Annotated in this window: 50 protein-coding genes (1 of these 50 running past the window's edge); 19 read left to right on the top strand and 31 right to left on the bottom strand. The window is 74.1% G+C overall.

Annotated elements, in window-relative coordinates:
• Window positions 1–176: 176 nt before the first annotated feature.
• Window positions 177–731: a DUF1990 family protein gene (locus ACFVXH_RS04345; protein WP_387820107.1), complete on the top strand. Its 555-nt coding sequence runs from the start codon at window positions 177–179 to the stop codon at window positions 729–731.
• A 51-nt stretch (window positions 732–782) separates the two neighbouring features.
• Here the strand turns inward: ACFVXH_RS04345 and ACFVXH_RS04350 are convergent, their stop codons facing one another.
• Window positions 783–1,244 carry a YjbQ family protein gene (locus ACFVXH_RS04350; protein WP_387820109.1) on the bottom strand — a complete coding sequence of 154 codons (462 nt, stop codon included), beginning with the start codon at window positions 1,242–1,244 and terminating at the stop codon, window positions 783–785.
• Window positions 1,245–1,481: 237 nt separating this feature from the next.
• Window positions 1,482–1,748: a hypothetical protein gene (locus ACFVXH_RS04355; RefSeq protein WP_049650625.1), complete on the bottom strand. Its 267-nt coding sequence runs from the start codon at window positions 1,746–1,748 to the stop codon at window positions 1,482–1,484.
• 901 nt (window positions 1,749–2,649) lie between these two features.
• Here ACFVXH_RS04355 and ACFVXH_RS04360 point away from each other — a divergent pair.
• A complete protein-coding gene (locus ACFVXH_RS04360; RefSeq protein WP_387820111.1) occupies window positions 2,650–4,857 on the top strand; it encodes a CDP-glycerol glycerophosphotransferase family protein in 2,208 nt (735 codons plus the stop codon).
• 82 nt (window positions 4,858–4,939) lie between these two features.
• On the opposite strand, the gene ACFVXH_RS04365 is transcribed toward ACFVXH_RS04360, so the two are convergent.
• Entirely contained in the window at window positions 4,940–5,152 is a 213-nt protein-coding gene (locus tag ACFVXH_RS04365) for an EF-hand domain-containing protein (protein ID WP_049650627.1), read from the bottom strand.
• A 176-nt stretch (window positions 5,153–5,328) separates the two neighbouring features.
• Between ACFVXH_RS04365 and ACFVXH_RS04370 the strand changes: the two genes are divergently transcribed.
• Complete coding sequence (locus tag ACFVXH_RS04370; protein WP_049650628.1) at window positions 5,329–5,997, top strand: 1-acyl-sn-glycerol-3-phosphate acyltransferase; 669 nt, start codon at window positions 5,329–5,331, stop codon at window positions 5,995–5,997.
• A 112-nt stretch (window positions 5,998–6,109) separates the two neighbouring features.
• On the opposite strand, the gene ACFVXH_RS04375 is transcribed toward ACFVXH_RS04370, so the two are convergent.
• Window positions 6,110–7,948 (bottom strand): ABC transporter ATP-binding protein, encoded by a 1,839-nt coding sequence (locus tag ACFVXH_RS04375; protein ID WP_049650629.1) that lies wholly within the window; start codon window positions 7,946–7,948, stop codon window positions 6,110–6,112.
• Between the two features lie 211 nt (window positions 7,949–8,159).
• Window positions 8,160–8,933: an SDR family oxidoreductase gene (locus ACFVXH_RS04380; protein WP_074004271.1), complete on the bottom strand. Its 774-nt coding sequence runs from the start codon at window positions 8,931–8,933 to the stop codon at window positions 8,160–8,162.
• Between the two features lie 155 nt (window positions 8,934–9,088).
• Between ACFVXH_RS04380 and ACFVXH_RS04385 the strand changes: the two genes are divergently transcribed.
• The 4 genes from ACFVXH_RS04385 to ACFVXH_RS04400 all read left to right on the top strand — a co-directional run bounded on the left by ACFVXH_RS04385 (window position 9,089) and on the right by ACFVXH_RS04400 (window position 12,059).
• Window positions 9,089–9,292: a hypothetical protein gene (locus ACFVXH_RS04385; RefSeq protein ID WP_387820114.1), complete on the top strand. Its 204-nt coding sequence runs from the start codon at window positions 9,089–9,091 to the stop codon at window positions 9,290–9,292.
• A 78-nt stretch (window positions 9,293–9,370) separates the two neighbouring features.
• Window positions 9,371–10,084, top strand: coding sequence for a hypothetical protein (locus tag ACFVXH_RS04390; RefSeq protein ID WP_387820116.1), 714 nt, complete (start codon window positions 9,371–9,373; stop codon window positions 10,082–10,084).
• A complete protein-coding gene (locus ACFVXH_RS04395; RefSeq protein ID WP_387820118.1) occupies window positions 10,081–11,034 on the top strand; it encodes a DUF6895 family protein in 954 nt (317 codons plus the stop codon). The genes ACFVXH_RS04390 and ACFVXH_RS04395 overlap by 4 nt, the downstream gene beginning before the upstream one ends.
• Entirely contained in the window at window positions 11,031–12,059 is a 1,029-nt protein-coding gene (locus tag ACFVXH_RS04400; protein ID WP_387820120.1) for a serine hydrolase domain-containing protein, read from the top strand. Before ACFVXH_RS04395 ends, ACFVXH_RS04400 begins: the two co-directional genes overlap by 4 nt.
• Window positions 12,060–12,107: 48 nt before the next feature.
• On the opposite strand, the gene ACFVXH_RS04405 is transcribed toward ACFVXH_RS04400, so the two are convergent.
• Entirely contained in the window at window positions 12,108–12,770 is a 663-nt protein-coding gene (locus ACFVXH_RS04405; protein ID WP_074004267.1) for a LysE family translocator, read from the bottom strand.
• Window positions 12,771–12,863: 93 nt separating this feature from the next.
• Here ACFVXH_RS04405 and ACFVXH_RS04410 point away from each other — a divergent pair, with 93 nt between their 5' ends.
• Window positions 12,864–14,216 carry a PLP-dependent aminotransferase family protein gene (locus ACFVXH_RS04410; protein WP_387820123.1) on the top strand — a complete coding sequence of 451 codons (1,353 nt, stop codon included), beginning with the start codon at window positions 12,864–12,866 and terminating at the stop codon, window positions 14,214–14,216.
• 51 nt (window positions 14,217–14,267) lie between these two features.
• Here ACFVXH_RS04410 and ACFVXH_RS04415 read toward each other — a convergent pair whose 3' ends face one another.
• The 3 genes from ACFVXH_RS04415 to ACFVXH_RS04425 are packed head-to-tail and all read right to left on the bottom strand — an operon-like array spanning window position 14,268 to window position 17,712.
• Window positions 14,268–15,161 carry an SDR family oxidoreductase gene (locus tag ACFVXH_RS04415; protein WP_074004265.1) on the bottom strand — a complete coding sequence of 298 codons (894 nt, stop codon included), beginning with the start codon at window positions 15,159–15,161 and terminating at the stop codon, window positions 14,268–14,270.
• Entirely contained in the window at window positions 15,158–16,144 is a 987-nt protein-coding gene (locus ACFVXH_RS04420) for an alpha/beta fold hydrolase (protein ID WP_387820126.1), read from the bottom strand. Before ACFVXH_RS04420 ends, ACFVXH_RS04415 begins: the two co-directional genes overlap by 4 nt.
• Complete coding sequence (locus ACFVXH_RS04425; RefSeq protein WP_375873407.1) at window positions 16,141–17,712, bottom strand: flavin-containing monooxygenase; 1,572 nt, start codon at window positions 17,710–17,712, stop codon at window positions 16,141–16,143. The genes ACFVXH_RS04420 and ACFVXH_RS04425 overlap by 4 nt, the downstream gene beginning before the upstream one ends.
• A 222-nt stretch (window positions 17,713–17,934) precedes the next feature.
• Here ACFVXH_RS04425 and ACFVXH_RS04430 point away from each other — a divergent pair, with 222 nt between their 5' ends.
• Entirely contained in the window at window positions 17,935–18,723 is a 789-nt protein-coding gene (locus ACFVXH_RS04430; RefSeq protein WP_387820128.1) for a MerR family transcriptional regulator, read from the top strand.
• Window positions 18,724–18,782: 59 nt separating this feature from the next.
• The gene (locus tag ACFVXH_RS04435) at window positions 18,783–19,805 is read left to right on the top strand and encodes an ABC transporter substrate-binding protein (protein WP_387820130.1); all 1,023 of its coding nucleotides are present in this window, start codon (window positions 18,783–18,785) and stop codon (window positions 19,803–19,805) included.
• Between the two features lie 105 nt (window positions 19,806–19,910).
• On the opposite strand, the gene ACFVXH_RS04440 is transcribed toward ACFVXH_RS04435, so the two are convergent.
• The 5 genes from ACFVXH_RS04440 to ACFVXH_RS04460 form a co-directional block, all read right to left on the bottom strand.
• A complete protein-coding gene (locus ACFVXH_RS04440) occupies window positions 19,911–20,849 on the bottom strand; it encodes a CPBP family intramembrane glutamic endopeptidase (RefSeq protein WP_387820132.1) in 939 nt (312 codons plus the stop codon).
• Window positions 20,850–21,244: 395 nt separating this feature from the next.
• The gene (locus ACFVXH_RS04445; RefSeq protein WP_387820134.1) at window positions 21,245–22,882 is read right to left on the bottom strand and encodes a M4 family metallopeptidase; all 1,638 of its coding nucleotides are present in this window, start codon (window positions 22,880–22,882) and stop codon (window positions 21,245–21,247) included.
• A gap of 686 nt (window positions 22,883–23,568) precedes the next feature.
• Window positions 23,569–25,596 (bottom strand): serine/threonine-protein kinase, encoded by a 2,028-nt coding sequence (locus tag ACFVXH_RS04450; protein ID WP_387820136.1) that lies wholly within the window; start codon window positions 25,594–25,596, stop codon window positions 23,569–23,571.
• A gap of 113 nt (window positions 25,597–25,709) precedes the next feature.
• On the bottom strand, window positions 25,710–26,651 hold the full coding sequence (locus ACFVXH_RS04455; RefSeq protein WP_387820138.1) for an alpha/beta fold hydrolase: 942 nt from the start codon (window positions 26,649–26,651) through the stop codon (window positions 25,710–25,712).
• A 149-nt stretch (window positions 26,652–26,800) separates the two neighbouring features.
• On the bottom strand, window positions 26,801–27,559 hold the full coding sequence (locus ACFVXH_RS04460; protein ID WP_074004258.1) for a dienelactone hydrolase family protein: 759 nt from the start codon (window positions 27,557–27,559) through the stop codon (window positions 26,801–26,803).
• Between the two features lie 178 nt (window positions 27,560–27,737).
• Between ACFVXH_RS04460 and ACFVXH_RS04465 the strand changes: the two genes are divergently transcribed.
• Complete coding sequence (locus tag ACFVXH_RS04465) at window positions 27,738–28,151, top strand: DUF6191 domain-containing protein (protein WP_380777691.1); 414 nt, start codon at window positions 27,738–27,740, stop codon at window positions 28,149–28,151.
• On the opposite strand, the gene ACFVXH_RS04470 is transcribed toward ACFVXH_RS04465, so the two are convergent.
• Entirely contained in the window at window positions 28,112–28,513 is a 402-nt protein-coding gene (locus ACFVXH_RS04470) for a VOC family protein (RefSeq protein ID WP_074004433.1), read from the bottom strand. The genes ACFVXH_RS04465 and ACFVXH_RS04470 overlap by 40 nt on opposite strands.
• A gap of 66 nt (window positions 28,514–28,579) precedes the next feature.
• Window positions 28,580–29,440, bottom strand: coding sequence for a (2Fe-2S)-binding protein (locus ACFVXH_RS04475; protein ID WP_387820141.1), 861 nt, complete (start codon window positions 29,438–29,440; stop codon window positions 28,580–28,582).
• A 353-nt stretch (window positions 29,441–29,793) separates the two neighbouring features.
• Here ACFVXH_RS04475 and ACFVXH_RS04480 point away from each other — a divergent pair, with 353 nt between their 5' ends.
• Entirely contained in the window at window positions 29,794–30,591 is a 798-nt protein-coding gene (locus ACFVXH_RS04480) for an inositol monophosphatase family protein (RefSeq protein WP_049651877.1), read from the top strand.
• Between the two features lie 46 nt (window positions 30,592–30,637).
• On the opposite strand, the gene ACFVXH_RS04485 is transcribed toward ACFVXH_RS04480, so the two are convergent.
• From ACFVXH_RS04485 to ACFVXH_RS04500, 4 genes are all read right to left on the bottom strand, one after another.
• Window positions 30,638–32,152, bottom strand: coding sequence for a pyridoxal phosphate-dependent decarboxylase family protein (locus ACFVXH_RS04485; protein ID WP_387820143.1), 1,515 nt, complete (start codon window positions 32,150–32,152; stop codon window positions 30,638–30,640).
• Window positions 32,149–33,594, bottom strand: a complete 1,446-nt coding sequence (locus ACFVXH_RS04490; RefSeq protein WP_387820144.1) for a diaminobutyrate--2-oxoglutarate transaminase — start codon at window positions 33,592–33,594, stop codon at window positions 32,149–32,151. Before ACFVXH_RS04490 ends, ACFVXH_RS04485 begins: the two co-directional genes overlap by 4 nt.
• Window positions 33,595–33,817: 223 nt before the next feature.
• Window positions 33,818–34,549 (bottom strand): response regulator, encoded by a 732-nt coding sequence (locus tag ACFVXH_RS04495; protein ID WP_074004254.1) that lies wholly within the window; start codon window positions 34,547–34,549, stop codon window positions 33,818–33,820.
• Window positions 34,546–36,342 carry an ATP-binding protein gene (locus ACFVXH_RS04500; protein WP_387820146.1) on the bottom strand — a complete coding sequence of 599 codons (1,797 nt, stop codon included), beginning with the start codon at window positions 36,340–36,342 and terminating at the stop codon, window positions 34,546–34,548. The genes ACFVXH_RS04495 and ACFVXH_RS04500 overlap by 4 nt, the downstream gene beginning before the upstream one ends.
• Before the next feature lie 265 nt (window positions 36,343–36,607).
• Between ACFVXH_RS04500 and ACFVXH_RS04505 the strand changes: the two genes are divergently transcribed.
• Window positions 36,608–38,074: a cation:dicarboxylate symporter family transporter gene (locus ACFVXH_RS04505; protein ID WP_387820148.1), complete on the top strand. Its 1,467-nt coding sequence runs from the start codon at window positions 36,608–36,610 to the stop codon at window positions 38,072–38,074.
• A gap of 135 nt (window positions 38,075–38,209) precedes the next feature.
• Here the strand turns inward: ACFVXH_RS04505 and ACFVXH_RS04510 are convergent, their stop codons facing one another.
• Together ACFVXH_RS04510 and ACFVXH_RS04515 are read right to left on the bottom strand one after the other, a co-directional pair.
• Window positions 38,210–39,229, bottom strand: coding sequence for a hypothetical protein (locus tag ACFVXH_RS04510; RefSeq protein ID WP_387820150.1), 1,020 nt, complete (start codon window positions 39,227–39,229; stop codon window positions 38,210–38,212).
• Between the two features lie 104 nt (window positions 39,230–39,333).
• Complete coding sequence (locus ACFVXH_RS04515) at window positions 39,334–39,906, bottom strand: RNA polymerase sigma factor (protein ID WP_387820152.1); 573 nt, start codon at window positions 39,904–39,906, stop codon at window positions 39,334–39,336.
• A gap of 332 nt (window positions 39,907–40,238) precedes the next feature.
• Here ACFVXH_RS04515 and ACFVXH_RS04520 point away from each other — a divergent pair, with 332 nt between their 5' ends.
• Window positions 40,239–40,610, top strand: a complete 372-nt coding sequence (locus ACFVXH_RS04520) for a hypothetical protein (protein ID WP_387820154.1) — start codon at window positions 40,239–40,241, stop codon at window positions 40,608–40,610.
• Window positions 40,611–40,755: 145 nt separating this feature from the next.
• Here the strand turns inward: ACFVXH_RS04520 and ACFVXH_RS04525 are convergent, their stop codons facing one another.
• From ACFVXH_RS04525 to ACFVXH_RS04555, 7 genes are all read right to left on the bottom strand, one after another.
• Window positions 40,756–41,328 (bottom strand): ATP/GTP-binding protein, encoded by a 573-nt coding sequence (locus ACFVXH_RS04525; RefSeq protein WP_049651867.1) that lies wholly within the window; start codon window positions 41,326–41,328, stop codon window positions 40,756–40,758.
• Window positions 41,329–41,443: 115 nt separating this feature from the next.
• Complete coding sequence (locus ACFVXH_RS04530; protein ID WP_049651866.1) at window positions 41,444–41,791, bottom strand: DUF742 domain-containing protein; 348 nt, start codon at window positions 41,789–41,791, stop codon at window positions 41,444–41,446.
• Between the two features lie 125 nt (window positions 41,792–41,916).
• Complete coding sequence (locus ACFVXH_RS04535; RefSeq protein ID WP_387820156.1) at window positions 41,917–42,327, bottom strand: roadblock/LC7 domain-containing protein; 411 nt, start codon at window positions 42,325–42,327, stop codon at window positions 41,917–41,919.
• Window positions 42,324–45,284: a nitrate- and nitrite sensing domain-containing protein gene (locus ACFVXH_RS04540; RefSeq protein ID WP_387820158.1), complete on the bottom strand. Its 2,961-nt coding sequence runs from the start codon at window positions 45,282–45,284 to the stop codon at window positions 42,324–42,326. Before ACFVXH_RS04540 ends, ACFVXH_RS04535 begins: the two co-directional genes overlap by 4 nt.
• Before the next feature lie 101 nt (window positions 45,285–45,385).
• Window positions 45,386–46,264, bottom strand: a complete 879-nt coding sequence (locus ACFVXH_RS04545; RefSeq protein ID WP_387820160.1) for an MHYT domain-containing protein — start codon at window positions 46,262–46,264, stop codon at window positions 45,386–45,388.
• A gap of 325 nt (window positions 46,265–46,589) precedes the next feature.
• The gene (locus ACFVXH_RS04550; protein WP_375873388.1) at window positions 46,590–47,996 is read right to left on the bottom strand and encodes a cytochrome P450; all 1,407 of its coding nucleotides are present in this window, start codon (window positions 47,994–47,996) and stop codon (window positions 46,590–46,592) included.
• Window positions 47,997–48,119: 123 nt separating this feature from the next.
• A complete protein-coding gene (locus ACFVXH_RS04555) occupies window positions 48,120–49,187 on the bottom strand; it encodes an RNA ligase (ATP) (RefSeq protein WP_387820162.1) in 1,068 nt (355 codons plus the stop codon).
• 380 nt (window positions 49,188–49,567) lie between these two features.
• Here ACFVXH_RS04555 and modA point away from each other — a divergent pair, with 380 nt between their 5' ends.
• The 3 genes from modA to ACFVXH_RS04570 all read left to right on the top strand — a co-directional run bounded on the left by modA (window position 49,568) and on the right by ACFVXH_RS04570 (window position 52,585).
• On the top strand, window positions 49,568–50,416 hold the full coding sequence (gene modA, locus ACFVXH_RS04560; protein WP_387820164.1) for a molybdate ABC transporter substrate-binding protein: 849 nt from the start codon (window positions 49,568–49,570) through the stop codon (window positions 50,414–50,416).
• Window positions 50,413–51,366 (top strand): ABC transporter permease, encoded by a 954-nt coding sequence (locus ACFVXH_RS04565; RefSeq protein ID WP_387820166.1) that lies wholly within the window; start codon window positions 50,413–50,415, stop codon window positions 51,364–51,366. Before modA ends, ACFVXH_RS04565 begins: the two co-directional genes overlap by 4 nt.
• A gap of 142 nt (window positions 51,367–51,508) precedes the next feature.
• Window positions 51,509–52,585: an ABC transporter ATP-binding protein gene (locus ACFVXH_RS04570; protein ID WP_375873385.1), complete on the top strand. Its 1,077-nt coding sequence runs from the start codon at window positions 51,509–51,511 to the stop codon at window positions 52,583–52,585.
• Window positions 52,586–52,616: 31 nt separating this feature from the next.
• On the opposite strand, the gene ACFVXH_RS04575 is transcribed toward ACFVXH_RS04570, so the two are convergent.
• Window positions 52,617–53,276 carry a response regulator gene (locus ACFVXH_RS04575; protein ID WP_375873384.1) on the bottom strand — a complete coding sequence of 220 codons (660 nt, stop codon included), beginning with the start codon at window positions 53,274–53,276 and terminating at the stop codon, window positions 52,617–52,619.
• 44 nt (window positions 53,277–53,320) lie between these two features.
• Complete coding sequence (locus ACFVXH_RS04580; protein WP_387820168.1) at window positions 53,321–54,637, bottom strand: sensor histidine kinase; 1,317 nt, start codon at window positions 54,635–54,637, stop codon at window positions 53,321–53,323.
• A gap of 198 nt (window positions 54,638–54,835) precedes the next feature.
• Between ACFVXH_RS04580 and ACFVXH_RS04585 the strand changes: the two genes are divergently transcribed.
• Together ACFVXH_RS04585 and ACFVXH_RS04590 are read left to right on the top strand one after the other, a co-directional pair.
• A complete protein-coding gene (locus ACFVXH_RS04585) occupies window positions 54,836–55,759 on the top strand; it encodes an ATP-binding cassette domain-containing protein (RefSeq protein ID WP_380737473.1) in 924 nt (307 codons plus the stop codon).
• A protein-coding gene (locus ACFVXH_RS04590) for a hypothetical protein (RefSeq protein WP_380737475.1) crosses the window boundary here: on the top strand, window positions 55,756–56,053 show its 5' end (the start). It continues 467 nt past the right edge of the window; the window shows 298 of its 765 coding nt (coding positions 1–298); the start codon lies at window positions 55,756–55,758; the stop codon falls past the right edge of the window. The genes ACFVXH_RS04585 and ACFVXH_RS04590 overlap by 4 nt, the downstream gene beginning before the upstream one ends.

Here is a 56,053-nt window from a genome sequence, read left to right on the forward strand (position 1 = left end):
CTCGCCAGCAGCGAACAGATGTCAGAAAACGTTCGCTGAAAGCTGTCGGCTGAACTCTGTTCGCTGACGTTCGTTCGCTGAAACCTGTCCGCTGAAACCTGTTCACTGAAGCCCGCCACAGGTCCGCCCCCGCCCCGCCGACGGCCCCCTCCCACCTGGCGGTTACCGTGGCCGGCATGCCCACCGACCTGCACCGACGCCTGCTCGCCGCCCGCGCCACCACCCCGTCGTACCCCGAGGTGGGTGCCACCCGGGACGGGGGCGGGCGGCTCCCGGACGGCTACGCCCACCTGCGGCGGCGGGTCCACCTGGGGCACGGGCCGGAGGTGCTGGAGCGGGCCGGGCGCTACGTGTTCGGCTGGGGCAGCCAGTTGGGCACCGGCTTCGCGGTGCACCCGGCCGGCCCGGCCCGGGAGGGCGGGACGGTACTGCTGCGGCTGAACCTGCCGGGGAGCCGGTGGCCCCGGCTGGTGATCCCCTGCCGGGTGGTGTGGACGGTGGAGGAGCCGGACCGGATCGGCTTCGGGTACGGCACCCTCCCCGGGCACCCGGAGTGCGGCGAGGAGGCGTTCCTGGTGTCGATGGACGCCGGCGGCGAGGTGTGGTTCGAGGTCACCGCGTTCTCCCGGCTGTCCGCCTGGTACGCCAGGCTCGGCCGGCCGGTGGCCCTGCTCTGCCAGCACCTGGCGATCGAGCGCTACCTCGCCGCGGTGGCCGCGCACGTCCGCTGAGCCACCGGGTCCGCCGAGGCCACCCGCCGTACCGCCCGCCGTTCCCGCGCGTCAGCCGAGGAAGGACAGCCGGACGGTCCGGCGCGGGTTGTCCCCGTTGGTGTCGACCAGGACCACCGACTGCCAGACGCCGAGGGCCAGTTGACCGCCGAGCACCGGCAGGGTCGCGTGCGGGGCGACCAGTCCGGGCACCACGTGGTCCCGGCCGTGGCCCGGGCTGCCGTGCCGGTGGCGCCAGCGGTCGTCGGCCGGGAGCAGGTCGCGCAGGGTGGCGAGGAAGTCGTCGTCGCTGCCCGAACCGGTCTCCAGTACCGCGATCCCCGCGGTGGCGTGCGGGACGAAGATGTTGAGCAGGCCGTCGCGCCCGGTGGCCCGTTCGTCGAGGAACTCGACGCAGCGGTCGGTGATGTCGAGCGCGACCTCGCGGGAGCCGGTGGTGATCTCGAAGGTGCTGCTCTGGAAGGTGGTGGTCGGGAGCGAGCCGGTCTGGGTGGAGTGGTTGTTGTCCGCCATGGCGCCATCCTGTCCCAGGTCAGCGGGCCGGGCGTACTCCCTCGCCGTCTGGCCGTGCCGGGCGGGCAAACTCGCATAGGCTGAAAGGTTCAGACCACATCACCCCGGACGGCCGCGACGCTCCCCCGGGCACCGCCCGGACGCCGTCCGGACACACTGAAGACCCGGCGGACCGGACGGTCCACCGGGTCGGTTCCGACCGGGCGGCGGGGAGGGACCCGTGCCGCACCGGTCGGACTAGCCGCGCCCGCCGAAAAGGCTCCGCCGCAGCCGACGCAGCGGCGTCAGCAGCGAGATCCTGGTGTGGCGACGACGGGTCGTCGGGGCCTCGGCGCCGCGCGGCGTGAGCTCCCTTATCAACCCGAGCGCCTCGGCGGTGTCCACCGCCGGGAGTGCGGGCGCGCCGAGCACGGCCAGGTGTCGGTCGATCCGGCGGCCGGTCGTGCCGACACCGCACTGGATCGCCGGCACGCGGGGCCGAGTCCGCACTTGCATGTGTTCCATCAGTTTTTCCCACCCCTACGAGGCGCCAGGGCCGTGAGGCGAAGACTATCCGTGAAGGACGGCCTTCGCGCAACCGTCCTTGGTGTTGTGCCACCGTATCGTGCGGCGTCAACTGACGAAGCACCAGGGGCCGCCCGGCCGGTCACGACTAGGCATCAATGATGGTGCACGACCGGCCATCCGTCACCAGGGCGGGCGGGCGCGAGTGCGGCAACCCTGCGCATGACGCGCGCCCGGCGCACAGCGGCGCCCCGGCGGCACCCCGCCCACGCACCGCCGGCGCCGACCGCCCGCACCGACCGCTTCCCGCCCGCCCCCGCCCGCGTCCCCCTATTAAGGGGACAGCCGCCACATCGACAAAGCGATCACCGACCGGCCCATCGGGCACGGCCCGCCCGGGCATGACCGCCCGAGCGCGGACCCCGATGACGCCGTGACCGACCGACTTCAGGAAGTGAACACATTCGAGGGATTGACTCCCGCCGAACCTCCAAGCAATATCGGATGCACACGCCAGTGCCCGCACCGCACTCAAGCGTGTGTTCGAGTGATGAAGAACTCCGGCTCCCGCGAGCCACTGCCCGGCCGCCTCGACGCTGCGGTGGCCAGGCTCGCGCGGTGCCCGGACCGGCGGTCGGTCGTCGAGGGTCGGCCGGATCGCCACCTGACTGCCGGTGCCGCCCCGCGAGGGGCCCGGCACCGGCGGTTCCGGGTCCGCCACGGACGGCTTGTCCGCCACGGACGGCTTTCACGGACACCCTTCCCGGACACCCCCCGAGCCCCCGCCGCAGCCGCGGCGCCGCCACCGCCGCCCAGGCCCCCCAAGGGCCGCAAGGCCCCGGAAGGCCCGCACCGGACGTCCGCGCAGGTCGCGCCCGGTGGATCGGTACACTCGGCCAGCGTGTCCCTCCTCCTCAGCATCGTGCTCCCGGTCCACGGCGTGGAGCGGTACCTCCCGCGCTGCCTCGACTCGATCCTCGGCGACGTCCCCGCCGCCGAGACCCGTTTCGAGGTGATCGCGGTCGACGACCTCTCCCCCGACGGCTCCGGCGCGATCCTGGACGCCTACGCGGCCCGCGACAACCGGCTGCGGGTGCTGCACCTCACCGAGAACCAGGGCCTCGGCGGCGCCCGCACCGCCGCCCTGCCGCAGGCCCGCGGCGAGTACGTCTGGTTCGTGGACAGCGACGACTGGGTGCCCGAGGGGACGGTCGGCACGCTGCTGGACGAGCTGGCGCGGGAGCGTCTCCGGGAGACCCCCGCCGACGTGCTGCTCACCGGCTTCACCCACGTCTACCCGGACGGCGGGACGGAGCCCAACCCCTGGCGCCACGTGCTGGCCGACTCCCCGCTGGTCGAGGGCTGCACCCTGGCCGAGCACCCGGCGCTGTTCCAGACCGTGATGTCGGTGTGGAACAAGCTGTTCCGCCGCGCGTTCCTGGACGGCCTCGGCGTCTCCTTCGGCCGCGGCTACTACGAGGACATCTCGGTCACCTACCCGGCGCTGCTGGCCGCCGAGCGGCTGCGCTACCTGGACCGCCCCTGCTACTTCTACCGGCGCGGCCGGGACGGCGCGATCACCGCCACCGCCTCCCCCAAGCACGCCGACGTGTTCGCCCAGTACGACGCGATCTTCGCCTTCCTGGACCGCCCGGACCGCCCCGGCCGGCCCGTCCCGGACTCGCTGCGCACCCTGGTCTTCGACCGGACCGTCCGCCAGGCCCTGAACGTCTACGACACCCCCGGGCTGGTCCCCACCGACCTGCGCAAGGACTTCTTCCAGCGGATCGCCCGGCACTTCGACCGCCATCGCCCGGCCGGCTACCGCTTCCCCGGCGGGGTGCGCGGCGTGCAGTACCGGCTGGCCGCCCGCGGCGCCCGGATCGCGTACGCCGAGCTGCGCCGCACCGGCCGGCTGCCGCGCGAACTCAAGCGCGGGGCACGGGCGGTGGCGCCCGCGGTGAAGAAGGGGATGCGCAGCGGCGCCCGGTTCACCGCGTACAACGCGTTCCGCCGGCTGCCACTGGACCAGCACCTCGCGGTCTACGCCGCGTACTGGCACCGGGGTTACGCGTGCAGCCCGGCGGCGATCTACGAGAAGGCGAAGGAACTCGCCCCGCGGGTGCGGGGCGTGTGGGTGGTGGAGAACCGCGCCCAGGCCGCCACGCTGCCGCCCGGGGTGCCGTACGTGATCGTCAACACCCCCGCCTACCTCAGGGCGATGGCGACCGCCAAGTACTTCGTCAACAACGTCAACTTCCCCCGCACCATGACGAAGCGGGCGGGCACGGTGCACGTCCAGACCCAGCACGGCACCCCGCTCAAGGCGATGGGCATGGACCTGCGCGACCATCCGGCGGCGGCCGAGGGGATGGACTTCGACCTGCTCCAGGAGGCCGTCGACCGCTGGGACTTCCTGGTCTCCCCCAACCCGCACACCAGCGGGCACTTCGCCCGTGCCTTCCCCGGCCGGTACGAGATGCTGGACACCGGCTACCCGCGCAACGACCGGCTGGCGAACGCCACTTCGGACGAGGTCCGGGCGATGCGCGAGCTGCTCGGGCTGCGGCCGGACACCCGGGCGGTGCTGTACGCGCCGACCCACCGGGGCAGCAAGGGCGGCTACGTGCCGCTGCTGGACGTGGCGGAGCTGGCCCGGCGGCTGGGCCCGGACTTCACGCTGCTGGTGCGCACCCACTACTTCCACGCGGACGGCCCGGGCGACCTGACGGCGGCCGGTGCGGAGTCGGCGCGGATCGTGGACGTCTCGGCGCACCCGACCGTCGAGGACCTCTACCTCGCGGCGGACATGCTGGTGACGGACTACTCGTCGATGATGTTCGACTACGCGGTGCTGGACCGGCCGGTGGTGGTCTTCGCCCCGGACTGGGAGGAGTACCAGCGGGAACGCGGCGTCTACTTCGACCTGTTCGCGGAGCCGCCGGGCGCGGTCACGGTGGACGCGGACGGGCTGGCGCGGGCGCTGCTGGCGGGCGACCCCGAGCCGGCGGCGCGGGCCGACTTCCGGGCGAAGTTCTGCGTCTGGGACGACGGCGGGGCAGCGGAGCGGGTGGTGCGCCGGGTGTTCCCGGTGGAGAAGGAGAAGTAGGAGGAGCGGCGCGGGAGCGTCCGCGGGACCTCCGGACGGGGCCGGCGCCGCCGGTACGGCGACCGGCCCCGTCGGCACGGGCTCAGCGCCGGCGGGCGGCCAGGAACTCCTCGAAGGTCAGGACGCCGTCGTGGTTGGTGTCCATGCTGTGGATCAGCGCCTCGGCCATCGAGATGGTGACGTCGTGGTCGCCCATCTCGTTGGCGGCCAGAGCGTACTCGGCCGGGGTGATCTTGCCGTCGCCGTCCTTGTCGAAGCGGTCGAAAAAGGCCTTGATCGCCTCGGTGGTCTCCATGGTGCCCTCCTGGGTACTGCGGGGTGTCGCTCGGTTCGGACGGCCGTACCCTACCCGGCCGTGGTGTTCGCCACGGTCGCCGGGAGTGGACGCGCGCCGGGGTCGGTGTCGTAGTCTGCGGATCTGATTGCAGGCCCGGGCTCCTCCCGGGCGATCGTTCGTCCAGGGAGGGAATCGTGCTCGACCTCGCCACCAAGTTGGTGCTGAAACCGGTCTCGCGGGGGATCTGGCGGCCGGTCATCGAGGGAATCGGGAACGTGCCGCGCAAGGGCGGGGTGATCCTGGCCAGCAACCACCTGTCCTTCATCGACAGCGTGGTGATCCCGCTGACCGCCCCGCGCCGGGTCCACTTCCTCGCCAAGGCCGAGTACTTCACCGGCACCGGGCTCAAGGGCCGGCTCTCCAAGGGCTTCTTCGAGGCCATCGGCGCCGTGCCGGTCGAGCGCGGCACCTACCGTTCCGCTCAGGCCTCGCTGGAGTCGGCGCTGGAGATCCTGGAGGACGGCAAGGCCTTCGGCATCTACCCCGAGGGCACCCGCTCCCTGGACGGCCGGCTCTACCGGGGCAAGACGGGCGTCGCCTGGCTCGCGCTGACCGCGGGCGTGCCGGTGGTGCCGGTGGCACTGGAGGGTCCGGAGCAGATCCTGCCGGTGGGCAAGCGGCTGCCGCGGCTGAAGAAGGTGACGGTCCGCTTCGGCGAGCCGCTGCACTTCGACGAGCTGCACGGGCAGGCCCGCTCGCTGAAGGCCCGTCGGCAGGTGACCGACGAGGTGATGGCGGCCATCCAGCGGCTCTCCGGCCAGGAGGTCGCGGAGAGCTACAACGAGGTCCCGAAGGCGGCCTGACCGCCGGCCCGTCCCGGGCGCACGCGCTCGCACGCCGGCCCGTCCCGCGCGTCCGAGCGCGGCGGCCGCCCCGTCGGCCCGGCTCGACACGAACCCGGGCGCACCCGCCCCGTCACACGTGCCCGAGTGCGGCCGGTTCGGGCTGCCGGGCGGCCTCCGGCACCTCCCGGCGCAGCAGCGCCGCGTACCGTCCGTCCAGCGCCACCAGCTCCTCGTGGGTGCCGAGTTCGACCACCTCGCCGTGGTCCAGGACGGCGATCTGGTCGGCGGCGCGGACGGTGGAGAGCCGGTGCGCGATGGTGATGGTGGTGCGGCCGGCGGCCAGGGTGTCCACGGCCTGCTGGACGGCGTGCTCGGTGCGGTTGTCGAGCGCGCTGGTGGCCTCGTCGAGGATGAGCACCGGCGGGTTGCGCAGGATCGTCCGGGCGAGTGCGAGGCGCTGCTTCTCGCCGCCGGAGAAGCGGTAGCCGCGCTCGCCGACCAGGGTGTCGTAGCCGTCCGGGAGGGCGGCGATGGTGTCGTGGACCTGTGCGGCCCGGGCGGCCTCGACCAGCTCGGCGTCGCTGGCGCCCGGCTTGGCGAAGCGCAGGTTCTCGGCGACCGAGGCGTGGAAGAGGTAGGTCTCCTGGGAGACCACGCCGACCGCGCGGGCCAGGGTGTCGAAGGACAGTTCGCGCACGTCCACGCCGTCCAGGGTGACGCTTCCGCCGGTGACGTCGTACAGCCGCGGGACGAGGTAGCTGAGGGTGGTCTTGCCCGAGCCGGTCTCGCCGACCACGGCCAGCGAGCTCCCGGCCGGGACGGTGAGGTCGACGCCGGCCAGGGTGGGGCGCTCCTGCGCCGGGTCGTAGCGGAAGTCGACGTCCTTGAAGCGGACCTCGCCGCGGATGTCGGTCAGGGTGACCGGGTCGGCCGGCTCGTCGATCTCCACCGGCAGGTCGAGGTACTCGAAGATGCGCTGGAAGAGGGCGAGCGAGGTCTGCACGTCCACGCCGGTGGAGAGCAGGCTGACGGTGGGCCGGAAGAGGCCCTGCTGGAGGGTGACGAAGGCGACCAGGGTGCCGACCGAGACGATCGGCGCACCGGCGGCGGAGGTCAGCCCGGCCGCCCAGTAGATCAGCGCGGGCATCGCGGCCATCACGATCTGGATGGTGTTCATCCGCCAGCGCCCGGCCATGCTGGCCCGCACCTCCAGGTCGGCGAGCTGGTCGGACTGCCCGGTGAACTCCCGGGCGAGCGAGCCGGAGCGGCCCATGGTGCGGCCGAGCAGGATGCCGCTGACCGAGAGCGACTCCTGGACCGCCGAGCTCATCGCGGCCAGCTGCTTCTGCCGCTCGGTGGTGATCTTCTTGCGCTCCTGCCCGACCCTGCGGCTGATCCAGACGAACAGCGGGAGCAGCAGCAGCGAGACGACGGTCAGCCGCCAGTCGAGGGCGACCATGGCGACGACGGAGGCGACCACGGCGGTCAGGTTGGAGACCAGGCTGGTCGCGGTGGAGGTCACCGTGGACTGCATGCCGCCGATGTCGTTGGCGATCCGGGACTGCACCTCACCGGTGCGGGTGCGGGTGAAGAAGGCCAGCGACTGCCGCTGGAGGTGGCCGTAGACGGCGGTGCGCAGGTCGTGCATCACGCGCTGGCCGACGGTGGTGGAGATCAGCGTCTGGAGCACGTTGAAGATGCTGTTCACCACGGCGGTCAGGATCATCCCGAGCGCGAGCAGGCTGAGCAGCCCGGTGCGGCCCTGCGGGATGGCGGTGTCCAGGACGGCCCTGAGCAGGAAGGGCGAGACGACCGAGACCACGGCCGAGGCGGCGACCAGCAGCCCGACGACGGCCAGGCGGGCCCGGTACGGGCGGAAGAGCGCGAGGATACGGCGCCACTCGGCCGGTGGGCGGGGTTCGCCCTCGGCTCGCTCGGGCGGGGTCCAGTCGATGGCGGTGGGCCTCAAGGACGGGCCTCCCTGGGTGGGGCGGTCGGGTGCGGGGCAATATAGCGAGGATAGCTCATAGTTAGATAAGCTAATAGTGACTATTGCCCTATTCCTCGTCCGTACAGGCTCCGCGGAGCGCCCGTACGATCCCTGCGAAGCGCGCGTACGGACCCCGCGGAGCGCGCGTACGGGCCCGCGGAGTGCCCGACCGCCCCGACCGCCCCGGGCCTCAGTTGGTCCGGTAGGTGCGCGCCGCCTTCGAGGAGACCCCGCCGAGCTTGCCGGAGGGCAGCATTCGGGCGATGGCCACGGCGACCTTGTACCGCTTGCCCGGCACGGACACGGCCCGGCCGCGCGCCAGGTCGCGCATCGCCTCGTCCACCACCCGCTCGGCGGACAGCCAGGACCAGGACGGGATGTTCCCGGTGCCCATGCCGGCCCGCTGGTGGAACTCGGTCCGGGTGAAGCCCGGGCAGAGCGCCATCATCCGAACGCCCGTACCGCCGAGGTCGCGCAGCACGCCCTGGGTGAAACTGACCACCCAGGCCTTGCTCGCGCCGTACGTGCCGCGCGGCAGGAAGGCCGCCACCGAGGCCACATTGACGATCGCACCGCGGCCGCGCTCCCGCATTCCGGGCAGGGCGGCCGTGGTCAGCCGCAGGATCGCCTCGATGTGCACCTTCAGCATGGCCAGCTCGTCCTGGAGCGGGACGGTCCCGAAGGCGCCCTTGTTGCCGAAGCCCGCGTTGTTGACCAGGAGGTCCACCGGGCGGGCGGGGTCGGCGAGTCGGGCCTCGACGGCGCCGATGCCCTCGTCGGTCGCGAGGTCGGCGGTCAGCACCTCCGTCTCGATGCCGTACCTGCCGTGCAGGTCGGCGGCGGCGCGCTCCAGGCGCTCGGTGTCCCGGGCCACCAGGACGAGCTGGTAGCCGCTGCGGGCGAGCCGTCGCGCGAAGGCGGCTCCGATGCCGGCGGTCGCGCCGGTGATCAAGGCTGTGGTCATGCCCCCGACCGTACCGACTCGCCGCTTCCGGACCCACACCGAGGGCGATTTCCCAGCTCAGAGAGTTGCGGATGCAGCCCCCGGGAGGTGCTCGTACTGTCGAACGGGGGCATCGTCCGACCGGGCGGTGAAATCCAGACGAGGAGGCACTTCTGATGCTTACTCAGTTCCGGACCGCGACGACTACGACGTCACACAGCGCGACGCTCGAAGCCGAAACACTCGCGAGCCTGATGGTGGAGGAAGAGGCCGTCGTGTCCGACGCGCCCACGTACTCGCCCGAGGCCGCGGGGCTCCTGCTCCTGCTCGGCCTGGTCCTTCTCTCCCCGAAGGGCCCGAAGGAGAAGCCGATCAGGTAGCCGGGCCCCACCCACGGGGCCGCGTGCCCCTGGGACCCCGCGCCCATCCCGAGTCTCCTGAAGGAGTAGCTCACCACCATGCCGTTCGCCGAAACCCCTCTCCGTGACGAGTACGCCGCGGCGGTCGAGCGGGTGGCCGGCCGGACCCTCGACGCCCTCCGGGGCGCCGGGGGTGCGGCCGCACTCGCGGACCCCGACACCGCCGTACCCCGCCCGCTGCTGGCCGCGGTGCGCGTGCTCGGCGCCGACCTCTTCACTCCGCAACTGCTCGCCGGGGCCGAGCCCGACGGGCCCACCGCCGCGCTGCTCGCCGAGGCCCGACGGGCCTTCCCCGCCCCGGCACCGACGTCCGCCGAGGCCGCGCTGGTCGTCGCCTGGCAGGACTGGGCAGCCGACCGGCTGCTCGCCCGCACACCGTACGGGGACCCCGCACCGGCCTCACCCCCCGCCCCGCCGCCCGGACCTGACGACCTGGGCTGGCAGTCCTGGTCGGTACGGATGGCGCAGTTGTCCGTGCTCGCACTGCCCGGACTGGACGGCCCGGTGCACGACGCCGCCCGCGCCGGCACCGCGCAACTCGCCCACGGCACCGTCCGCTCCATGCTCCGACGGGACTTCACCACCGCCGTGCGGCTCGCCCGCTGGCTCGCCTGGGCGAGCACCGAGGGCCTCCCGCTACGGCTGGAGGTCGAACCGGTCCTGGACCGGACCCACCTGGTCGGCATCGGCGCCGTCCGGACCAGGCTCGAACTCGCCGTCGCCCAGCGCCTGTTGGAGGGAAGTCCGGCATGACCGACACCCAGACGCTCACCATCGCCCAGCAGCTCGGCACCCGCGCGCTGTCCTGGCTGCACACGTCGTACCAGGGCAGCTACGGCAAGTTCGCGGACAACGCCATCATCAACCTCTCCAAGCCGGACGACATCTACAAGCCGCTCTGCGAGGTCGCGATGGCCTCCTCCCTGGTGCTGCGCGACGGGGTCGCCGGACCGCAGGACATCCACGCCGCGCGCGACCTCATCACGACCGCCTGGGGCCAGCTGCGCGAGGGCGACATGCTCTACGAGCGCCAGCTGCGGTACGTCACCATCACCGACCCGCTGGAGACGTACGCCCACTTCGCCCGGCTCGGCTACCGGCACGCCGCACTGGAGGAGTTGCTCGAATCCCTCAGCCGGCTGCGGGCCGTGCACGCCGTCGAGATCCAGGGCAGCCGGCACCTGGCCGTGGCCAACGCACGGCGGATCATCGAGCTGAGCCACCGGCCGGACTGGGCCACGCTCGCCGCCCGCACCTGGCTCGGCGCGCTCCCCGAACCCTGGACCGTCTCCTGGTCCACCGCCTACCAGGTCACCCACACCGTCTTCCACCTCACCGACTGGGGCGCCCGGCCCCAGGACCTGCCCGAACCGATGCGGGACTACCTGCGCGACTGGCTGCCGGTCTGGCTCGACATCTGGCTGGAGATCGGCGAGTGGGACCTGGTCGGCGAACTGCTGATCGTCGACTCGTGCATCGGGGAACCCGTCACCGGACGGTCCGGCTGGGAGGCCCTGGCCTCGGTGCAACGGGCGGACGGCCTCGTGCCCCGGGACAACGAACCGATCGAGGACGACCCGGAGTTGGCCATCCGCGCGCACGAGCACACCGCCGTGGTCGCGGTCGTGGCCGCGACGGTCGCGCTCTCCCGGGCACTCGGCGGCGCGAACGGCGCCGACACCGCCGACACCGCGGCCGCATGAACGAACTCGACACGGCCGTCCGGGCGGCAGTCCGGGCGGCCGCACCGTACGCGACCGCGGTCACCGTGGCCGTGGCGCGCGACGGACAGGGGGAGGTGCGGTGCTTCGGACGCCTCGCCCGAGGGCGGGCGGCCGCCTGCACCCCGGACACCGTCTTCGAACTCGGCTCGGTCAGCAAGACGTTCACCGCGCTGCTGCTCGCCGAACTGGCCACGCGCGGCGAACTCTCCCTCGACGACCCGGTCGAACGCCGACTGCCGCCCGGCTGGCGCCCGATCGCCGCCCGCTCCCCCGAGCCGATCCGGCTGCTGCACCTCGCCACCCACACCTCGGGGCTGCCCGGGCTGCCCCCCGGACTGCTCACCGGAGCCGTGCCGACCTGGCAGACCAACCCGTACGCGGCGTTCGGCGACGACCAGTTGAGAGCCGCCCTGGCCCTAACCACCGTACGCAGCAGGCCCGGCAGCATGCACCGGTACTCCAACTACGGGGTCGGGCTGCTCGGCCGGCTGCTGGCCGAGACAGGCGGACTGCCGTACGGGGAACTGCTCGCCAAGCGGGTCCTGATGCCGCTGCGACTCGACGCCACCACCTGCGCGCCGGACGCGCCGAACCGGGCGACCGGCTACCGGCGCGGCCGGGCGATGCCGACCTGGCGGATCCCCGGGCTGCCGGGCGCCGGCGCGGTACGGGCCAGCGGAAGCGACCTGCTGCGCTTCCTCCAGGCCCACATCGGCGAGGGGGAAGGCCGGCTGGGGGCGCCACTGGCCGAGGTCCAACAGGTCAGACTGCGGCTCCCGCACTCCTCCGACGAGCTGTGCCTGGTGTGGAACCACCGCCGCTCGGGAGGGCGCGACCTGTACTTCCACTCCGGCGCGACCCGGGGGTTCACCTCCTTCGTCGGGTTCTCACCGACGGGCGGGACGGCGGTGGCGGCCCTCGCCAACACCGGCCCCAAGCGGGGCGGACGGTTCGTCCAGGCGGGGTACGAGGTGCTGCGGACCGCCACCGGCCGTAGCGCCTAGGTACTCAACACCTGCCACCCGACAGCTGGATCGTTGCGGCCCCGGCCCTCAGACCGCCACGGCCTTGGCGCGGTCGGCGGCGATGTGCACGGCGAGGCCCGCGAGGACGGTGCCCATCACGTAGCGCTGGATCCGCAGCCAGCCGGGGCGGCGGTTGAGGAAGGCCGCGATGCCGCCCGCGCTCACCGCGATCAGGCCGTTGACGGTGATCGCTATCGCGATCTGGGTCAGGCCCAGCAGCAGGCTCTGCAGGGCGACGTGACCGCGTTCCGGGGCCACGAACTGGGGCAGCAGCGAGATGTACATGATGGCGATCTTGGGGTTGAGCAGGCAGGTCAGGAAGCCCATCGCGAACAGCCGGCGCGGCGGGTCCGGCGGCAGCTGCTGCGGGGCGAAGACCGCCGTGCCGCCCGGCTTGACCGCCTTCCAGGCCAGCCAGAGCAGGTACCCGGCACCGGCCAGCTTGATCGCGGTGTAGAGGGCGGGCACCACCGAGAACACCGCGGCCACCCCCGCCGTCACCGCGACCAGGTAGACCAGGAAGCCGGCCGCGACCCCGGTCAGCGAGATCAGCCCGGCGCGGCGGCCCTGCGCGATCGAGCGCGAGACCAGGTAGATCATGTTCGGCCCGGGCGACAGCACCATGCCCAGGGCCACGGCGGCGATCCCGAGCAGGGCCCGGCCGTCCACGGCGGATGTCAACGCGTCCATGCGAGGAGGCTAGGACGGCTCATCGGGTCAATGCAATGATGACTTTGCCCTCGGTGCAATCCGGCGCCCGAGACCCTGGAGGAGCGAACGCCGATGGACGACTACCGCCTGATCGCCGACCGGATCGCCGCCGAGATCGCGGACGGACGGCTGCGGCCCGGCCAGCAGCTGCCCACCCAACGGGCGTTCGCCCGCGGCCGGGGCATCGCCAACTCGACGGCGGGGCGCGTCTACCGGGAACTGGCCCGGCGCGGACTGACCGTCGGGGAGGTCGGGCGCGGGACCTTCGTCCGGGCCGGGCGGGCACCGGACGGCAGCCGGGTGGCACTCGCGGAGCCGGCCGCCGCCCCCGTGGACCTGGAGCTCAACTACCCCGCCGTCGCCGGGCAGGCCGAACTGCTGGCGGGCGCACTGGCGCCGCTGCTGCGGCCGGACGCGCTGGGCGAGGCGCTGCGGCCGGTCGGCGCCGCCGGGACGGGCGCGGCACGGCGGGCGTTCGCCGGACTGGTGTCGGCCGGCTCCTGGGAGGTCGCGGCGGAGGACCTGCTGTTCGCCGGCAACGGGCGGCAGGCCATCGCCGGGGCCCTGTCCGCGCTGGTGCCGCCCGGACAGCGGCTGGGCGTGGAGGAGCTGACCTATCCGGTGGTCAAGGCAGCGGCGGAGCGGCTGGGCATCGTGCTGGTGCCGCTGGCCGTGGACGAGTACGGGCTGCTGCCGGACGCCGTGGCGGCCGCCCACCGGGCCGGACCGCTGCGCGCGGTGTACCTCCAGCCGCGCCTGCAGAACCCGCTCGGCGCGAGCCTGCCGCAGGAGCGGGTGGTGGCGCTCGTAGCGGTGCTGCGGCGGCTCGACCTGCCGGTGGTCGAGGACGCCGTCTGGTCCTTCCTGCGGCCGGAGTCGGTGCCGCTGGCGGCGCTCGCACCGGAGCGCACCGTACTCGTGGACAGCCTCTCCAAGCGGCTCGCCCCGGGGCTGACCACCGGGTTCGCGGTCGTCCCGGCGACGCTGCGCGAAAGGGTGGCGGGCGCACTGCGCTCGGGCGGGTGGACGCCGGGCGGCTTCGCGCTGGAGGCGGCGGTGCGCTGGATCGGGGACGGCACACTGGCCACGGTGGAGGCGGCGAAGCGGGCCGACGCGACGGCCCGGCAGCTGCTGGCGCGCGAGGTGCTGGCGGGGCAGCGGCTGCGGTCCGACCCGTGCTCGTACTACCTGTGGTGGGAGCTGCCGACCGGCCGACGGGCGGAGACCTTCGTCGCGGAGGCGGCGCGGGCCGGGATCTCGGTCACGCCTGCGGCGGCCTTCTCCGTCGATCCCCGGCGCTCGCCCTCCGCCATCCGGGTCGGGCTCGCCTCGCCGCCGCTGCCGGTACTGGCGCGGGCGCTGGAGACGCTGGCGGGGATCGCGGCGGGGGCGGGTGACGGCGAACGACGAACAGCTGACAGATAACAGATTTCGAAATCTGTTATCTGTCGGCTGTTATCCGTCGCCTGTCATCCGTCAGCTGTCGACCGTCCGCCGTCGGTCGTCCGCCGCGCCCCCGGCGCCGACGGCGCGCAGGCGAGTGGCGGCGGTGGCGGCGAGCTGGGGGGCGAGCCGGGCCACGTCCCGGGAGCCGACCACCGCGATCAGGCTCGGCAGCAGCCAGCGGACCGGCTGCATCCCGCGCAGCCAGGCCTGGGCGTAGACGTGGGCGGACCGGCGGGCGATCCCGGCGACGATCCGGTCCACCGCGGGCTCCAGCGGATACGTCTTGTTCGCCGGCCACGGCAGCCGGGAGCGCATCTGCTTCAGCACGGCATCCTCGTCGGCCCCGCGCACCATGTCGGTGTCGGTCCAACTCAGGTACCCGACACCGACCTTGACCCCCTGGTAGGCCACCTCGGCGCGGATCGAGTGGGCGAAGGCCTCCACCCCGGACTTGCTGGCGCAGTACGCGCTCATCAGCGGCGCGGGGGTCAGCGCGGCGAGCGAGGCGATCTGGAGCAGGTACCCTCGGCTCTCGGCGAGCGCAGGCAGGAAGGCCCTGGCGGTGGCCACGCTGCCGAGCAGGTTGACCTCGATGACCCGGCTGAACGCCCGGTGGTCACTGTCGGCCAGCGGCCCGCCGAGGGCGATCCCGGCATTGGCGACGACGGTGTCGACCCGCCCGTAGTGCTCCTTGATCCGCCGGGCGGTGTCCTCCAGCGCGTCGAGGTCGGTGACGTCCACCTCCCAGCTGGTCGCGGACGGGCCGCACTGCGCGGCGACGGCCTTCAGCTCCTCCGGCTCCAGCCCCAGCAGGGCCACCTTGGCCCCGCGCCGGGCGAGCTTGCGGGCCAGCGACGCGCCGACGCCGCGCGCGGCCCCGGTGACGACGACGACCTGCTCGGACAACGGCGGGATGGCGTTCATGCGACGGCGGTCCTCTCGTCGGTGGAAGCGGAAGCGGAAGCGGGAAGGGAAGCGGGAACGGCGCCGGGCGCGGCCGTCAGGTACCCGGAGGCCATCCGGTGGATCTCCGCGGCGACCTCCGCCGGGCGCTCCAGCGGCGACATGTGCCCGACCCCGGGCAGCAGCAACAGCCCCTGTGCGTCCTGGAGTTCGGCGACCATCCGGTGCGCGTGCACCGGCGGGGTCAGCCGGTCGTCGGTGCCGACCACCACCGCCGTGGGCGCGGCGATCCGGGCGAGCCCGGCGTGGACGTCCACCCGGTCCAGCACCGCGGCCCAGTTGGCGCGGACGGCGGTCGGGCAGGCGTGCACGATCCGGGCCGTCGCCTCGACCTGGCCGGCGGGCGAACCGGCGCCCATGGTCGCGTACTTGAGCGCCGCCCGGCTGACCGACGAGACCGGTCCGAGCGGCATCCGGGAGCGCAGCAGCTGCCGGTGCAGGAAGCGCCGCAGGCCCCGGGCGCGTACGGCCGGTGGCAGGACGGTGAGTTCGGCCACCAGGTCGCCCGGCCCGGTGGAGATCAGGACGGCCGCGGCGGTGCGCTCGGCGACCTCGGGGCGGCCACCGGCGGCCATGATCGTCATCCCGCCCATGCTGTGCCCGGCGAGCACGGCCCGCTCGCCCGCCGGCACGGTCCGCGTGAGCACGGCGGACAGGTCCTCGGCCAGCGCCCTGGTCGAGTAGCGGGCCCGGCTCGGCGGGATCTCGCTGCGCCCGTGGCCGCGCTGGTCGTAGGCCACCACCCGGTAGCGGTCGGCCAGCAAGCGGATCACCGGGGCCCAGAAGGCGGTCGAGCAGGTCCAGCCGTGGGCGAGCACCACGGTAGGCGCGTCGGACCGGCCGTGCACCTCGACGTGCAGCCGGATGCCGTCCGCCGTCCGTACGCTCAACTCCTCCACGGGAACGGGAGGTTCGTACTCCTCGGGCAGCCGGACGCCGTTCACGCGGAGACCTCCTGGACGGTGCGGGCGGCCGCCGGTGCGGCGCGCATGATCAGCTCGTACTCGCCCAGGTCGACCCTGCGGGTGGCCCGGCGGAACGAGGTGGTGGAGCCGGGCCAGAGCACGGTGTTCCTGCCGCTCGGGTCGAGGTACCAGCTGAGGCAGCCGCCGGTGGTCCAGACGGTGCGGTCCATCCGGTGCTGGAGTTCGAGGTTCCACTGCCGCTGGGCGCGCGCGGTGGGCTGCATCGCGGCGGCTCCGATCGAGCCGAGCGTGGTCAACGCGTCGATCATGTAGTTCAGTTGGGACTCGATCATCAGGATCATCGAGCTGTTGCCGAGGCCGGTGTTGGGCCCGATGACGAAGAAGAGGTTCGGGAAGCCGTGCACGGTCGAGCCGCGCAGCGCCTCCATGCCGTCCTTCCACTCCTCCGCCAGGCTGGTCCCGTTGGCGCCGAACACCCGGGCGCCGATGGGCATGTCGGTGACGTGGAAGCCGGTGCCGAAGACGATGGCGTCCACCTCGTGCTCGCTGCCGTCGGCCGCGACCAGCGTGGAGCCGCGCAGTTCGCGCAGGCCGGAGGAGACGACCTCGGTGTTGGCCGCGGCGAGCGCCGGGTAGTAGGTGTTGCTGAGCAGGATGCGCTTGCAGCCGATCCGGTAGTCCGGGGTGAGCCTGGCCCGCAGCGCCGGGTCGGGGACACCCTGGGCGATGTGGCGTTCGGCGAGCTGCTGGACCAGGCGCAGCAGTCCGGGGCGGCGCACGAACGCGTCCACCTGGAGCTCGCGGAGGGCGAACAGGGTGCCGCGGCGGATCTTCGCGGTGACCGGCAGGCGGCCGTGCAGCCACTTCTCCAGCTGGCTGATCTCGCGGTCGCGGCGCGGCAGCACCCAGGCCGGGGTGCGCTGGAAGACCGTCAGCCTGCCGACCTTGGGCTGGATCGACGGGATGATCTGCGCGGCGGAGGCGCCGGTGCCGACCATCGCGACGCGCTTGCCGGTCAGGTCGAAGTCGTGGTCCCAGCGGGAGGAGTGGAACACCTTGCCGGGGAAGTCGCCCAGCCCGGGCAGGTCGGGGATCTGCGGGTCGGCGAGCGGTCCGGCGGCGGAGACGATGGCGTCGGCCGTCCACTGGCCGGCCGAGGTGGTGATCCGCCAGCGGGTCTGCTCGCTCTCCCAACGCGCCTCCAGCACCTCGGTGTTGAAGCGCAGGTGGGGGCGGAGGCCGAAGACGGTGGCGACCTTCTCCAGGTAGGCGCGGATGTCCGGCTGGCCGGAGAAGCTGCGCGGCCAGTCGGGGTTGGGCGCGAAGGAGAAGGAGTAGAGGTGCGAGGGCACGTCGCAGGCGCAGCCGGGGTAGCTGTTGTCGCGCCAGGTGCCGCCGACCGAGTCCGCCCGCTCCAGGACCACGAAGTCGGTGATCCCGGCACGGCGCAGTCGGACCGCGGCGCCGAGTCCGCCGAAGCCGGAGCCGATCACCGCCACCCGGACGTGCGGGACGGACTCCTGCGCCGCGGTGGTGTCGGTCGCTGCGGACGCGCCGGAGCGGGGGCGCTTGCTGCTGGATGCCATGCGGCAACCTCCTGAGGGTGGGACGGTGATCGTCGCGCTCTCCCGGCGAGCGTGCCCCGGAACCTCCTGGGGCCCGTCTCCGGATCCTCCCGGGGTCCGCCTCCGGAACCCCGCCAATCGCGCCAGTAATCACTGGCATGGTTGGCAGGGTAGCCCTTGCTGACACCGGATGGAAGAAGCGCGACCGCTCCGGTTCGGGGAGCCTTCCGAGCCGACGGACCTATGCTGATCGCCGTGGACAAGGTCAGAGCTGCTGCGGGCGACAGAAAACGCGAGTACCGGGTGGAGGAACTGGCCGAGGCCGCCAGCATCACCACCCGCACCCTGCGCTTCTACCGCGAGCGCAAACTGCTTCAGCCGCCCCGCAAGGAGGGCCGCATCGCCTGGTACGGCGAGGAGCACCTGGCCCGGCTGCGGATGATCGGCGAACTGCTCGAACGCGGCCACACCCTGGGCGGCATCGCCGAGCTGATCGGCGCCGGCGAGAGCGGGCGGGACGTCGCCGAGCTGATCGGGCTGGAGGCGGCGATCGTCGCGCCGTGGTCCGACGAGACCCCGGTGCGCCTGGACTGGGACGAGCTCAAGACCGCCTTCGGCGACCAGCTGACCGAGGAGAACACCGCCGAGTCGATCGCCCAGGGCTACATCACCGTCGAGGAGGACGGCATCACCCACGTCAGCCGCCGGCTGATGGACGCCACCACCGAGCTGGTGGCGGAGGGGGTGCCGCTCTCGGCGGTACTGGACGCCAGTCGGCGCACCCGGGAGCACGTGGACGCCATCGCCGAGATCTTCATCGAGGTGGTCGGCGAGCACCTGCTCAGCGCGCTGGCCGCCGACACCCCGCTGCCGCCCGGCGAGGCGGCCCGGCTCACCGAGCGCATCCTGCGGGTTCGGCCGCTGGCGCGCACGGTCGCGGACGCCCAGTTCGCCCTCGCCATGGACCGGCGGGTACACGTCGAGTACCTCGAACTCCTGCGCCAGCGACGGGAGAACGGTTCCGAGGCGTAACCGGGCCGCTGCGCGGGCAGGGATTCCCGCGCCCCGCCCGTACGTTGGAGGTGCCGCCGATGGCCCGACCGCTCAGCCGCCGCGCCGCTCTCGGCCTCGCCGCCGGGCTCGCCCCGGGGCTCGTGCTCGCCGCGTGCGGGTCCGACTCCCCGGCGCCGGGCGGCGGTTCGTCCGGTGGTGGTTCGTCGGGCTCCGGTTCGTCCGGTGGTGGTTCGGCCGGCTCCGGCGGCACCCGGACGGTCCGGCACGCGCGCGGCGAGAGCACCGTGCCGGCCCGGGCGAGCCGGGTGGTGGCCCTGGACACCGACGCGCTGGACTCAGTGGTCACCCTCGGCCTCAGCCCGGCCGGCGCCACCACCGTCACCGCGGGCGCCCCGTTCCCCGCCTACCTGCCCGCCGAGCGGCTGTCCGGGACGAAGCCTGTCGGGGCCATCGGCCAGCCCAGCCTGGAGACGATCGCGGCACTGCGGCCGGACCTCATCCTGAGCAACCAGGTCCGCGACGACAAGCGGTACGACGAACTGTCGAAGATCGCGCCGACGGTGCTCTCCAAGACCACCGGGCCGACCTGGAAGGAGAACGTCCGGCTGCACGCCGAGGCGCTGGGCCGGCAGGCCGAGGCCGACGCGGCGGACGCGGCGTACCGGGCGAAGCTGCGGGACCTGGTCACCGCGCTCGGCGGACCGGCCAGGGCGGCGGCCACCCGGGTCGAGATGGCCCGCTTCCTGGCGGGTGCGCCGACCAGGCTCTACCTGAACGACACCTTCGTCGGCTCGCTGTTCAAGGATCTGGGGCTCGGGCGGCCCGCCAACCAGGACAAGCCCGGTTTCTCGATGGAGATCAGCCCCGAACAGGTGGACCAGGCCGCGGCCGACGTCATCTTCTACGCGGTGTACGGGGACGCGGCCAAGTCCGACCAGGGGAAGATCACCGAGGGGGCGCTCTGGAAGAACCTGGACGCCGTGCGCAACGGGCGGGTGTTCCGGGTGGACGACAACCTGTGGATGCTCGGCATCGGCTACACCGGGGCCGGGCTGATCCTGGACGAGATCCGCAAGGACATGGCCCCGGCGGGCGGGTGACGGACGACGGGTGACAGCGAACAGCCGACAGCTAACAGATTTCAGATAACAGATGATGAAATCTGTCATCTGAAATCCGTCACCCGCCGCCCGCCACGGCACGCGTCACCCCTGCCCGTACCGGCCCGGCCGCAGTCGCCCGGTGAAGGCGAGGAAGGCCACGAACCCGCCGAGGACGACCCAGCCGGGCCAGCCCGCCAGCGACATCGTGAGCGGGTCCAGCTCGGCGTCCGGGTCCGCGAACTCCCGGACCATCGACACGCTCATGCTGCTCGTGAAGGCGTGCGCCAGCACCGCCGGGACCACCGACCCCGAGCGCAGCCTCAGCCAGGTGAAGACCGGCAGGACGAGCACACAGCTGACCGTCAGCGCGGGCACCGCCAGGTACCACGGCCATCCCGGGTACTGGCCGCCCATCAGCAGCGTCGGCAGGTGCCAGAGCGCGAAGGCCGTCCCCGCGAGCAGGTAGGCCCGGACCAGCACCACCCTGCCACCGGCGCCCTCACCCCCGCCCGCTCGCCGGCCGAGCAGCAGCAACCGGGGGAAGAGGAAGCCCTGCCAGCCGATCTCCTCGCCGAAGAACAGCGGCAGCGAGAGCACCATCCCGATCAGGCCCTGGACCGCCCACGATCCGATCCGCCCCGCGTCCAGCGAGCCGAAGCCGGCGAACGGGTAGCTGCCCGCCAGCGCGCCGAGTGCCAGCGTCGCGGCCGTCAGCCCGCCGAGCACCCCGAGCGGCAGCAGGCAGGCCCGGACCGCACGGGCCCGGGGCCGCGGCCAGCGCAGTGCCAGCGCCTCCCGTACCCCGCCGCCCCGTTCGACGAGGCGGACCACCAGCAGCGCCGCCAGCGCCGGGGCCAGCATGGCGGCCGCGATGCAGATCTGCTCCAGCGCGCCGACCCCCTCCCGGGCGTCGGTGCGCTGGTAGCCCGCGGCGAGCAGCGGGGTCATCGCCGCCCACATCCCGGCGTAGGCGAGCACCAGGTAGACCAGCAGGCCGCGCCGTCGGACGGCGCTCGGCGGGGTTCGTGTCAGTAGCGTCATGCCGAGGACGCTACGGATCCGGAGGTTCGCCCCGGAACCAAGTGCACTGCCGTTCCCGGGGGTTGTCCACTACCGCCGCGATGGTCGAGTTTTCTGGGTGTACGGGGGCCCGCCGGAGGTGCTACCAGGGCCCCGCGCCCTGCTGCCCGCCCTCGCGTGCGCCACGAATCGCCACGGAAGCTGCACGGAAAGGAAAATTGACGTATCGTCAGGCGTCACACAGCGGGGGCGACGGTGGTCCGCTCACCGTCGCCCCCGCCGTACTCCCCCGCCGGCCGGCACCCACGGCCCGGCGGGGCCCTCCACACCTCCCCGGGCCCGGGCCTGATGGGTTCAGGCCCGGGCCCGGTTCAGCTCCGGGCTGGACTCATGCCCGAAGTCTTCCCGTAGCCTGGTCAGTTGACGTTGACGGCCGTCCAGGTGGCGGCGACCGCGTTGTACTCCGCGCTGCCCGACCCGTACAGGTCCGCCGCCGCGCTGAGGGTGCCCGCACGGGCGCCCGCGTAGTCGGTGGTGGAGGTGAAGTACGTGGTCAGCGCGCGGTACCAGATCTGCGCGGCCTTGTCCCGGCCGATGCCCGCGAGCGTGGAGTTGTCGTACGTCGGGCTGTTGTAGCTGAACCCGTTGATCGTCTTCGCGCCGCTGCCCTCGGACAGCAGGTAGAAGAAGTGGTTCGCCACCCCGGACGAGTAGTGCACGTCCAGGTTGCCGACGTTCGCGTCCCAGTAGTCCGCCGAGCCGCCGTCCTTGCTCGGCTGGTCCATGTACCGCAGCGGCGTACCGTTGCCGTTGAGGTTGATCAGCTCGCCGATCCAGTAGTTCGGCGGGTTGGAGGGCAGGTTGGCGTACCACTCGACCATCGTGCCCATGATGTCCGAGGTCGCCTCGTTGAGGCCGCCGGACTCGCCCGCGTAGTTGAGGTTCGCGGTGGCCGCGGTCACGCCGTGGCTCATCTCGTGGCCGGCCACGTCGATCTCGGTGAGCGGAGCGGTGTTGTTGCTGCCGTCGCCGTACGACATGCAGAAGCAGCTGTCGTCCCAGAAGGCGTTGACGTAGTTGGAGCCGTAGTGCACCCGGCTCAGGGCGCCGACGCCGTCGTTGCGGATGCCGTTGCGGCCGAAGGTGCTCTTGTAGAAGTCCCAGGTGGTGGCGGCACCGAACTGGGCGTCCACGGCGGCGGATTCGCGGTTGTTGACGGTGCCGTCACCGAAGCTGTTGCTGGTGTTGGCGAACAGCGAGCCGGTGCCGTCGGTGCCGTTGTTGAGGTCGCTGGTGGACTGGCCGCCGCGACCGGCGTCCTTCAGCTGGTAGTTCGAGCCGCTCTGGGTGGTGGCCAGCGGGACCTGGCCGACGAAGATGCCGTTGCCCGTGCCGGCCGCGGTCTCGATCGTCTCGTGAGTGGCGAGGACCCGGCCGTCGGCCGCGTCGGTGACCAGGATCTGGCGGCTCGGGGTGCCGTCGGCGCGCTGGCCCTCGACCGTGGTGCGGTACGCCAGGCGCGGGTTGCCGTCGGTGGCCCAGACCACCAGCTCGGCCTTGCCGGCCTGGTGGACCTCGGTGAGCGGCGACTCGTCGGCGTCGGCGCGCGCCCCGATGGTGGCCTTGACCCCTGCGGTGACCTGCGTGGCGGCCTGGTCGGCGGCGATCTTCGGGGTCGTGTTCGGCAGCGCGATCCGGGCGGCGACCGCCTTGTCGACCGACTTCACCGAGCCGTCGGTCTTCTGGTGGACGACCAGGTCGCCACCGATCACCGGCAGGCCGGCGTAGGTGCGCTCGAAGCGCAGGTGGCGGGTGCCGTCCTTGTCCACCGCGGCGTCCTTGGCGACCAGCTGCTCCTTGTCGCCGAGCTTGAGCGCCTTGGCCAGCGGGCCGGCCTGACCGGCCGCCAGCTTGAGCGCGGTCGCGTGCTGCTGGGCGGCCTGGGCCTGCAGCGAGGGGGTGGGAGCGGCCTGGGCGGCGGTGCTCACCTGGATCACACCGGTCAACAGGGCCGTGGCCGAGAGTACGGCGACGGCCGCGAGCTTACGCTTCACGTACGAGTCCTTCCGGGAATCCGCGTCTGGGCGCGGTCGCACCGCGTCCCGGGGGGCCGGGTCGGCACCTGTGGGGCGGGACGGGCACTGACGTGCGGGAACCCCGTGCAGTCGAGCGGTTCGCCACCGATGGGTGGGGGTGGGGCTACCGCTGGGGGATGACCAGAAGCATGACAATCCAGCAGGTGAATTGACAGGTCTTGCTCAGCAATTGGCCAGGTCCCGCCATCGGGTAAAGAGCCTCCAATCAGCAGGCGAACCCGGGCAATTCACCACATCCCGCCAAGGGCTCCGACCCGAACGACGCCCGGTCGCCTGCACCTACGGGAATCCACCCGCCGTCCGCCGCACGCCGACCCGACGAGCGGGCCCGGCCGGCCGTCGATCGACTTTTACATGTGTGTAGAAGACTCCATACGGTTCCTTGACACGCCGGTGGCGAGGTCCCGCCACCCGGACCCCCTTGAACACCGGGAGGTCGTCTGCTAGTCAGCCGACCGTCACCGCCCGGACCGCAGGACCACCTCCCTGCGCGCGAGTTGGGGGACGGCAGCAGAGGGAAGCGACGGCACGGCTGCGCTGGGGCCCACGGCTCCTCCTTCACGGGGCGGTGGTGGTGGTCACCGGCAGCCTCACAGGCCGCTCGCGCACCCCGCGCCGCGAATTCTCATGCCTCGGGCGGGCCCCTACTGCAGCCGCCACTCCTGGGCGGCGTTGCCGGGGGTGCAGGAGACCATGGTGACGGCGCTGCCGGGGCCGTTGTTGGTCATGCAGGACCGGTTCTGGTAGTCGCCCAGCGTGTACGAGCCGGCCGAACTGCCACTGTGCATAGTCCAGTTGGTGAGGATGCTGAAGCCGTTGCTCAGCACGACCTTCCCGTCCATCGTCTGGACCAGCTGCGGGCCGCCGTTGTTGCAGGCGTTGAACAGGATCCACATGCCGGGGTTGGTCGAGCGCACCCAGCCGTACTGCGCGTGACCGCCGACGACGATCGGGTTGTCGCCGTTCAGGTTGTCGTCGCGCATCCCGATCGCGCGGCCGTCCTTCGCGCTGACGATGGTGCTCCAGCTGGTGCCGCCGCAGGACGCGGGCCGGGGCGGGCTCTGCGGGACGCTGGTGGTCCCGCCGTTGGCACTCTGAGCCGGAGGCTGCGGGTTCTGATTGGCTGGCGGGTTGGGCGGGTTGCCGCCGCCGGGCTGGCTCCCCTGACCGGCCGACGACGCCCCGCCGGCGGCCGCGCCCGTACCACCGGTCCGGGCACCACCCGAACCGGCCGAGGCGCCCGAACCGCCACTGCCGCCCTGACCACCGGCGGCCGGCACCGGCGGGACGGGGACCTGCGGCTGGTTCTGGGCGGCGCCGGGAGCCGGCTGGTCGGGGCCCGGGGTGGCCGCCGGGGTGTCGGTCGGCGCCGGGGTGGTCGGCGCGGTGGTGGTCGCGGGCGCCGAGGTCGCGGTGCCCGGGGTCACGGGGGCGGTGACCACCACGGTCGGCTGGGCGCCGGGCGACTGGGCCGCGTCGGTGCCGCCGGCCCCGCGGTCGACCAGCAGGACGGTCGCCGTGCCCATCGAGATGACCACGGGGATGACGACGGGCACCAGCAGGGTGCGCCGGGACCGCCGCCGACCGGGTTCGGTCTGCGCCTGCGGCTCCACCTTCGCCACCTCGTCCGGTGCCGGGGCGCCACCCGCGGCGGGCACCACCACCGCCCCGCCCTTGACCAGCGCCACGGCCGCGCCGCCCTGGGCCGGCCCCGCCGCACCGTCCTTCGCGGGCTCCGCGGCACCGCCCTCGGCGGCCGGGCCCGCACCGGGCCGGAGCGGGAGGGTCCCGCTGTCGGCCGCGCCGGTCTTCCCCGGCGTCTGCCCGCCGCCGGCGAAGCCCTCCCCCGCGAGCGCCGCCCGGACCGCCCTCGCCATCTCCGCCGCGTCCGCGTACCGCTCCTCGGGCTTCTTGGCGAGCGCCCGGGCGACCAGTGCCCGTACCGGCGCCGGAAAGGTGTCCGGCAGTTCCGGCACCGGCTGGTTGACGTGCTTGAGCGCGATCTGGAGCGGCCCGTCACCGGAGTACGGCGGCTCGCCGACCAGCAGTTCGTAGCAGACCACGCCGATCGAGTACAGGTCGGTGGCCGGTCCGAGGTTCACGCCCTCGGCCTGCTCCGGGGACATGTAGAGCGCGGTGCCGATGATCGCGAACGGGGCGGTGAGCTTGGTACTGGCGAGCGCCCGGGCGATGCCGAAGTCGGTGATGGCCACCCGGCCGTCCGAACGCACCATCAGGTTGGACGGCTTGATGTCCCGGTGGACGATCTCCCGCTGGTGCGCGGCGTGCAGCGCGTCCAGGGCTCCGGCCACCAGGTCGAGTGTGCGCTCGACGCCCATCGGTCCGGTGTCCTTGAGCACCCGGTCCAGCGGACGGCCGTCGATCAGCTCCATGACGATGTAGGCGCAGCGCTCCTCGCCGTCCCCGCCGCTCTCGCCGTAGTCGTGGACGCCCACCACACCGGGGTGGTCGACCGCGGCGACCAGCTGGGCCTCGCGGCGGAAGCGCTGGGCGGAGGTGTCGTCCTCCAGCAGCTCCGAGCGCAGGATCTTGACCGCGACCCTTCGCGCCAGCACGGTGTCCTCGGCCTTCCAGACCGAGCCCATGGCGCCGCCGCCGATCTTCTCGACCAGCTCGTACCGCCCGCCGAGCACGGTGCCCGCGCCGCTCATACCCCTGCTCCCCCGTGTCATGACCCCACCCCCGCGGGTCGTCGGCACACAGTGTGCCAGAGGGTGTCGTGGACTCAGTCGTGCAGGTCCGAAAAGGAATTGGGCACGAGTTGTCAGTCCTTGAGGAAATATCGAGCACGGTCCGCGACTTCCCGGACGGCCGAGACGACCGCCTGGGGCCGGTCGGCCTGGATGGCGTGACCGGCGCCGAGCACCGTGCCGTGCGTCCCCCGGACGGCGCTCCTCGCGACACCCGCCTGCAGGGCGGTCCAGCGGACGCGCATCGCCCTGGGCAGCCCCCGGGTCGCGCTCAGGACGGCCAGCGGCGCCTCGGTCGGCGGAGCCCCGGCGCGGCGACGACGGAGCTCGGGGACGGCGGCGGCGGTCAGCCCCAGTTCGGCGAGGAGGGCACGCCGCTGGTGCCGGTGCGCGATCACGGCCGCCTCGGCCCGGGCGAGCGGCTCCTCCGGTTCGGGCGAGGTCGGCGACAGCGCCGTCCGGTACAGCCAGAGCCGGTACAGCCAGAGCCGGTTCAGCACGGCCTCGGCGACCTGGATGGACCGCGGCTGGAACTCCTCGTGCGCCGGATCCACGAGCACCTGCCCGGCCACCAGCTCCGGCCGCTGCCAGGCGAGGAGTTGGGCCAGCTGGCCGCCCCAGCTGTGCCCGACCAGGAGGGCCGGGCCCGCGTCCAGGTGCCGCACGAGGGCGGCCAGGTCGGCGAGCTGGCCGTTCAGCCTCGGGGCGGTGGACCGCTCGGGCTCGCTGGCCCCCAGCCCGGCCCGGTCGTACGCCACGACCCTCCCGTACCGGGCGAGTTCGGGCAGGACGGCCGACCAGGTGAGCGCCGACGTCCCGGCGCCCGCGATCAGGACCACCGGCACGGCGCCGCCCCGGCCGGCCTCCACCCAGCGCAACGCCCGTCCGTCCCGGTCCAGTTCGCCGGTGCGCACGCCGCCGGGCAGGTGCTCGCCGAGCGCCCGGGCGACGGCCTCCTGGACGCTCCGCGGACCCGGCCCGGCGGGCTTTCCCCGCGTGCCCTGACTGGTGTTCATGTGCCGTCCCCCTGGATCCCTCGTTCGGCCCCGTTCCCCCGGGCCTGGTTCCGACCGGCCTGCGAGCGGCCTCGGGCAGTCCTCAGACCTGTCCGGTACCGGTCTCAGGCAATCATCAGACCGGCCCCGGACAGTTCTCCGACGGCCCCTCAGGCAGGCAGGGCCCGCTTCAGCAGCCCGAGCAGCGCCTCCCAGTGCCGCTCGGCCGCCACCGCGTCGTAGCGGTTGGTGTCGGCCTGGGTGTAGCCGTGCGGGGCGCCGGCGTAGACCTCCGCCCGGTACCGGACACCGGCGGCGGTGAGGGCCGCGGCGAGCCGGTCGATCTGCTCGGGCGGCAGCGACGGGTCCTCGTCCGCGTGGCCGAAGTACAGCTCCGCGGTGATCCGGTCGGCGCCCAGGTGCGGGCTGTCCGGGCTGTCGGTGGCGAGCCTGCCGCCGTGGAACCCGGCCGCGACGGCGATCCGGTCCGGGTGGCTGGCGGCGGCGCGCAGCGCCAGCATGGCCCCGAAGCAGTAGCCGGTCAGGCCGACCGGGCCGTCCTGGACCAGCGGGGACTCGGCGAGCCAGCGCAGGTACGCGTCCGCGTCGCGGGAGTTCGCGTCCGGGGTGAGCGTTTCGATCAGCGGGAAGATCCGGCCGAAGAGTTCGTCGGCCTGCTCCAGGTCGATGCGCTCCGGCAGGTCGAAGACCGGCGCGCGGCCGGCGCGGTAGAAGAGGTTGGGGGCGAGTACGGCGTACCCGGCCGCGGCCAGCCGGTCGGCCATGCCCTCCACGTGCGGCCGGAGGCCGAAGGCGTCCGTGAAGAGGATGACGCCCGGGTGGGCCCGGCCGTCGTCGGGGTGGGCGAGGTAGGCGTCGGCGGTGCCGTCCGCCGTCGGGATGTCCACGAGGGTTCCGCGCACGAGCATGGTGAGGGTGCTCCTTCCGATTCGTCCGGCAGCGTATCCGGTGGACCAGCCGCCCGCCCGTGCGCTTTACGCCACAGTGCGGCCGCGTCGAACCCGCGTTGAACCCGCGACGTACCCGCGGCGCGCCCACGTGTGCGCCCGGGGGAACGCCGTGGCCCCGTGCGCGCGTTGAGCGGGCATGGGGTGGATCGTGGGTGTGGCGGCGACGGTCGCGGCGGTGCTGGGGCTGGTGCTGCTGGCGGTGTGGCAGGTCCAGGACGAGTCCTCGTCGCGGCCGCGGCGGCGCGGGCCCGGGGTGGGGACGGGTGCCGGCGGGCTGGAGGAGCTGCACGCGCTGTTCAGCCCGGGCAAGCAGGTGCAGGTCGAGCAGAAGCGGGAGCAGCTCGTGCTCCGGGACGACGAACAGGCCGGGGCGCCGCCGCACTTCGGCGTGGACCTGGACCGGGGCGTGGCGGTGCTGCCCGGCGGGGCCGGAGGACGTGCGCCCGGCCCCGCGGAGCGCGAGGGGATCGGAACGGGTACGGCCGGCCGGGCGCCCCGGGAGCCTGAGGCTCAGGCCCCCCAGGTGCGGGAGCAGAGCACCAGCCGGTAGCCGTCCGGGTCGGCTATCGTCACGCCGTGCTCGTCCCAGTACGGGTTGTGGGACGCGACCCGGGTGCCGCCGGCCTCCTCCAGCCGGGCGACCAGTGCCTCGTCCACCGGGGCGCCGAGGTAGACGACGAACAGGTCGTCCACCGTCGGGGTGGGCTCCAGCGGCCGCTCCGGGTCGTGCGTCAGCTCGAAGTGCCAACTGCCGCCGGGCGGACCGACCATCAGCAGGTCGTGCTCGCCGGACACCCGCTCGGTGCTGCGCCACTGCACGGCGAGGCCGAGGGCGTCGACGTAGAAGCGCTCGGCCGCCGCGATGTCGCGCGAGGGGCGGGCGATCCGGACCCGCGTGGTGGAATCGATCATGTCGGCGACCATAGCCGATGCCACTGACAGCGAACCAGGCTGCGCGGCCCGGCTGTGGACGGACCGTCAGAGCCGCCGCAGCCGCTCCTCGTCGGAGGTCCTCGGGCAGGTCAGACAGGCGGTGGCCGCGGGCCCGACCGCGTAGTAGAGGCAGCAGGCGAGCCGGGTGCGGGTGTGGTGGGCGCGCCCGTCGGGGGTGTGCAGGCGGCGGAAGTCGGCGCCGCCGGGGAGCGGCAGGGTGCCGCCGGGCAGGACGGCCTCGGCGGCGGCGACGGCGGCGTCCTCCTCGGCGACTGCGGCGACTGCGCCCTCCCCTGCGGCGGCGACGGCGGCACCCTCCTCGCCGAGCATCCGCCCCAGGTACCAGAGGGCGGAGGCCAGATCGTCCGTCACCATGCCCCAGAGCGCCCGGTCGCGGCGCCGGGTGGGACCGGCGAACGCGGCGAGCACCGGTCCGAGGTGCGCGACCACGGCGGCCCGCAGCTCGGCGCGCAGTTCGTCGTCGCCGGGGAGGGTGACGTACCCGCGCTGGCGCAGGGCGAGCGCGCCGGTGGGGGCGTGCAGCCAGAGGTCGGCCGGGTCGACGACGGGGACCCGGCGGGCGAGGTACCAGGGGCCGGCGATCAGCAGGCAGGCCGACCAAACGTAGTGGTGGAGCAGCCGGGAGGCGGTGACGTGCGGTCGCGGAGCGCGGCCGTGCTCGTCGGCGATGCGGGCCTCCGCACCCGCCAGGACGGCGGCCAGCAACCGTTCGTCGGTGGCGAGTTCGGCTCCGGAGTGCCAGCCGTCGGCGGCGCCCGGGGCGGGCTCGGCGGCGTCGAGCAGGCGCAGCTCCAGCACCGGGCAGAGCTCCCGCAGCCGCCGGTAGTCGGCGACCAGCGCGGAGGACGCGCAGGGTGCTACGGGCAGGGGTGTTCCGGGAACCATGGGCACTCCCGAGATCGATTCCGCATGATCGATTAAGGTGAGGCTCACCTTACAACGCATCACCGCACCCGATGACCATGCCCAACTCCACCGGTCGGCTCACCGGTCCCGCCGGCCGAAGTGGCCCGAAGGCCGCAGGCGTGGACGCGCCGAAGTGGCCGTCGACGGCCGGGGGCGAACAGCTGACAGATTTCGAAATCTGTCAGCTGTTATCTGTCAGCTGTTATCTGTCAGCTGTCATCTGTTGGCCATCAACCGTAGGCCGTCAGCCGTTCCACCGCCCCGGACCGCCGCCGCCCCCTTCCTCCGCTCGTGGGAGAGTGGTAGGCAGCGAAGGGAGCGCGAACGTGCTGATGGACAAGGTGGCGGAGATACTCGCCGAGGCGTCGGCCGAGGTGGTGGAGCCGCGCTTCCGGGCGCTGGCCGCCGGCGAGGTGATGGAGAAGGCCCCCGGCGAGATCGTCACGGTCGCCGACCGCGAGGCCGAGGCGATCATCGCCCGTCGACTGCACGAGCTGCTGCCCGTCCCCGTGGTCGGCGAGGAGGCGGTCTCCGCCGACCCGTCGCTCGCCCTGGCCCTCCACGACGAGCCGGCCGCCTGGCTGGTCGACCCGGTGGACGGCACCGCCAACTTCGTCGCCGGCAGACCCGAGTACGCCGTGATGTGCTCCCTGGTCCGCTCCGGCCGGACCGTCGCCTCCTGGATCTGGCAGCCCGCCACCGCCACCGCCTACTGCGCCGAGCTGGGCTCCGGCGCCTGGCGCGACGGCGTGCGCCTGACCCGCCCCCCGGCACCGAAGGACGTCGCGAAGCTGCGCGGCTCGGTGAAGAGCCGCTACCTCGACGCCGCGCACCGCCGCCGGCTCCAGGACAACATCGCGGCCTTCGGCGAGATCTCCCCCGGTCGGCACGCCGCCGGGATCGAGTACCCGGACGTCGTCGACGGCCGCTTCGACTTCCTCCTCTACTGGCGCACCCTCCCCTGGGACCACGCCCCGGGCTCCCTCCTGGTCACCGAGGCCGGCGGCGTCTCCGCCCGCCCGGACGGCACCCCGTACCGCCCGGAGGCCCCCGGCTGCGAGGACGGCCTCCTGGTCGCCGCCGACCCCGAGACCTGGGAGCTCACCCGGTCGATCCTCCTCGCCGGCTGACGCCGGGGCCCGCCCGCCCGGAGCCCCCGCGGAACCCCCGTCGGCCCTACCCCGCCCGCTCGCCCGCGACCTTGCGGCCGGCGCCCACCACCTCCCGCACCAGCGCGCCGACCTCCCCCACCGTGGTGTGGGGGTTCAGCAGTGTGAGCTTCAACCGGACCCGGCCCGGACCGTCGCCCGGGAGTTCGGTGCGGCCGACCACCGCCCGGCCGGTGCGCAGCAGCAGGCGCCGCAGCCGGCCGTTCACCTCGTCCAGCGCGGCCTCGTCCGTCACGCCGGGCGGCCGGTAGCGGAAAAGGACGGCGGTCAGCACCGGCTCGGCGTAGAGCTCGAGCGCCGGGTCCGCGCGCACGGCGTCGGCCGCGGCGAGCGCGAGGTCGTGGCAGGAGTCGACCAGGCGGCCGAGTCCGTCGCGGCCGAGGGTGCGCAGGGTGACGGCGAGCTTGAAGGCGTCGGCCCGGCGGGTGGTGCGCAGCGAGCGGCCGAGCAGGCTGGGGTAGCCGGCCTGCTCGTCGTCGACCGGGTTGAGGTACTCGGCGCGGCGGGCGAGCGAGACGTAGGTCTCGGCGCGGCGCACCAGGAAGACCCCGGCCGCGGCCGGCTGCCAGCCGAGCTTGTGCCAGTCGAGGGAGACCGAGTCGGCGCGGGCGATGCCGTCGAGCAGTGGGGCGAGCCGGTCGGAGAGCAGCGCCCCGCCGCCGTACGCGGCGTCCACGTGCAGCCAGGCGCCGTAGCGGCCGGCGAGGTCGGCGGCGGCGGAGAGCGGGTCGACGGCTCCGGTGTCGGTGGTGCCCGCGGTGGCGACCACGGCGATCGGGGTCCGTCCGGCCCAGCTGGCCTCGGCCATCGCCCGTTCCAGTTCGTCCTCCCGCAACCGCAGCCCGCGGTCGACCGCGACGGGGATGACGGCCCGCTCGCCGAGGCCGAGCAGGGCGGCGGCGCGCTGGACGGAGAAGTGCGCGGCCTCGGAGGCGAGGATGCAGGGCCGGACGCCGGCCGGGATGCCGTCCAGCTCCACGATGCCGTCGAGCTTCTGGTCGCGCGCCAGCATGAGCCCCATGAGGTTGGACTCGGTGCCGCCGGAGGTGAGGACGCCGGCGGCGCGCTGCGGGTCGTAGCCGACGAGCCCGGCGATCTCGGCGAGCAGCGTGCTCTCCAGGGCGGTGGCGGCGGGGGCCTGGTCCCAGGAGTCCTGGGAGGGATTGAGGGCGCTGACCGCGAGGTCCGCCGCGGCGGCGACGGCCAGCGGCGGGCAGTGCAGGTGCGCGGCGCAGGCCGGGTCGGCGGGGTCGGCGGCGCCGTAGGCGAGCAGTTGGGTGAGCCGGGCGAGGGCGCCTGGTCCGTCGTCGGTGGCCAGGGCCTCGTCGACGAGTGCGGCGATCTCGGCCGGGCTGCCCGCCGGCACCGGTCCGGAGCGCATGGCGGCGCCCGTCTCCAGGGAGTCGAGGACGGTGGCCAGCAGCGGTCCGAGCGCGCCAGGACCGGCCGCGCCGCCCGCCAGGGCGTCGGTGGCGGCGCCGTCCCGGGGGAGCCCGACGGGGCCGGATCCGGGCCCGCTCACCGGTTGCCCCGCACCGTCGGCGCGCCCGCCGAACCACTCGCCGAACCGCCCGTCGGCCCGCCCGTCGGCCCGCCCGTGGACGCCGCCGCGATCGCCTCCGCCAGCCGCTCCAGCACCGCCGCCACCTGCTCGTCCGTGATGGTGAGCGGCGGGAGCAGTCGCAGCACCGCGTCGTGGCGCCCGCCGAGCTCGACGATCAGCCCCCGCGCCAGGCACGCCTCCCGGACCCGCACCGCGAGCGCCGGGTCGGCCGGCCGGGCGCCGCACGCGTCGGGCTCCGCCGCCGGGTCGACCAGTTCGACCCCGAGCATCAGCCCCCGGCCGCGCACGTCGCCGATCACCGGCAGTTCGGCCGCGAGTTCGCGCAGCCGGGCCGCCATCCGCTCGCCGACGACGGCGGCCCGCTCGACCAGCCCGTTCGCCGCGACGTGGCGCAGCGTCGCGGCCCCGGCGGCCATGGCGAGGGTGTTGCCGCGGAAGGTGCCGGTGTGGGCGCCGGGCCGCCAGCCGTCGTAGTCCTCGCGGTAGACGACGACGGCGAGCGGCAGGCTGCCGCCGATGGCCTTGGAGAGGACCATCGCGTCCGGGACGATGCCGCTGTGCTCGATCGCCCACATCGCGCCGGTGCGGCCGACTCCGGTCTGCACCTCGTCGACGATCAGCGGGATGCCGCGCTCGGCGGTGATCCGGCGCATCGCGCGCAGCCAGCCGTCGGGCGCGGGGACGACCCCGCCCTCGCCCTGGACGGCTTCCAGGATCATCGCGGCGGGCGCGACCACACCGCCCGAGGGGTCGTCCAGCAGCCGCTCCACGTAGGTCGCGGCGAGGTCCGCGCCCGCCTCGCCGCCGACCCCGAACGGGCAGCGGTAGCCGTACGGGTAGGGCAGCCGGGCGACCTCGCCGCCGCTCGGCAGCGGCTCCTTGACCGCGACATTGCCGGTGAGCGCGAGGGCGCCGGCGGTCATGCCGTGGTAGGCGCCGGTGAAGGCGAGCGCGCCGGAGCGGCCTGTGGCGGTCTGCATCAGCTTGAGCGCGGCCTCGACGGCGTCCGTCCCGGCCGGTCCGCAGAAGTGCACCCGGGCGCGGGCGCCGAACTCGGCGGGCAGGCTCTCGAAGAGCGCGCTGGTGAAGTCGTCCTTCTCGGCGGTGGCGAGGTCGAGCAGGTGCAGCGGGGCGCCGCTGTCGAGGGTGCGGCGGATCGCCTCCAGCACCACCGGGTGGTTGTGGCCGAGGGCGAGCGTGCCGGCGCCGGAGAGGCAGTCCAGGTAGCGCCGCCCGTCGGCGCCCTCGACGGTCATGCCGTGGGCGCGGACCGGGACGATCGGGAAGGAGCGGGCGTAGGTTCTGGCTGCGGACTCGCGGACGCGCTGACGGCGCAGGATGGCTTCACCGGCGGCCGGGGCTCCGGAGGCGGCCTGGACGGGTACGGCAGCGAGCGACACGAGAAACCCCCAGGGGAAGTTAGGTAAGCCTAACTTTACTGCCCTTGACCTGGCTGAATGCCCTCGGGGTCCCAGAACCACCCGAGTGAGTGAACCTCCCCCGGTTCCTCCAACGAGCGCCGCGCGGAAAGGTCACGGCCCGGCCCGCACCGGCCGAACCCGACGGTCGGGCCCCGGCCCCGCAGGTCCGGTTCCTCAGGCCCGGCTCCTCGGGCCCCGCCCCTCAGGTCCGGTGCCGCCACCGGTAGCAGAGCTCCGGCCGCCCGACGCTCCCGTACTGCGGCTCCCGCACCGCGCACCCGGTCTCCACCAGGTGCTCCAGGTAGCGCCGCGCGGTGATCCGGGAGACCCCGGCCGCCGCGCCCGCGGCCGCCGCCGACAACCCGGTGGCCGCCTCGCGCAGGACCGAGGCGACGGTGTCCAGGGTGGGCGCGCTCAGCCCCTTGGGCAGGGTGCTGCGCTCCGGCGTGCGGAGCAGGGCGAACGCCTGGTCGACCTCCTCCTGCCCGGTCGCCTCCCCGCTGCGCCCGAGGCTGTCGCGGTAGCGGGCGTAGCGCTCCAGCCGGTCGTGCAGGGCGGCCGCGCTGAACGGCTTCAGCAGGTACTGCACGACGCCGGCCGAGACCGCCTGCCGGACCATCGCGAGGTCGCGGGCCGAGGTCACCGCGATGACGTCGGTGCTGTGGCCGGCCGCGCGCAGCGTACGACAGAGCTGGAGCCCGTGGCCGTCCGGCAGGTAGAGGTCGAGCAGGGTGAGGTCGACGGGCGTCCCGGCGGCGCGGGCCCGGTCCAGGAAGCGCAGCGCGTCGGCGCAGCTGTGGACCGTCCCGGCGGCGTGGAAGCCGGGCTCCCGCCGGACGTAGAGGGTGTGCGCGGCGGCGGCCACCGGGTCGTCCTCGACCACCAGGACGGAGATCCCCGCCCCGGCGGCGGCTGTGTGGGCGGTGCCGTTCACGCCAGGGCCCCTTCCCGCTCCCGACCGCTCGACCCACCGGGCCGGTCGGCGGGCTCCCCCGGCTCGCCACCGGGCCCTCCCGGCCCGCCCGGCCGTCCGGCCAGCGGCAGCCGCACCGTGAGCACCGCGCCGCGCTCCCGTCCGACCTCGACGGTGCCGCCGTTGCGCCGGGCGGTCTGGGCGACCAGCGCCAGCCCGAGCCCGTGCCCGTCCTGCTTGGTGCTCCAGCCCCGCCGGAAGACGTCCTCGACCGCGCCCGGGTCGATCCCCGCGCCGGTGTCGGCGACCCGCAGCAGCAGGCAGGCGCCGGGCACCCCGGCGCCGTTACCCCCATCCCCGCCGGTGCAGTCCCGACCGCCGGCGATCCGCGCCGTGACGGTGACCTCCGGCGGGACGGGGCTCTCGGCCGCGCCGGCGATGGCGGCGTCCACGGCATTGTCGATCAGGTTGCCGAGGACGGTGATCAGGTCCCGTGCGGAGAGGCCGGGCGGCAGCACCCCGTCGTCGATCCGGCTGTCCTCGGTGAGCGTCAACTCCACGCCCCGTTCGGCGGCTTGGGCGGCCTTGCCGAGCAGCAGCGCGGCCAGCACCGGCTCGCCCACCGCCGCGACCACCCGGTCGGTGAGCTGTTGGGCGAGTTCGAGTTCGGCGGTGGCGAACTCCACCGCCTGTTCGTGGCGGCCGAGTTCGATCAGCGAGACCACCGCGTGCAACCGGTTGGCGGCTTCGTGCGCCTGCGCGCCGAGCGCCTCGGTGAAGCACCGCACCGAGTCCAACTCCCCGCTGAGCGCCTGGAGTTCGGTGTGGTCCCGGAGGGTCACCACACGGCCGAGGCCGGGGCCGGTGCCGATGGTGGAGGTGTTCAGCACCACGACGCGCTCGGCGGTCAGGTGCACCTCGTCCCGGACGGGCTCCTCCCCCAGCACGGCCGCCACCAGCGCCTCCGGCAGGCCCAGTTCCACCACCGGTCGACCGTCCAGGTCGCCGGTCAGACCGAGCAGTTCACGGGCGGCGTCGTTGCAGAGCACCACCCGGTGCGAGCGGTCCAGCAGGACCAGTCCCTCGCGCACCGCGTGCAGGGTCGCCTGGTGGTACTCGTAGAGGTGGCTCAGCTGGTCCGGCCCCATCCCATGGGTGTGCCGCCGCAGCCGGGAGTTGGCGAGATAGGTGCCGACGCCGCCGACCGCGAGCGCGGCGACCGCCACCCCCACCAGGGCGAGCAGCGGACCGCTCAGCTGCGCGGAGATCGACTCCACCGTGAGGCCCGCGCTGACCAGCGCGACCACCCGGTGCCGCTCGTCCCACACCGGGGCGACCACCCGCACGGACGGGCCGAGCGTGCCGGTGTACGTCTCGCTGCGGGTCTGCCCGGCGAGCGCCCAGTCGATGTGCCCGAGGTAGGTCCGGCCGATCTGCTCGGGCAGCGGGTGCGTCCAGCGCACGCCGTCGGTGTCCATGACGGTGATGAAGGAGACCCCGGTGTCGGCCCGCACCTGCTCGACGTACGGCTGGAGCGCTGCGGTCGGGTCGGGGGCGCCGACGGCGGCCCGGACGGACGGCGAGTCGGCGACGGCGTGCGCGACCGCGGTGACCTGGCGACGGGCGGCGTCCTCGGCGCGGTCGGCGGTGAAGAGGTACGCGAGCACCGCGCCACCGGCGACCACGGCGGCGACGATCACCACCTGGACGACGAACAGCTGCCCGGCCAGGCTGCGGACCAGCCGCCGGGGACCGCGGCCCGTCGGCCGGTGCGAACGGCGGCGCGGGGCGGTGGGGGCGGTGCGCTCGGACATGCCTGCCAGTGTGCACCACGCCCCCGGGCGCCCCCGAGGGCCGTCCGGCCCGCACCGTTCGCGGGCCGCACCGTTCGCGGGCCGGGCCTCCGGGCCGGACATCCGGGTCGGACAGCCGGGTCGGACAGCCGGGTCGGACAGCCGGGCCGCCCGCGCCGTTCATGAACTCTATGAACGCAAACGTGACCTCCGTCACCTCGGAGCCCATAGTCAGAGCGGCCCATCCCCCCGGGGCCACCAGGACTGCACGGCAAGGGAGCCGCAGATGTCGATCACTGGAGCCGCCGCGGCGGCGGGACCCAGACGCAAGGACCGGACCCACTACCTCTACATCGCCGTGATCGCCGCGGTGGTCGCGGGTGTGGTGGTCGGCCTGGCCGCCCCCGGTTTCGCCGTGGAGCTGAAGCCGATCGGCACGGGCTTCGTCAACCTGATCAAGATGATGATCAGCCCCGTGATCTTCTGCACCATCGTCCTGGGCATCGGCTCGGTGACCAAGGCCGCGAAGGTCGGCAAGGTCGGCGGCCTCGCCCTCGGCTACTTCCTCGCCATGTCGACCGTCGCGTTGGCCATCGGCATGGTCGTCGGCAACCTGCTGGAGCCCGGCGGCGGCCTGCACCTGACCGCCGCGCTCGCCAAGTCCGGCCACGCCCAGGCGGCCGCCGGCGGCGCCCAGTCGACCGCCGACTTCCTGCTCGGGATGATCCCCGAGACGCTGTTCTCCGCCCTGACCCAGGGCAAGGTGCTCCAGACCCTGCTGGTCGCCCTGCTCACCGGCTTCGCCCTCCAGGCGATGGGCCCGGCCGGCGCGCCGGTGCTGCGCGGGATCGAGCACGTGCAGCGGCTGGTCTTCCGGGTCATGTCGATGATCATGTGGGTCGCGCCGGTCGGCGCCTTCGGTGCGATGGCCGCCGTGGTCGGCGCCACCGGCACCGCCGCGCTGAAGAGCCTGGCCGTCATCATGATCGGCTTCTACGTCACCTGCGTGCTCTTCGTCGTCGTGGTGCTGGGCACGCTGCTGCGCCTGGTCGCCGGGGTCAACGTGTTCGCGCTGCTGAAGTACCTCGGCCGCGAGTTCCTGCTGATCCTCTCCACCTCCTCCTCCGAGAGCGCGCTGCCCCGCCTGATCGCCAAGATGGAGCACCTGGGCGTCAGCCGCCCGGTCGTCGGCATCACCGTGCCGACCGGCTACAGCTTCAACCTCGACGGCACCGCCATCTACCTGACCATGTCGTCGATCTTCATCTCCGAGGCGATGGACAAGCCGATGTCGCTCGGCGAACAGCTCTCGCTGCTGGTCTTCATGGTGATCGCGAGCAAGGGCGCGGCCGGGGTCACCGGCGCCGGCCTGGCCACCCTCGCGGGCGGGCTCCAGTCGCACAAGCCCGCGCTGGTGGACGGGGTCGGCCTGATCGTCGGCATCGACCGCTTCATGTCGGAGGCCCGCGCGCTCACCAACTTCGCGGGCAACGCCGTCGCGACCGTGCTGATCGGGCACTGGACCGGCGAGATCGACGCCGAGCGCGCCCGGCGGGTGCTGGCCGGTGAGCTGCCGTTCGACGAGCTGACGCTGGTCGACTCCCACGGTGCGGCCTCCGGTCCCGCCGCCGCGTCGGACGGCCCCACGGCCGACGCCCCCGAGGCCACTCCCGAGACCGCCCCCGAGACCGCCCCCGAGGCTGTCCCCACCCGGGGCACCGCCACCCAGGGCGCGGCCACCGCCGGGGTCTGACCCCGGCAGCGACCCCCGTACTCCCCCGGTCCGGCGCCCCCACCAACCCCCGGAAACGGCGCCGGACCGGGGGTCCTCGTTTTTCCGTCCGGCCGACGTTCCCGGTCGGGCCCGGACAGGTACCCGGCCCGCTCGTCACAGGTCCTGCGAGCCGCTGACCACCCAGGACACCCCGCCGACCGGGTCCTCCAGCACGACGTGCAGATGGTGCAGCCCGGCCGACGGCTCCTGCCAGGTGAAACAGCGCATCCGGTCCACCAGCGCGTTCACCTCGCCCCGGTCCACCCCGCCTGCCCCGCCTGCCCCGCCTGCCCCGTCCGGACCGTCCAGGCCGTCCGCCCCGGCCATCGCGGCCAGCGCCCGCCACAGCCCCAGCCTCCCGTGCGCGCAGCCCCGCGCCCGCTCCAGGGCGGCGGACCGCACCAGCGCCGGGTAGACCAGCGCGAACGGCAGGTACCCGCCGACCACCCGCCGGTCGCGGGCCAGCAGGGCGGCCGCCGCCGGGGCCTGACCGCGCACGCAGGCCGTCTCCGCCCACGGCGCGAGCGCGCCCAGCCCCTCCAGGGCCCGGGTGACCGGTGGCCCGTCCGGCCGTCCGGCCGACCGCGCCACCGGCGGCAGCTCCACCTCGCCCAGGCCCTCCCGGCTGGCCGGCAGGGTCAGCAGCGCACTGCGCGCGCCCCCGCCGGGCAGGTACTCGCGCACCCGGGCCGCCTCGTCCCAGCCCGCCGCCTCCCACGGCTCCAGGCGCAGCGGCACACCCTCCGGGTCGGGCTCGGCCCCGTACGAGAGGTCCTCGCCGAGCAGCGCCCGGGTGTGCGCGACCAGCCGTCGCACCGGGACCGGACCGAGCAGCGGGGCCAGCCGCAGCCAGGAGTGCCGGGTCGCCAGCACCTCCCAGAGCGGGCCGGCGTCGTGGTCGGCCACTCCGGCGGCCGTCCCCGCGCCGCCGTCCCGGTCGAACAGCCGGACGGCCAGCTCGGGCGGCGCCGCGTAGGCGATCAGGTGGCCGAGCGGCGCGGTCAGCACGGCCGCGGCCTCCTCGCCCGCCTCCGCCACGGCGGCCGCGCGGCCCTGCCGGTAGGCGGCGAGCAACTCGGGCCAGCGGCCGTCCTCGGCCAGTGCGCGCAGGCGGCCGTGCTGGTGGATGATCACGATTCGCAGGGTACGGGCCGGGGCGGCGCAACAGCTGACTTGCCGTCAGCTCGGTGCGTCGGGGCGGCGCTCGTACGCCCGCCGCCCCGCGCACCGCCATACCCTCAGCTCCGCTCGTGCTCCCGCTCGCGCTCCTGTTCGCACCCCCGCTCCTGCTCGCGTTCACACCCTGCCTCCCGCTCGCGTTCGCGTTCCCGCTGGAGGACGGCGCGCAGTCGGCCGTGGGCGCGGCGCCGGGTGACGGCCAGCGTGCTGCGGTGCAGCCCGAGCAGCTCGGCGGCCTCGTCGACGCTGTAGCCGTCGAGGTCCACCAGCGCCACCGCGCGGGCCTGCTTGACGGTCAGGAAGCCCAGCAGGCGGACCACCTCCCAGCGCGCCTGCAACTCGGCCATCCCGCCGGACCGGAGGTCGGACTCCCCCCGGTCCCGCTCGACGGCGTCTCCCACCTCCGGCACCTCGGGCATCGACACCCGCCGGCGCTCCCGGCGCCACTGGTCGCGCAGGATGTTCACCATCGTGGTGAACGCGTAGGCGTACGGCTGCGGATGACCGAGGAAGCGCTCCGGCCGGCGGGCGATCCGCAGGTACGCCTCGTGGACGACGTCCCCGGCGCCGACCGGACCGCCGGCGAGGGAGGCCGCCGCCTGCTGGAGTCTGGGCAGGAGATCCGTGAACACCCGGTTGAATTCGGCCGATTGACCGCTACTCCCACTCGGACCGAAGCCCTCTTCCCGTCCGCCGCCCGCATTTCGACCGCTGCAATCCACCATGCCGCTCTCCCCGGAAATCGGCACCCCGAGCACCCGGTCCGCCCTGGCCACAGGGGTCTTGAGCCGACCGAATGACTTGTGACACAGGTCACATCATAGTTCGTCGTCTCACTGTGCGCAGTCATTCGTGTGCACCATGTCACCAACCGCACAGGAAGCGGGACTTCACCTCCGCGCGGACACCCCGGCGACCGGGGACGGCTCCGCCCGACGAGAACCCCTGAGCAAGGAGAACCACCGTGCGAGGTTGCATCGCCAGGAAGATCGCCACGTTCGGGCTGGCCGCCACGGCCGCCCTCGGCGTGCTCGGGACCACCGCCCTGCCGGCCGCCGCGGCGACGGTCCGGACCCAGGCCATCACCCCCAAGACCGACACGGACTGGAACACCGTCGAGACCGCGACCTACCGCTGCGTCATCACCGCCGACTACGGCTGGCGCTGGGAGGGGACCTGCAACGTCTACTCCGGACGACTGCGCACCATCACCTACTGTGCCGACGGCTCGTCGAGCACCGGCCTGTGGATCGGCGCGCGGCCGCAGGCCTGGGCGGTCTGGGGCAACTGCCCCGGGTCCAGCTGGACCCGGATCGTGTTCCAGTGGCACAGCTGAACCGCCGGACCCGGAACCACTGAGAGTCGACGGGTGACAGATGACAGCTGACAGATTTCGAAATCTGTCAGCTGTCATCTGTTAGTTGTGAGTTGTCAGCTGTCATCCGCACGCCGTCCGCCCGCCGACACCTCCCGCCGCCGCCTCAGCCCACCGGAGAGACGTCCGCGAGCAGCCGGGCGGCGTGCACCCGGCCCGCGTGCTCGACCAGGTTGATCAGCACCTCCTTGCCCGAGGCCCGGTGGCGCGCATCGCACAACAACACCGGCGTACCCGCGTCCAGGTCCAGCGCGCGGGCGACCTCCTCCGGCCTGAACTCCCGTGTCCCGGCGAAACGGTTCACCGCGACCACGAAGGGGATGCCCCGGTGCTCGAAGAAGTCGACGGCCGGGAAGCAGTCGGTCAGCCGGCGGGTGTCGGCGAGCACCACCGCACCGAGCGCCCCCTGGGCCAGCTCGTCCCAGAGGAACCAGAACCGGTCCTGCCCCGGGGTGCCGAACAGGTAGACCGCCAGCCCCTCGCGGATGGTGATCCGACCGAAGTCCATCGCCACCGTGGTCGTCGACTTCCGCTCCACGCCGTCGAGGTCGTCCACCTCCCGCCCGGCCTCGGTCAGCCGCTCCTCGGTGCGCAGCGGCCGGATCTCGCTGACCGCGCCGACCAGCGTCGTCTTGCCGACCCCGAAGCCGCCCGCCACCAGGATCTTGAGCGCCAGCACGGCGTCGTCGGGATCCTCGGCATCGAACGGGTCCGACCCGCCGTACGGACCGGACCGGCCGTATGGATCGGACGGGTCGGACGATACCGACGGATCAGGCAGGTCGGACGGGTGGTCAGAGTGCACGGAGTCCACGGATGACCTCCTGGAGGATGCGCTCGTCGGGGAGCAGGGCGGGCGGGACGGGACGGCGGACCCGGATGAGCCCGGCCGCCAGCAGGTCGCCGAGCAGCACCCGCACGACGCCCACCGGCAGGTCGAGCTCGGCGGCCAGCTCGGCCACGGACAGCGGGGTGCCCCGGCACAGCGCGAGGATGCGCGCCTGTTCCGGGCCGACCGGCGGCTCGGGCGCGTCTGGTACGAGCGCCGGGTCGGGGAGTTCGGCGACCACCACGGCGATCAGGTCGAAGCGCTGCTCCCCGGCCCCGGTGCGCCCCCTGGTCATCGCGTACGGGCGGACCAGCGGCCCGGCGTCGTCGTCGTACCAGCGGGCCCGGTGGGCGGCCGCGAGCGGATTGCGGGGGTGACCGTCGGGCTCGGCCCTCGGGTGCTCGGGATGTCGCCCCCGGGACGGGTGGGGCACCGGACTCACCGGCCGCCCACCGTCCGCGGCGGGGAGCTCAGGTGCTCCCCGACCCGGCGGACCAGCCTGGCCATCTCGTAGGCGACCAGGCCGAGGTCGGCCCGGGCCGTGGTGAACACGGCGAGGCAGGTGCCCTCCCCGGCCGCCGCGACCAGCAGGTAGCCGCCCTCCAACTCGACCATGGTCTGGCGGACTTCGCCGGCGCCGAAGTGCCGGCCGGCGCCCTTGGCCAGGCTGTGGAAGCCGGAGGCGACGGCCGCCAGATGCTCCCCGTCCTCCCGCGCCAGACCGGCCGAGGTGCCCATGGCCAGGCCGTCGGCGGAGAGCATCACGGCGAAGCGGAGCTCGGGGGCGCGCTGGACCAGCTCGTCGAGGAGCCAGTTCAGCTCCCCCGCGCGGTGGGTGGTGGCGATCACGGACGCTCTCCTTCGGGTCGGGACGGGGGTTGGGGGTGGCGCGCCCGCGGCGGCCGCGGAGCGTCGGCGGGCTGCCCGTCCCGCCGAACCTCCGGGTGCAGACCGCGCGCCCATCCGTTCTGGAAGGCCGACATCGCCGCCCGCGCCTCCTCCGGGCTGCGGCCCGCGGCGCCGAAGCCGTCGCCGGACCCGGGGCCGGGGCCGGGGCCGGCCGAGGCCACGGCCGCAGTGGCGGCGGCCGTACGACGACTGTGCGCGGTCGGACGGGCCGGGCCCTCGCGCAGCTGCGGTGCGAGGCTCGCCTGGCGGGTTCGGCGCGGCAACTCCTCGGGGCCCGAATCGACTTGGGGGCCGTCCGGTCGATGGCCGTCCGGTCGTTGACTGTCCGGACGTTGACTGTCCGGACGGGGACCGCGCAAGCCAGGCCCGGGCACCGGCTCCGAACGGCGTTCCGTACGGTACGGCTCCGCACCGTACGGCTGCGGCGGCCCGGCCTGCGGACGGGCGGCCGCAGCCGCGCCCCCGTCCGCAGCCGGACCGGCCACCCGGGCACCGGAGGCCCGGTAGGGGGTACGGCGCACCGGCCCGGGGTCACTGCCCCGGGCACCGAACGGCAGCAGCGCCCCACCCTCCGGCGGCGGCCCACCCGCCGCCGGAAGCCCGTCACCTGCCCTGTCCCGCGGGTGCTCCCGGTGCCTCGGATCGCCGCTCAGGGCGCCGCTCGGGACGCCGCTGGGACCGCCCGTCGGCTCCCCCGCGTGACCGTGCACCGGCGTGAACTCCCGCTCCGGGCCACCGTGCTGTGCCCGCTCGGCGAACACCGGCTCCGTCGGTCCCGCCCCGACCGCCACGCCGCCCGGCGCCGCCGCGCGCGGCAGGGGCGGCACCGGCTCGAAGCCGTACCGCGCCTCCTCCGCCCCCACCTCCGCCTCCACTTCGGCCGCCTCGTCGGCCAGCAGCGTGGTCGGCAGCAGGACCACCGCCGTGGTGCCGCCGTACGCGGAGGTCACCAGCGAGACCTTGACGTCCTGCCGCCGGGCGAGCCGGCTGACCACGAACAGGCCGAGCCGGTCGCTGTCGAAGAGGTCGCTCTGCTCTGCGGCGGCGATCCGGCGGTTGGCCGAGGCCAGCACCTCCGGGCCCATGCCGAGGCCGCGGTCCTCGATCTCCAACGCGAAGCCGTTGCCGACCCGTTCGCCCCGGATGTGCACCCGGGTGTGCGGCGGGGAGAACCCGGTGGCGTTCTCGACGAGTTCGGCCACCAGGTGGGTGAGGTCGGCGACGGCGTGGCCGACCACCGCGGCCCGTGGCAGCGGGTGGACCTCGACCCGGGCGTACTCCTCGACCTCCGAGACGGCCGCGCGCACCACGTCCACCAGCGGGACGGGCCGACGCCAACCCCGCCCGGGAGCGGCCCCGGAGAGGATGATCAGGCCCTCGGCGTGGCGGCGCATCCGGGTGGTGAGGTGGTCCAAGCGGAACAGGTCGGCCAGCTCGGACGGGTCGTCGGTGCGGCGCTCCATAGCGTCCAGCAGGGTGAGTTGGCGGTGCACCAGGACCTGGCTGCGGCGCGCGAGGTTGACGAACACACCGGAGACCCCGGAGAGCACCTCGGCCCGCTCGACCGCCGCCGTGACGGCCGCACGCTGGACGGTGCCCAGCGCCCGCTGCACCTGGCCGATCTCGTCGCCCCGCCCCACCGGCCGGGGCGCCTCGGCCTCGATGTCCACCTCCTCCCCCGCACGCAACTTCCGCATGGTCGCCGGGAGTTTGCGACCAGCCAGCTCAAGTGCCGAGTTGCGCAGGCCGATCAGATCGGTGACCAGCCCGCGCCCGATCTGCACCGAGATCACCAACGAGGCCACCACGCCGACCAGTCCGAGCAGCACTGCCATCCCCGCCGGGGTGAACAGGCCCAGGGCGTACGGGTCCTGGCGCTCGGCGGCGAGCCGTCCGGCCTGGTCCTCGACGGTCCGCAGGCCGCCGGCCACATTGCCCGCGACCATCGCCCACCGGTCGGCCGGCACCGCCGCGACCGCCGTCCGGCCGTCGGCGGCCGTCCGCACCCTGTCCTCGTACCCGGCCAGCTCGCGGTGGTCCTGGCCGCCGGTGACGGCGAGCAGCGCCGCCCGGTCGGCGGGGCTCAGCTCGGCGGCGGCGCCCCGTTCGAACTCGCGCCGGGCGAAGGCCGCGCCGGCGAACTCCCGCAGCTGGTCGTCGCCGAGCCCGCCGGACAGCTGGGCGGCGCGCAGCAGGGCGTCCTCCCGGGCGAGCAGTTCCCGGGACCGGGCCAGCTCCAGCAGCACCCGCGCGTCGGCGGCCACCCGGCGGTCCTGGAGCGGCGCGACGGCACCGGCGGCGGCGAGCGCCCGGTCCACCGCCTCGCCGTACGCGGCGTACGCCTCGGGCCAGCCGACGCTCCTGGCCAGGACCCGGTCGCGCAGGACGGGCAGGGCGGCGAGGGAGCCGCCGAGCGCGTCCAGCCGGGCGGCCGCGTCCCCGCCCAGGCCCTGGGCATCGGCACGGTTGTAGCCCCGGTCGGGGCGGCGGGGGTCCGGGAACAGCGGAGTGAGCGCCCGGTCGGTGGCCGCCGCCGCCTCGCGCAGGGCGCTCTCCCGGACGGCGCTGGGGGCGGCCACCGGGGCGGCCAGCAGCTGACCGACAGCCGTGCGTTCGGCTTGCAGCCCGGCGACCGTCTCCGCGACCGGCGTGAGCAGCGTGCGCTGGGCGTCGCGCTGGCGCATCAGGCCCCAGACGCCCTGGGCGGTGGTGACGGTGGCGAACCCCCACAGGGCAATGACGGAGACGACCGGAACCATCAGCAGGGCGATGATCCGGGCGCGGACGGTCCGGGGGCGCAGGCCGCGCAGCCACGGGCCGGGCCGCGGTGGACGGGCGGGCGGCCCGGCATGGGCACCCCGACGGGCACCGGGGGCGGTACCGCGGTCTTCTCGCATGGGTGAGGAGCCTTTCGGGCAGGGAGAGGCTGGAGGACGGGGGCAGGCGGGCGGGGGCAGGCGGGCGGGGGCAGGCGGGCGGGGGCTGGAGGGGGCGCGGCTCAGGCGGCGCGGCCGTGCCGTTCGCCGCCGCGCCGCCCGGCCTCGACCGGGGCGAGCTCCTGCCGGGCGGGCTCGGGGTACGGGGACTCGGGGTACGGGGGCCCGGCAGGCAGATCCTCGGTGGCCAACTCGCCGGCCTCCCGGTAGCCGGCCCGCTCCTGGGCGGTCGGCGAGAGCGCGACGAAGGCCGAGGCGAGGAAGAGGAACGAGCCGAGACCGACGGCGAGCGGGAAGACGAACTCCATCGGGCTGACCCCACCGAGGCCGGTCCGGGTCGGTTCCAACCGGACGTGGACGGCGGCCATGCCGGTGTAGTGCATGCAGCTGACGGCGAGGCCCATGGCCATCGCGGCGGCCGCGGCCGCGTACACGTTGCGGATGGTGACGGCGGCCCAGAGCGCGGCGGTGGCGGCGCCGACCGCGACCAGCACGGACAGCGCGACCGTCCCGGCGTCGTAGTGCAGCCCACCGTGCATCCGGAGGGCGGCCATGCCCAGGTAGTGCATCGCGGCGACGCCGAGACCGGTGGTGACGCCGCCGGACAGCAGGGAGAGGCCGCGGTGCCGGCCGTAGCAGGCCACGGTCAGGCCGAGGCCGGTGACCAGCACCGCGACCACGAGGCTGAGGACGGTCAGCGGCACGTTGTAGCGCAGCTCGGTGCCGTCGACGGTGAAGCCGAACATGGCGACGAAGTGCATGGTCCAGATCCCGGAGCCGATCGCGGCGGCGGCCGTGACCAGCCAGTTCCGCCGGGCCGGGCCGCTCGCGGCCAGGCCGCGCAGCGTGCAGCGCAGCCCGAGGGCCGCGCCGGCGCAGGCCATCAGGTACGAGAGGGCGGGGGTCAGCCAGCCGAAGCTGAGGTGGTTGATGGTGCCCATGGGACCTCCGGTCGACCGGTCGGGCCCGGAGGCGGTACGCGGTGCGCCCGGGCTCCCCGGGCCGGGCGGACTGCATACGAAGGCATATGCCAACCGCATGTGCGCTTCCGGCCTGGGGTGCGTGGGACGCTATCGAGGGGCCGGAATCGGTCAGACAAAGATCTGAAAAGCTGCCCGCGAGACCCGGGTGATGTGTTCGAATGCTCCGGTCGTCTGCCCAGCGGACGGCGCACAGATGACAACAGACAGATAACAGAGTTTGAAATCTGTCATCTGTCCGCTGTCTGTTGTTCGCTGTTCGCTGTTCGTTGTTCGCTGAACCCCGTCAGCTGTCAGCCGTCACCCGGATCCGCATCGGACTCGCCGCCCGCAGCGTGATCCCCTGGGCGAGCGCCACCCTCCGGTCCACCGCCTCCACCTCGAAGTCCCGCAGCAGCACCCCCAGTGCCAGCACCGCCTCCAGCATCGAGAAGTGCTGCCCGATGCAGGCCCGCGGCCCGCCCCCGAACGGGAACCAGGCGTAGCGGTGCCGGGCCCGCTCCGCCTCCGGCAGGAACCGGTCCGGGTCGAAGCGCTCCGGATCCTCCCAGTGGTCCGGGTGCCGGTGGGTGACCAGCGGCGCGACGACGACCTGCGCCCCCGCCGGGATCACGTACCCGTCGATGACGGTCTCCTCGACCGCCCGCCGCCCGCCCAGGGCCGCCGACGGATAGAGCCGCATCGCCTCCTTCAGCACCCGGGTGATGTACGGGAGCGCGTCCAGGTCCGCCGCCGTCGGCGCGCGCCCGGCCAGGACGGTCCGCGCCTCCTCGCGGGCGAGCCGCCGCTGCTCGGGGTGCTTGGCCAGCAGGTGCAGCGCGAAGGCCAGCGCGGTGGCCGTGGTCTCGTGCCCGGCGAGCAGGAACACCAGGACCTGGTCCCGGAGTTCGGCCGGGTCCAGCCGCTCGCCGTGGTCGTCGCGGGCCCGGCCGAGCAGGGTGAGCAGGTCGTCCGCGCCCTCGTCGCCGCCGCCCCGCGCGGCCCGTTCGGCGATGATCCGGTCGCAGACCCCGTACAGCGCCCGCTGGGCCTCGGCACCGCGCCGGTTGGCCGGCGTCGGCCAGGTGCGCGGGAGGCGGACCGGGGCGTAGCCGCGCTCCTTCACGTACTCGCCGAGCACCGGGAAGCTGCGGTGGACCACCGCTATCGCCTCCTCCACGTCGGCGCCGAAGAGGATGCGCGCGACCGCCCGCAGCGCGAACCGGGACGTCTCGTCCGCCGCGTCCACCACCCCGCCGGGCACCGCCCGCCACCGCTCGGCGAGCGACTGCGCCTCCTGCGCGAGCGCGTCCGCGTAGCCGTCCACCCGGCGCCGGGTGAACAGCGGCTGAACCATTCGGCGTTGGCGCTGGTACTCGGCGTCCTGGCTGGTCAGCAGCCCGTTGCCGACGCTGCTCCGGAGCTCGTCGTAGAACGGGTCCTCCTTGCGGAAGTTGGCCGCCTCGCCCGCCAGCACCTGGCGGACGCCCTCCGGCGAGAACACCCCGTAGAAGTCGGCCCGCAGCCCGGGCGGCCCGGCCTGGAAGCGCACCACGTCGCCGTGGTCGCGGCGGGCCGCGAGGTAGCTGCGCAGCGGGCGGCGGGTGAGGTCGAACAGCGATCCGACCAGCGGGTTCCCGGCCGGCACGGGTATCGCGGAGGTGGGGGCGGGCACGAGGCCGGGGTCGGGAACGGGGAGGACTTCGGTGGCCATCGGCACTCCTTCTGTACGGGGACTCACCCGCCGCCTCTACCGACGGGCGGTCAGCACCGAGAGGAGCCGCACCCGGACCGGTCGGCCGGGCCGACCTGCCCGGCCACCGGATCCGGGCCCGTCTCACTCGTACTCGGTGCCCCCCTTGCGGGTCAGGTAAGCCTCGCTGACCACCTTGGCGATCGCCCGCCCGCCGAGCACCGGGCTCCAGCGCTCGGTGACCGGCCGCACCACCACGCCCTCGCGCAGGTGCAGTTCACGCCCGGAGACGGTCTCCCGGCCCCGGGCGAACCCCAGCACGGTCTCCGGATCGAACGGCCCACGCCACAGCTCGGGCACCAACGGCAGTTCCCCGTCCAGCAGTTCGGCCGCCGAAAGCCAGTTCAGCTGCCCGTCCACGAGGGCCGACACGTCGAACGCGGCGTATCCGGGCCGCTCGGTGCGCGCCGAGGCGCCGTAGCCCAGGTCCTGCACGCCCTCACCGAACACCTCGCCGAAGATGCCGACCCGCTCGGCCCCGAGGCGCTCCGCCAGCCGGGCCGCCACCGCCGGGATGTCGTACGCGCGCACCGCCCGCCAGTAGAGGTTGCGCCCGTCCTCGGCCAGCGCCAGCCCCTGCGCACCGATGCCCTTGGACGACACCCGCACCTCGCCGGTGGCGGCGGTGTACGTGACCAGGCAGCAGCTGCCGTGCAGCTTCTCGGTCAGCACGACCGGCTCGCCCGGCGCGAAGGCCTCGGGGTAGCGCTTGAGGTTCTCGATGTCCACCCAGGGCAGCAGGCCCGGCGCGCTGACCACGTCACCGCTCATCGACGTCGGCACCGGCGGCTGCCACTTGACGACCCCGAGCAGCTCGGCGAAGTCCTCGCCGCGCTCGGCCGCGACGGCCAGGTCGGTGCCGGCGAGCGCGGCGGGCCGGCAGACGACGCCCTGGGACAGCTCGCCGCGCAGCCGCACCGCCTTCACCCGGTTCGCCAGGGCGCCGGCCAGCTTGCCGGTCAGCCCCAGCTCCTCGATCAACTCATCGGGGAGGACGGACTGTTCGGGGATGTAGACGGCGTGGTCCCCGGTCCGGTACGCGCCTTTCGCGACCACCGCCCGGTAGAGGCCGACCTGGGCGAGCTCCAGGGCATCGGCGTTCGGGTGCTCCAGGATGACCAGCTTCTCGGCGGTGACGCGCAGCGTGGACATGGACGGACTCCTCCCCTTGGTTCGGCCCCGGCCGTGCGTCCAACCGGCCCGGCCGTGCGTACGGACGGCGACCACTCTGGCCGTTCGACCACACACGGCGCGACGCAATTACCGCGCGCCCTTCGCCAGCGCCCCCACCGGCCCACCGGCCCACCGGCCCCACCAGCCTGACCGCCTCACCGCCCTCACCGTCCTCACCCCGCCCCGCGAGTCCCGGTTGAGCCATCCCACAGCAGCCCCGAGACCCCTGCGGCCCCCAGCTGTGCGAACCGACAGGGGATTTATCGCTCGCATTTGCGGCACTATGATCGCCGTAATGGCCGCACCTGCGGCTCGTCCCTCGCGCCCCTCCCGGCGCGCACCCTGGAGGGGAAGCACCGATGAGCACCCGTACGCCCACCGCCCGCAGGCTCGCCGTCGCCACCGCCGCGATCCTCGTCCTCGGGCTCGGAGCCAGCGCCTGCGGCAGCGACGGCGGCAAGTCCTCCGGTTCCTCGGCCTCTTCGAGCACCTCCGCGAACGCCTCCGCCGCGGGCAGCAGCGTCCCGAAGGCCTCCGGCACCATCACCGTCTTCGCCGCCGCCTCGCTCAAGGAGACCTTCACCGAGCTCGGCAAGAAGTTCGAGGCCGCCAACCCGGGCGCCAAGGTCACCTTCAACTTCGGCGGCAGCTCCAGCCTCGCCACCAGCATCAACTCCGGTGCCCCGGCGGACGTGTTCGCCGCCGCCAGCCCGGCCACCATGAAGACCGTGACGGACGCGGGCGGTGCCAGCGGGCAGCCGACGACCTTCGTCCGGAACACGCTCACCATCGCCGTCCCCAAGGGCAACCCCAAGCACATCGCGGGCCTCAAGGACCTCACCGCCTCCGGCGTGAAGGTCGCGCTGTGCGCGAAGGAGGTGCCGTGCGGCGCCGCCGCCCAGACCGCGCTCAAGGCGGCGGGCGTCGACCTCACCCCGGTCACCCTGGAGCAGGACGTCAAGGGCGCGCTCACCAAGGTCGAACTCGGCGAGGTCGACGCGTCCCTGGTGTACCGGACCGATGTGCAGGCCGATGCTGCGAAGATCGACGGCGTGGACTTCCCCGAGGCCGACAAGGCCGTGAACGACTACCCGATCGCCGCGCTCGCCAAGGCGCCGAACAAGGACGGCGCCGCCGCCTTCGTCGCGTACGTCCAGTCGCCCGAGGCCAAGCAGGTGCTGACCGCGGCGGGCTTCCAGGCACCGTGAGCGAGCGCACCACCGGCTCCGGGGACGGCTCCGGACGCGACTCCGGGGGCGACTCCGGTCGGAACCGCACCGTCGGCGGCGGCGCGGCGGAAGCCGAGACGGCCCCGCCGCGCCGCGACCCACGAAGCCGCGCCCCACGAAGCCGCGCCCCGCGAAACCGACGCCCGCGGACGCACCGCGCCCCGGTCGCCCTGCTGCTCCCGGCGCTGCTCGGGTTGGCGTTCCTGGTCCTGCCGCTGGTCGGCCTGCTGATCCGGGCGCCCTGGAGCGACCTGTCCGAGCAGCTCACCAGCACCGCCGTCTGGGACGCGCTGCGCCTGTCGCTGATCAGCGCGACCGCGGCCACCGCCGTGTCGCTGGTCCTGGGCGTCCCGCTGGCCTGGCTGCTCGCCCGCACCGAGCTGCCGGGCCGGCGGGTGATCCGGGCGCTGGTCACCCTGCCGCTGGTGCTGCCGCCGGTGGTCGGCGGTGTGGCGCTGCTGCTGGTGCTCGGGCGGCGCGGCATCGTCGGCTCCTGGCTGGACTCGGCCTTCGGCATCACGCTGCCGTTCACCACCACCGGGGTCGTGATCGCCGAGGCGTTCGTGGCGATGCCGTTCCTGGTGATCAGCGTCGAGGGCGCGCTGCGGGCCGCCGACCCCCGCTACGAGGAGGCCGCCGCGACCCTCGGCGCCTCCCGACTGACCGCGTTCCGGCGGGTCACCCTGCCGCTGATCGCGCCGGGGATCGCCGCCGGGGCCGTCCTGGCCTGGGCCCGGGCGCTCGGCGAGTTCGGTGCGACGATCACCTTCGCGGGCAACTTCCCGGGCCGCACCCAGACCATGCCGCTGGCCGTCTACCTGGCCATGGAGTCGGACCCGCAGGCGGCGATCGCGCTGTCGCTGGTGCTGCTGGTGGTCTCCGTCGCCGTCCTGGTCGGCCTGCGCGACCGCTGGCTGTCGACGCCGTGACCCCGCCCGCCCGCGCCGTCCCGAGCGCACACGCCATCCCGACCACCCGCACCATCCCGAGCGCACGCGCCCTCCCATCCCCACCTGCCATCCCGGACACGCTGAACGCAGCAGACGCACTGGACACCTGGACGCCGCCCCGATGAGCACCGAAAGCCGCCCCGGCCCCGCCCTGGACGCCCGCCTGCGGGTCGAGCGCGCCGCGTTCGCCCTCGACCTCGCGCTGACCGCCGCCCCCGGCGAGGTGGTGGCGCTGCTCGGCCCCAACGGCGCCGGGAAGTCCACCGCCCTGCGCGCCCTCGCCGGGCTGCTCCCGCTCACCGGCGGCCACCTGCGCCTGGACGGCCGCCTCCTGGAGGACCCGGCGCAGCGCGTGCACACCCCGGCCGAGGAGCGGCCGGTCGGCGTGGTGTTCCAGGACTACCTGCTGTTCCCGCACCTGAGCGCGCTCGACAACGTCGCCTTCGGCCCGCGCTGCCAGGGCCGCCCCAAGCGGGAGGCGCGGGCCGAGGCGGCCGACTGGCTGGAGCGGATGGGCCTGGCCGACCACGCCACGGTCCGCCCCGGCCGGCTCTCCGGCGGCCAGGCCCAGCGGGTGGCGCTCGCCCGAGCCCTCGCCGTACGCCCCCGGCTGCTCCTGCTGGACGAGCCGCTGGCCGCCCTGGACGCCCGCACCCGGCTCGACGTACGAGCCCAACTGCGGCGCCACCTGGCCGAGTTCGAGGCGGTGGCGGTGCTGGTGACGCACGACCCGCTGGACGCCATGGTGCTGGCCGACCGACTGGTGGTGATCGAGGACGGGCACGAGGTGCAGTCCGGCAGCCCGGCGGAGGTCGCCCGGCGCCCGCGCACCGACTACATCGCCCGGCTGGTCGGACTGAACCTGTACCAGGGCCGGGCCGAGGGCTCCCGGGTCACGCTCCCGGACGGCACGGTGCTGGCCACCACCGAGGAGCTGGACGGTCCGGCCTTCGTCGCCTTCCCGCCCTCCGCCGTGACGCTGTACCGGGAGCGTCCGCGGACCAGCGCGCGCAACCTCTGGCAGGCCGAGGTCACCGGGCTCGACCTGCACGGCGACCAGGTCCGCGTCGAACTCGCCGGCGACCTGCCGATGGCCGCCGACCTGACCCCGGCCGCCGTCGCGGAGCTGGAGCTGGCGCCCGGCGTCGCGGTCTGGGCCTCGGTCAAGGCCGCCCAGACCCACGCCTACCCGGCCTGAGCGGCCTTCTCTGATACATCGTCAGACCGCGTCACTCCGAGGGCTCGACGAACCCCGACTCGTACGCCGCGATCACCGCCTGAGTGCGGTCCCGCGCCCCCAGCTTCGCCAGCACGCTGCTGACGTGCGTCTTCACCGTCTGCACGCCGAGGAACAGCCGCTCGGCGATCTCCCCGTTGCTCAGGCCCCGCGCGACCAGCCGCAGCACCTCCGCCTCGCGCCCGGTCAGCGCCGCCCGCTCCATGACCGCCCGGGCGGTCGGGTTGCCGTGCCCGGCCGCCAGCCGGCGGATCGCGGCCGGGAACAGCAGCGACTCGCCCGCCGCCACCAGCCGTACCGCGTGGGCGATCTCGGCCGGGCGGGTGCGCTTGAGCAGGAAGCCGTCGGCGCCCGCGCGCAACGCCTGGTAGACGTAGTCGTCGTTCTCGAAGGTGGTCACGACCAGGATCCTCGGCGGACGCTCCTCCGGTGCGCCGGGGCGCAGCAGCTCGCGGGTGGCCGCCAGGCCGTCCAGCACGGGCATCCGGACGTCCATCAGCACCACGTGCGGGCGCAGCGCGCGAGCCAGCGCGACCGCTTCCGCGCCGTCGGCCGCCTCGCCGACCACCCGCAGGTCCCCCTGCGCCTCCAGGACGGCCCGCAGGCCGGCCCGGACCAGTTCCTCGTCGTCGGCGAGCAGGATGTCCGTCATCCCCGCGGCTCCTCCGGCCGGGCCTCGCATCACAGGATCGTTCGTCACGAGCCCAAGCGTAGGGGCAGCCGGACGGTCAGCACCCACTCCCCTCCGCCCTCCTGCGACACCCCCGCCGCCGCCTCCCCGCCGAGCAGCGTGGCGCGCTCGCGGATGCCGCGCAGCCCCTTGCCGCCCTTGCGCGTCGCGCCCCGGCCCGCACCACCCGCCGGAGGCCGTGCCGAACCGGCCGGACCGACAGGCCCGGCCGCGCCGACCGCCGAACGCCCGGCGCCGGGCAGCCGGTTGGCGCAGCGCAGCTCCAACTGCCCTTCCCATACGGCGATCCGGATGTCGACCGGTTCGCCGGGTGCGTACTTGAGCGCGTTGGTGACACCCTCCTGGACGATTCGGTACGACTCGCGGGAGAGCACCCCGGGCAGCGTGCCGGGTGGCACCTCCATCCGCGCCTCCACCGGGCTGCCGGCCGCCCGGGCGGTGTCGAACAGCGCGGGCAGCTGGTCGATCCCGGGCTGTTCGGTGGCCACGCCGTTCGCCCCGGCCGGGGTCTCGCGCAGCAGCACGAGGGTGCGTTCGAGGTCCTCCATGGCCTGTCGGCCGGTCTCCTCGATGACTTCGAGCGCCTTGGCGACGAAGGCCGGGTCCCCGACCTCGCGCGCCGCGCCCGCCTGAAGGACCGTCACCGTCAGTGCGTGGCCGATCGAATCGTGCAGCTCCCGGGCCAACCGGTTGCGTTCCAGCAGGCGTTCGGCCCGCAGCTCCGCCTCCGCCAGCCGCTCGGTCGGAGACGGGCCCAACAGTCGTACGGCCATGGCGAGTTGGAGGCGCCCGGCGAGGACCAGGAACCAGCCGAAACCGAGTACCAGCAGCGGGGCGAACGGGAGGTACCAGAGCGCGTCCGGACCGGTCAGCCGGTCGTAGCACGCGGCGGAGCCGAGGGAGAGCACGAACCCGGCCAGCGAGCCGAGCGCGACCCGGCCGATCAGCCAGCCCGCCGTCCGCCGCCGGTCGGCCCAGGTGCGGGAGGGCTCGGCGGCGATGTCCTCCTCGCGGTCGGGCACCAGCAGCAGCCGCGCCTGCACCCCCTCCGCCCGCCGAGCCGCCGGGATGAGCGCGAGCGCCGCGAGCAGCACGCAGTCCACCAGTACGCTCGCCGTGAGGATCTCGCCGAGGCCCTTCCGGTACGTCCCCGGATAGATCATCAGCACCACGCCCGCGAAGATCCACCCCACCAGCAGGTGCAGCAGCCGCGCGTACGTGACGCCGGCCGCCAGCGGCGCGACGAGCCTGGACACCGCACTTCCCGGCGCGGAGCCTCCGGACACCGCGCTCGCGCCCCTCAGCGCTGCGATCTTGGACATTGCGCCATCCTGCCAGGTCGCCCCCCGTCCCCGGATCCCGCGCCGGTCGCCCGCGCCCTCCCTCCTGGGAGGGAGGCGGCTCCCCGCCCCGGCGGGATCCGCCGCACCGGCCCGCTCCGGTCGAATGGAGCCACCGACCGGGGCAGCCACAGCGGGCACCGGCGGAGACCACCGACGACGAGACGAGGGGAGCGGGCCGTGATCGAGATCCAGGGCCTGACCAAGGAGTACGACGGCCGGCGCGTCGTCGACGACCTGACCTTCGAGGTCCGACCCGGCGTGGTGACCGGCTTCCTCGGCCCCAACGGCGCCGGCAAGAGCACCACCATGCGCCTGGTCCTCGGCCTCGACCGGCCGACCGCCGGACACGCCCTGGTCGACGGCCGCCCGTACGCCGAACTCCCCGCCCCACTGCGGACGGTGGGCGCACTGCTGGACGCCCAGGCGATGCACGGCGGCCGGACCGCGCACGGCCACCTGCGCTGGCTCGCCGCGAGCAACGGGCTGCCGGCCCGCCGGGTCGACGAGGTGCTCGGCCAGGTCGGCCTGGCGGACGCGGCCGGACGGCGGATCCGGGGCTTCTCGCTCGGCATGCGCCAGCGCCTCGGGGTGGCCGCCGCCCTGCTCGGCGACCCGCCGGTGCTGCTGCTGGACGAACCCGTCAACGGCCTGGACCCGGAAGGCATCCGCTGGATCCGCACCCTGCTGCGCGACCTGGCCGCCGAGGGCCGGGCGGTGCTGGTCTCCTCCCACCTGATGACCGAAATGGCGCTCACCGCCGACCACTTGGTGGTGATCGGGCGCGGCCGACTGCTCGCCGACGCCGCCACCTCCGAGTTCATCGACCGCCACGGCCGGACCCGGATCAGGGTCCGCGCCGTCGCCCCCGCCAAGCTCGCCGCCCTGCTCGGCGACCCCGGCCACGACCACGGCCTCGACGCCACCGAAGTCGACGGCGGCGCCTGGGAGGTGAGCGGCGCCGAACCCGAGCGGATCGCCGCGCTCGCCGCCGCCAACGGGGTGGTGCTGTACGAGATCGCCGTCCAACAGGACTCGCTGGAGGAGGCGTTCATGCGGATGACCGCCGACAGCGTCGAGTACCGCGCGGAGGCCTCCGCATGAGCACACCGGTTGCCGGCTCCGCGCACGTCCTGCACGTCCTGCGCGCCGAACGGATCAAGCTCACCACCCTCCGCTCGCTCTGGATCACCCCGCTGCTCGCCCTACTGCTGACCGCCGGGGTCACCACCGCCATCGGCGCGGCCATCGGCGGCAAGGACCACAGCATCACCGACGACCCGAGCGTCGGGGTCTTCTACGGGCTCAACTTCGGCCAGGCGGCCCTGGCCTGCTTCGGCATCCTGCTGATCGGGCAGGAGTTCAACACCCGCATGATCAACGTATCGCTCACCGCCG

The organism is Kitasatospora sp. NPDC058184 (genome assembly GCF_042883725.1).
Lineage (GTDB): Bacteria > Actinomycetota > Actinomycetes > Streptomycetales > Streptomycetaceae > Kitasatospora.

What these genes read in the sequence shown, in the direction of transcription:
- ACFVXH_RS04345 (WP_387820107.1), top strand. Translation starts at nt 177, where the DNA reads ATGCCCACCGACCTGCACCGACGCCTGCTCGCCGCCCGCGCCACCACC.
- ACFVXH_RS04350 (WP_387820109.1), bottom strand. Translation starts at nt 1,244, where the DNA reads ATGGCGGACAACAACCACTCCACCCAGACCGGCTCGCTCCCGACCACC.
- ACFVXH_RS04355 (WP_049650625.1), bottom strand. Translation starts at nt 1,748, where the DNA reads ATGGAACACATGCAAGTGCGGACTCGGCCCCGCGTGCCGGCGATCCAG.
- ACFVXH_RS04365 (WP_049650627.1), bottom strand. Translation starts at nt 5,152, where the DNA reads ATGGAGACCACCGAGGCGATCAAGGCCTTTTTCGACCGCTTCGACAAG.
- ACFVXH_RS04380 (WP_074004271.1), bottom strand. Translation starts at nt 8,933, where the DNA reads ATGACCACAGCCTTGATCACCGGCGCGACCGCCGGCATCGGAGCCGCC.
- ACFVXH_RS04385 (WP_387820114.1), top strand. Translation starts at nt 9,089, where the DNA reads ATGCTTACTCAGTTCCGGACCGCGACGACTACGACGTCACACAGCGCG.
- ACFVXH_RS04390 (WP_387820116.1), top strand. Translation starts at nt 9,371, where the DNA reads ATGCCGTTCGCCGAAACCCCTCTCCGTGACGAGTACGCCGCGGCGGTC.
- ACFVXH_RS04395 (WP_387820118.1), top strand. Translation starts at nt 10,081, where the DNA reads ATGACCGACACCCAGACGCTCACCATCGCCCAGCAGCTCGGCACCCGC.
- ACFVXH_RS04400 (WP_387820120.1), top strand. Translation starts at nt 11,031, where the DNA reads ATGAACGAACTCGACACGGCCGTCCGGGCGGCAGTCCGGGCGGCCGCA.
- ACFVXH_RS04405 (WP_074004267.1), bottom strand. Translation starts at nt 12,770, where the DNA reads ATGGACGCGTTGACATCCGCCGTGGACGGCCGGGCCCTGCTCGGGATC.
- ACFVXH_RS04410 (WP_387820123.1), top strand. Translation starts at nt 12,864, where the DNA reads ATGGACGACTACCGCCTGATCGCCGACCGGATCGCCGCCGAGATCGCG.
- ACFVXH_RS04415 (WP_074004265.1), bottom strand. Translation starts at nt 15,161, where the DNA reads ATGAACGCCATCCCGCCGTTGTCCGAGCAGGTCGTCGTCGTCACCGGG.
- ACFVXH_RS04425 (WP_375873407.1), bottom strand. Translation starts at nt 17,712, where the DNA reads ATGGCATCCAGCAGCAAGCGCCCCCGCTCCGGCGCGTCCGCAGCGACC.
- ACFVXH_RS04430 (WP_387820128.1), top strand. Translation starts at nt 17,935, where the DNA reads ATGCTGATCGCCGTGGACAAGGTCAGAGCTGCTGCGGGCGACAGAAAA.
- ACFVXH_RS04435 (WP_387820130.1), top strand. Translation starts at nt 18,783, where the DNA reads ATGGCCCGACCGCTCAGCCGCCGCGCCGCTCTCGGCCTCGCCGCCGGG.
- ACFVXH_RS04440 (WP_387820132.1), bottom strand. Translation starts at nt 20,849, where the DNA reads ATGACGCTACTGACACGAACCCCGCCGAGCGCCGTCCGACGGCGCGGC.
- ACFVXH_RS04450 (WP_387820136.1), bottom strand. Translation starts at nt 25,596, where the DNA reads ATGAGCGGCGCGGGCACCGTGCTCGGCGGGCGGTACGAGCTGGTCGAG.
- ACFVXH_RS04455 (WP_387820138.1), bottom strand. Translation starts at nt 26,651, where the DNA reads ATGAACACCAGTCAGGGCACGCGGGGAAAGCCCGCCGGGCCGGGTCCG.
- ACFVXH_RS04460 (WP_074004258.1), bottom strand. Translation starts at nt 27,559, where the DNA reads ATGCTCGTGCGCGGAACCCTCGTGGACATCCCGACGGCGGACGGCACC.
- ACFVXH_RS04465 (WP_380777691.1), top strand. Translation starts at nt 27,738, where the DNA reads ATGGGGTGGATCGTGGGTGTGGCGGCGACGGTCGCGGCGGTGCTGGGG.
- ACFVXH_RS04470 (WP_074004433.1), bottom strand. Translation starts at nt 28,513, where the DNA reads ATGATCGATTCCACCACGCGGGTCCGGATCGCCCGCCCCTCGCGCGAC.
- ACFVXH_RS04475 (WP_387820141.1), bottom strand. Translation starts at nt 29,440, where the DNA reads ATGGTTCCCGGAACACCCCTGCCCGTAGCACCCTGCGCGTCCTCCGCG.
- ACFVXH_RS04480 (WP_049651877.1), top strand. Translation starts at nt 29,794, where the DNA reads ATGGACAAGGTGGCGGAGATACTCGCCGAGGCGTCGGCCGAGGTGGTG.
- ACFVXH_RS04500 (WP_387820146.1), bottom strand. Translation starts at nt 36,342, where the DNA reads ATGTCCGAGCGCACCGCCCCCACCGCCCCGCGCCGCCGTTCGCACCGG.
- ACFVXH_RS04505 (WP_387820148.1), top strand. Translation starts at nt 36,608, where the DNA reads ATGTCGATCACTGGAGCCGCCGCGGCGGCGGGACCCAGACGCAAGGAC.
- ACFVXH_RS04540 (WP_387820158.1), bottom strand. Translation starts at nt 45,284, where the DNA reads ATGCGAGAAGACCGCGGTACCGCCCCCGGTGCCCGTCGGGGTGCCCAT.
- ACFVXH_RS04545 (WP_387820160.1), bottom strand. Translation starts at nt 46,264, where the DNA reads ATGGGCACCATCAACCACCTCAGCTTCGGCTGGCTGACCCCCGCCCTC.
- ACFVXH_RS04550 (WP_375873388.1), bottom strand. Translation starts at nt 47,996, where the DNA reads ATGGCCACCGAAGTCCTCCCCGTTCCCGACCCCGGCCTCGTGCCCGCC.
- ACFVXH_RS04555 (WP_387820162.1), bottom strand. Translation starts at nt 49,187, where the DNA reads ATGTCCACGCTGCGCGTCACCGCCGAGAAGCTGGTCATCCTGGAGCAC.
- modA (WP_387820164.1), top strand. Translation starts at nt 49,568, where the DNA reads ATGAGCACCCGTACGCCCACCGCCCGCAGGCTCGCCGTCGCCACCGCC.
- ACFVXH_RS04570 (WP_375873385.1), top strand. Translation starts at nt 51,509, where the DNA reads ATGAGCACCGAAAGCCGCCCCGGCCCCGCCCTGGACGCCCGCCTGCGG.
- ACFVXH_RS04575 (WP_375873384.1), bottom strand. Translation starts at nt 53,276, where the DNA reads ATGACGGACATCCTGCTCGCCGACGACGAGGAACTGGTCCGGGCCGGC.
- ACFVXH_RS04580 (WP_387820168.1), bottom strand. Translation starts at nt 54,637, where the DNA reads ATGTCCAAGATCGCAGCGCTGAGGGGCGCGAGCGCGGTGTCCGGAGGC.